The sequence below is a fragment of the Micromonospora sp. NPDC051543 genome (genome assembly GCF_044454415.1).
Taxonomy (GTDB): Bacteria; Actinomycetota; Actinomycetes; order Mycobacteriales; family Micromonosporaceae; genus Micromonospora.
The window spans coordinates 119613-176342 of record NZ_JBITDT010000007.1 but is presented as its reverse complement, the minus strand read 5'-3'; the positions used below and the strand labels follow the sequence as shown (position 1 = coordinate 176342).

Annotated in this window: 51 protein-coding genes and 1 tRNA gene (1 of these 52 cut by a window edge); 27 read left to right on the top strand and 25 right to left on the bottom strand. The window is 72.3% G+C overall.

The window, feature by feature from the left end:
* Positions 1 to 39: the final stretch of a glycosyltransferase 87 family protein gene (locus tag ACIA3K_RS15005; RefSeq protein WP_396801516.1), read on the top strand. It extends 1239 nt beyond the left edge of the window; the window shows 39 of its 1278 coding nt (coding positions 1240–1278); its start codon lies beyond the left edge, outside the window; the stop codon is at positions 37 to 39.
* A gap of 111 nt (positions 40 to 150) precedes the next feature.
* Here ACIA3K_RS15005 and ACIA3K_RS15000 read toward each other — a convergent pair whose 3' ends face one another.
* The 3 genes from ACIA3K_RS15000 to ACIA3K_RS14990 form a co-directional block, all read right to left on the bottom strand.
* Entirely contained in the window at positions 151 to 1023 is an 873-nt protein-coding gene (locus tag ACIA3K_RS15000; protein WP_396801749.1) for a hypothetical protein, read from the bottom strand.
* 151 nt (positions 1024 to 1174) lie between these two features.
* Positions 1175 to 1909 carry a YcnI family protein gene (locus ACIA3K_RS14995; RefSeq protein WP_396801514.1) on the bottom strand — a complete coding sequence of 245 codons (735 nt, stop codon included), beginning with the start codon at positions 1907 to 1909 and terminating at the stop codon, positions 1175 to 1177.
* A gap of 17 nt (positions 1910 to 1926) precedes the next feature.
* Positions 1927 to 3591 (bottom strand): copper resistance CopC/CopD family protein, encoded by a 1665-nt coding sequence (locus ACIA3K_RS14990; RefSeq protein WP_396801512.1) that lies wholly within the window; start codon positions 3589 to 3591, stop codon positions 1927 to 1929.
* A 202-nt stretch (positions 3592 to 3793) separates the two neighbouring features.
* On the opposite strand from ACIA3K_RS14990, the gene ACIA3K_RS14985 reads away from it, so the two are divergent.
* Genes ACIA3K_RS14985 through ACIA3K_RS14970 form a run of 4 tightly spaced genes read left to right on the top strand, consistent with a single transcriptional unit; the run spans position 3794 to position 6726 of the window.
* Positions 3794 to 4384 carry a sigma-70 family RNA polymerase sigma factor gene (locus ACIA3K_RS14985; protein ID WP_396801511.1) on the top strand — a complete coding sequence of 197 codons (591 nt, stop codon included), beginning with the start codon at positions 3794 to 3796 and terminating at the stop codon, positions 4382 to 4384.
* 32 nt (positions 4385 to 4416) lie between these two features.
* Positions 4417 to 4941 (top strand): MauE/DoxX family redox-associated membrane protein, encoded by a 525-nt coding sequence (locus ACIA3K_RS14980; protein ID WP_396801510.1) that lies wholly within the window; start codon positions 4417 to 4419, stop codon positions 4939 to 4941.
* Positions 4934 to 5650 (top strand): DsbA family protein, encoded by a 717-nt coding sequence (locus ACIA3K_RS14975; RefSeq protein WP_396801509.1) that lies wholly within the window; start codon positions 4934 to 4936, stop codon positions 5648 to 5650. The genes ACIA3K_RS14980 and ACIA3K_RS14975 overlap by 8 nt, the downstream gene beginning before the upstream one ends.
* Positions 5647 to 6726 (top strand): hypothetical protein, encoded by a 1080-nt coding sequence (locus tag ACIA3K_RS14970; protein WP_396801507.1) that lies wholly within the window; start codon positions 5647 to 5649, stop codon positions 6724 to 6726. Before ACIA3K_RS14975 ends, ACIA3K_RS14970 begins: the two co-directional genes overlap by 4 nt.
* 94 nt (positions 6727 to 6820) lie before the next feature.
* Here ACIA3K_RS14970 and ACIA3K_RS14965 read toward each other — a convergent pair whose 3' ends face one another.
* Genes ACIA3K_RS14965 through ACIA3K_RS14950 form a run of 4 tightly spaced genes read right to left on the bottom strand, consistent with a single transcriptional unit; the run spans position 6821 to position 9496 of the window.
* Positions 6821 to 7579 carry an energy-coupling factor ABC transporter ATP-binding protein gene (locus ACIA3K_RS14965; RefSeq protein ID WP_396801506.1) on the bottom strand — a complete coding sequence of 253 codons (759 nt, stop codon included), beginning with the start codon at positions 7577 to 7579 and terminating at the stop codon, positions 6821 to 6823.
* The gene (gene cbiQ / locus ACIA3K_RS14960; RefSeq protein ID WP_396801505.1) at positions 7576 to 8346 is read right to left on the bottom strand and encodes a cobalt ECF transporter T component CbiQ; all 771 of its coding nucleotides are present in this window, start codon (positions 8344 to 8346) and stop codon (positions 7576 to 7578) included. Before cbiQ ends, ACIA3K_RS14965 begins: the two co-directional genes overlap by 4 nt.
* Positions 8347 to 8360: 14 nt before the next feature.
* Complete coding sequence (locus ACIA3K_RS14955) at positions 8361 to 8780, bottom strand: PDGLE domain-containing protein (protein ID WP_396801503.1); 420 nt, start codon at positions 8778 to 8780, stop codon at positions 8361 to 8363.
* Positions 8777 to 9496 carry an energy-coupling factor ABC transporter permease gene (locus ACIA3K_RS14950; protein WP_396801502.1) on the bottom strand — a complete coding sequence of 240 codons (720 nt, stop codon included), beginning with the start codon at positions 9494 to 9496 and terminating at the stop codon, positions 8777 to 8779. Before ACIA3K_RS14950 ends, ACIA3K_RS14955 begins: the two co-directional genes overlap by 4 nt.
* A 232-nt stretch (positions 9497 to 9728) precedes the next feature.
* On the opposite strand from ACIA3K_RS14950, the gene bcp reads away from it, so the two are divergent.
* The 4 genes from bcp (at position 9729) to ACIA3K_RS14930 (ending at position 11846) form a co-directional block, all read left to right on the top strand.
* The gene (gene bcp, locus ACIA3K_RS14945; RefSeq protein WP_396801501.1) at positions 9729 to 10205 is read left to right on the top strand and encodes a thioredoxin-dependent thiol peroxidase; all 477 of its coding nucleotides are present in this window, start codon (positions 9729 to 9731) and stop codon (positions 10203 to 10205) included.
* 31 nt (positions 10206 to 10236) lie between these two features.
* Positions 10237 to 11181 carry an HNH endonuclease gene (locus ACIA3K_RS14940; protein WP_396801499.1) on the top strand — a complete coding sequence of 315 codons (945 nt, stop codon included), beginning with the start codon at positions 10237 to 10239 and terminating at the stop codon, positions 11179 to 11181.
* Positions 11146 to 11231 (top strand) — tRNA-Leu (locus tag ACIA3K_RS14935). Before ACIA3K_RS14940 ends, ACIA3K_RS14935 begins: the two co-directional genes overlap by 36 nt.
* Before the next feature lie 87 nt (positions 11232 to 11318).
* Entirely contained in the window at positions 11319 to 11846 is a 528-nt protein-coding gene (locus tag ACIA3K_RS14930; RefSeq protein WP_396801498.1) for a GNAT family N-acetyltransferase, read from the top strand.
* A 30-nt stretch (positions 11847 to 11876) separates the two neighbouring features.
* Here ACIA3K_RS14930 and ACIA3K_RS14925 read toward each other — a convergent pair whose 3' ends face one another.
* Positions 11877 to 12911, bottom strand: a complete 1035-nt coding sequence (locus ACIA3K_RS14925) for an expansin EXLX1 family cellulose-binding protein (protein ID WP_396801497.1) — start codon at positions 12909 to 12911, stop codon at positions 11877 to 11879.
* A 96-nt stretch (positions 12912 to 13007) separates the two neighbouring features.
* Positions 13008 to 13826, bottom strand: a complete 819-nt coding sequence (locus ACIA3K_RS14920) for an MOSC domain-containing protein (protein WP_396801496.1) — start codon at positions 13824 to 13826, stop codon at positions 13008 to 13010.
* Positions 13827 to 14167: 341 nt separating this feature from the next.
* On the opposite strand from ACIA3K_RS14920, the gene ACIA3K_RS14915 reads away from it, so the two are divergent.
* Positions 14168 to 15121 carry an LCP family protein gene (locus ACIA3K_RS14915; protein WP_396801748.1) on the top strand — a complete coding sequence of 318 codons (954 nt, stop codon included), beginning with the start codon at positions 14168 to 14170 and terminating at the stop codon, positions 15119 to 15121.
* 330 nt (positions 15122 to 15451) lie between these two features.
* A complete protein-coding gene (locus tag ACIA3K_RS14910; RefSeq protein ID WP_396801495.1) occupies positions 15452 to 16753 on the top strand; it encodes a sugar transferase in 1302 nt (433 codons plus the stop codon).
* Positions 16754 to 16778: 25 nt separating this feature from the next.
* On the opposite strand, the gene ACIA3K_RS14905 is transcribed toward ACIA3K_RS14910, so the two are convergent.
* Entirely contained in the window at positions 16779 to 18026 is a 1248-nt protein-coding gene (locus ACIA3K_RS14905) for a DUF1501 domain-containing protein (protein WP_396801494.1), read from the bottom strand.
* Position 18027: 1 nt separating this feature from the next.
* Positions 18028 to 19296, bottom strand: coding sequence for a DUF1800 family protein (locus ACIA3K_RS14900; protein WP_396801493.1), 1269 nt, complete (start codon positions 19294 to 19296; stop codon positions 18028 to 18030).
* A gap of 146 nt (positions 19297 to 19442) precedes the next feature.
* Here ACIA3K_RS14900 and ACIA3K_RS14895 point away from each other — a divergent pair, with 146 nt between their 5' ends.
* Genes ACIA3K_RS14895 through ACIA3K_RS14875 form a run of 5 tightly spaced genes read left to right on the top strand, consistent with a single transcriptional unit; the run spans position 19443 to position 26847 of the window.
* Positions 19443 to 20603, top strand: coding sequence for a glycosyltransferase (locus ACIA3K_RS14895; RefSeq protein WP_396801492.1), 1161 nt, complete (start codon positions 19443 to 19445; stop codon positions 20601 to 20603).
* Positions 20590 to 21777: a glycosyltransferase gene (locus ACIA3K_RS14890; protein ID WP_396801491.1), complete on the top strand. Its 1188-nt coding sequence runs from the start codon at positions 20590 to 20592 to the stop codon at positions 21775 to 21777. The genes ACIA3K_RS14895 and ACIA3K_RS14890 overlap by 14 nt, the downstream gene beginning before the upstream one ends.
* A gap of 2 nt (positions 21778 to 21779) precedes the next feature.
* Complete coding sequence (locus ACIA3K_RS14885) at positions 21780 to 22991, top strand: glycosyltransferase (RefSeq protein WP_396801489.1); 1212 nt, start codon at positions 21780 to 21782, stop codon at positions 22989 to 22991.
* Positions 22979 to 24178, top strand: a complete 1200-nt coding sequence (locus ACIA3K_RS14880; RefSeq protein WP_396801487.1) for a glycosyltransferase family 4 protein — start codon at positions 22979 to 22981, stop codon at positions 24176 to 24178. Before ACIA3K_RS14885 ends, ACIA3K_RS14880 begins: the two co-directional genes overlap by 13 nt.
* Positions 24178 to 26847 (top strand): O-antigen ligase family protein, encoded by a 2670-nt coding sequence (locus tag ACIA3K_RS14875; protein ID WP_396801486.1) that lies wholly within the window; start codon positions 24178 to 24180, stop codon positions 26845 to 26847. Before ACIA3K_RS14880 ends, ACIA3K_RS14875 begins: the two co-directional genes overlap by 1 nt.
* 22 nt (positions 26848 to 26869) lie before the next feature.
* Here the strand turns inward: ACIA3K_RS14875 and ACIA3K_RS14870 are convergent, their stop codons facing one another.
* The gene (locus ACIA3K_RS14870) at positions 26870 to 28258 is read right to left on the bottom strand and encodes a hypothetical protein (protein WP_396801484.1); all 1389 of its coding nucleotides are present in this window, start codon (positions 28256 to 28258) and stop codon (positions 26870 to 26872) included.
* A 186-nt stretch (positions 28259 to 28444) separates the two neighbouring features.
* On the opposite strand from ACIA3K_RS14870, the gene ACIA3K_RS14865 reads away from it, so the two are divergent.
* The 6 genes from ACIA3K_RS14865 (at position 28445) to hutH (ending at position 36299) form a co-directional block, all read left to right on the top strand.
* Positions 28445 to 29296 carry a MurR/RpiR family transcriptional regulator gene (locus ACIA3K_RS14865; protein WP_396801482.1) on the top strand — a complete coding sequence of 284 codons (852 nt, stop codon included), beginning with the start codon at positions 28445 to 28447 and terminating at the stop codon, positions 29294 to 29296.
* 14 nt (positions 29297 to 29310) lie between these two features.
* The gene (gene hutU / locus ACIA3K_RS14860) at positions 29311 to 30969 is read left to right on the top strand and encodes a urocanate hydratase (protein ID WP_396801481.1); all 1659 of its coding nucleotides are present in this window, start codon (positions 29311 to 29313) and stop codon (positions 30967 to 30969) included.
* 65 nt (positions 30970 to 31034) lie between these two features.
* The gene (locus tag ACIA3K_RS14855) at positions 31035 to 32225 is read left to right on the top strand and encodes an allantoate amidohydrolase (RefSeq protein WP_396801746.1); all 1191 of its coding nucleotides are present in this window, start codon (positions 31035 to 31037) and stop codon (positions 32223 to 32225) included.
* A complete protein-coding gene (locus tag ACIA3K_RS14850; RefSeq protein WP_396801745.1) occupies positions 32222 to 33583 on the top strand; it encodes a formimidoylglutamate deiminase in 1362 nt (453 codons plus the stop codon). Before ACIA3K_RS14855 ends, ACIA3K_RS14850 begins: the two co-directional genes overlap by 4 nt.
* Positions 33580 to 34764 carry an imidazolonepropionase gene (gene hutI, locus ACIA3K_RS14845; protein WP_396801479.1) on the top strand — a complete coding sequence of 395 codons (1185 nt, stop codon included), beginning with the start codon at positions 33580 to 33582 and terminating at the stop codon, positions 34762 to 34764. The genes ACIA3K_RS14850 and hutI overlap by 4 nt, the downstream gene beginning before the upstream one ends.
* Positions 34761 to 36299, top strand: a complete 1539-nt coding sequence (gene hutH / locus ACIA3K_RS14840) for a histidine ammonia-lyase (RefSeq protein WP_396801478.1) — start codon at positions 34761 to 34763, stop codon at positions 36297 to 36299. The genes hutI and hutH overlap by 4 nt, the downstream gene beginning before the upstream one ends.
* Before the next feature lie 92 nt (positions 36300 to 36391).
* On the opposite strand, the gene rdgB is transcribed toward hutH, so the two are convergent.
* From rdgB to ACIA3K_RS14785, 11 genes are all read right to left on the bottom strand, one after another.
* Positions 36392 to 37009 carry an RdgB/HAM1 family non-canonical purine NTP pyrophosphatase gene (rdgB, locus tag ACIA3K_RS14835; protein ID WP_396801477.1) on the bottom strand — a complete coding sequence of 206 codons (618 nt, stop codon included), beginning with the start codon at positions 37007 to 37009 and terminating at the stop codon, positions 36392 to 36394.
* Positions 37010 to 37061: 52 nt separating this feature from the next.
* Positions 37062 to 37787 carry a ribonuclease PH gene (rph, locus tag ACIA3K_RS14830; RefSeq protein ID WP_396801476.1) on the bottom strand — a complete coding sequence of 242 codons (726 nt, stop codon included), beginning with the start codon at positions 37785 to 37787 and terminating at the stop codon, positions 37062 to 37064.
* A 9-nt stretch (positions 37788 to 37796) separates the two neighbouring features.
* On the bottom strand, positions 37797 to 38966 hold the full coding sequence (locus ACIA3K_RS14825; protein WP_396801475.1) for a glycosyltransferase: 1170 nt from the start codon (positions 38964 to 38966) through the stop codon (positions 37797 to 37799).
* On the bottom strand, positions 38963 to 40108 hold the full coding sequence (locus ACIA3K_RS14820) for a glycosyltransferase family 4 protein (RefSeq protein WP_396801473.1): 1146 nt from the start codon (positions 40106 to 40108) through the stop codon (positions 38963 to 38965). Before ACIA3K_RS14820 ends, ACIA3K_RS14825 begins: the two co-directional genes overlap by 4 nt.
* Before the next feature lie 113 nt (positions 40109 to 40221).
* Positions 40222 to 40965, bottom strand: coding sequence for an MBL fold metallo-hydrolase (locus ACIA3K_RS14815; RefSeq protein WP_396801472.1), 744 nt, complete (start codon positions 40963 to 40965; stop codon positions 40222 to 40224).
* A gap of 226 nt (positions 40966 to 41191) precedes the next feature.
* A complete protein-coding gene (locus ACIA3K_RS14810) occupies positions 41192 to 42157 on the bottom strand; it encodes a PLP-dependent cysteine synthase family protein (protein WP_396801470.1) in 966 nt (321 codons plus the stop codon).
* 11 nt (positions 42158 to 42168) lie between these two features.
* The gene (locus ACIA3K_RS14805) at positions 42169 to 42564 is read right to left on the bottom strand and encodes a MoaD/ThiS family protein (protein WP_396801468.1); all 396 of its coding nucleotides are present in this window, start codon (positions 42562 to 42564) and stop codon (positions 42169 to 42171) included.
* Between the two features lie 66 nt (positions 42565 to 42630).
* Positions 42631 to 43119, bottom strand: coding sequence for a M67 family metallopeptidase (locus tag ACIA3K_RS14800; protein WP_355052048.1), 489 nt, complete (start codon positions 43117 to 43119; stop codon positions 42631 to 42633).
* Between the two features lie 52 nt (positions 43120 to 43171).
* On the bottom strand, positions 43172 to 43672 hold the full coding sequence (locus tag ACIA3K_RS14795; RefSeq protein ID WP_355052047.1) for a DUF2017 domain-containing protein: 501 nt from the start codon (positions 43670 to 43672) through the stop codon (positions 43172 to 43174).
* Complete coding sequence (clpS, locus tag ACIA3K_RS14790) at positions 43669 to 43959, bottom strand: ATP-dependent Clp protease adapter ClpS (RefSeq protein WP_039905549.1); 291 nt, start codon at positions 43957 to 43959, stop codon at positions 43669 to 43671. The genes ACIA3K_RS14795 and clpS overlap by 4 nt, the downstream gene beginning before the upstream one ends.
* Before the next feature lie 148 nt (positions 43960 to 44107).
* Positions 44108 to 45658 (bottom strand): hypothetical protein, encoded by a 1551-nt coding sequence (locus ACIA3K_RS14785; RefSeq protein ID WP_396801467.1) that lies wholly within the window; start codon positions 45656 to 45658, stop codon positions 44108 to 44110.
* Positions 45659 to 45855: 197 nt separating this feature from the next.
* Between ACIA3K_RS14785 and ACIA3K_RS14780 the strand changes: the two genes are divergently transcribed.
* From ACIA3K_RS14780 to ACIA3K_RS14765, 4 genes are read left to right on the top strand one after another with little or no spacing between them, the layout of a single operon-like run.
* Complete coding sequence (locus tag ACIA3K_RS14780) at positions 45856 to 48534, top strand: LuxR C-terminal-related transcriptional regulator (protein WP_396801466.1); 2679 nt, start codon at positions 45856 to 45858, stop codon at positions 48532 to 48534.
* Between the two features lie 16 nt (positions 48535 to 48550).
* Positions 48551 to 49837 (top strand): nicotinate phosphoribosyltransferase, encoded by a 1287-nt coding sequence (locus ACIA3K_RS14775; RefSeq protein ID WP_396801465.1) that lies wholly within the window; start codon positions 48551 to 48553, stop codon positions 49835 to 49837.
* A 31-nt stretch (positions 49838 to 49868) separates the two neighbouring features.
* Entirely contained in the window at positions 49869 to 50450 is a 582-nt protein-coding gene (locus ACIA3K_RS14770) for an isochorismatase family protein (protein WP_396801464.1), read from the top strand.
* A 40-nt stretch (positions 50451 to 50490) separates the two neighbouring features.
* Positions 50491 to 51741 carry an MFS transporter gene (locus ACIA3K_RS14765; protein WP_396801462.1) on the top strand — a complete coding sequence of 417 codons (1251 nt, stop codon included), beginning with the start codon at positions 50491 to 50493 and terminating at the stop codon, positions 51739 to 51741.
* A gap of 479 nt (positions 51742 to 52220) precedes the next feature.
* On the opposite strand, the gene ctaD is transcribed toward ACIA3K_RS14765, so the two are convergent.
* Both ctaD and ACIA3K_RS14755 read right to left on the bottom strand, forming a co-directional pair.
* A complete protein-coding gene (gene ctaD / locus ACIA3K_RS14760) occupies positions 52221 to 53978 on the bottom strand; it encodes a cytochrome c oxidase subunit I (protein ID WP_396801461.1) in 1758 nt (585 codons plus the stop codon).
* Between the two features lie 130 nt (positions 53979 to 54108).
* Positions 54109 to 55215 carry an FAD-dependent monooxygenase gene (locus ACIA3K_RS14755; protein ID WP_396801459.1) on the bottom strand — a complete coding sequence of 369 codons (1107 nt, stop codon included), beginning with the start codon at positions 55213 to 55215 and terminating at the stop codon, positions 54109 to 54111.
* Positions 55216 to 55514: 299 nt separating this feature from the next.
* On the opposite strand from ACIA3K_RS14755, the gene ACIA3K_RS14750 reads away from it, so the two are divergent.
* Positions 55515 to 56639 (top strand): cellulose binding domain-containing protein, encoded by a 1125-nt coding sequence (locus ACIA3K_RS14750; protein WP_396801458.1) that lies wholly within the window; start codon positions 55515 to 55517, stop codon positions 56637 to 56639.
* The last annotated feature ends 91 nt before the right edge of the window (positions 56640 to 56730 follow it).

Genomic DNA, 56730 nt, shown 5'->3' with positions numbered 1-56730 from the left:
GAGGAAAATTCGCGCCAAATGGACACAAGTCCCCAGTAATGTCCATCGCCGCTAATCTGGACCCACCTACCTCAAGCGTCGCTCGGGTAGCACCGCTCCCCCGGTGAGAGTGGCCCTTCGCATCGGCAGCGCGAAGGGCCACTTGCCACGTCAGTCCTCCGGCGTCGGCCGGGCCGGCTCCGCGCCGATCGCCGACCGGGACCACTCGGACACACCGGAGCCGACCGGGGCGAGCTGTCGCACGGCCGGCGCCGGCCTGACGGAATGGGGATCGCGGGCGCCCAGTCCGCTGAGCGACGTGACCCCGAGCCGGCCGGCGAGGACCGGCACCTGGTCCGGTTCGACCACGAAGACCACCTCACGCGGACGCGGTGGGCGCAGCAGGAGCAGCACCGCGCACGCCACCAGCAGCACCCCCACCACCAGCAGTCCCCAGGCGACCGGGCCGACCCAGCCCGCCCGCAGCTCGGCGCGCAGATCCAGCGTCAGGTCGGCACGGCCGTCCGGGCGCATCACCACCAGGCTCATCGGCTCGCCCGTGAGGTCGTCGGCGCTCCACTCCACGGTGCCGATGCCCTCGCGTACCCAGAACGGAAGACCCAGCGGCGGGCGGACCGCATCGGCGGCCGGGGCCACGACTGGGACCGCGGCTTCCGTTCGGACCGGCAGCGGACCCCGGGCCGGCGCCACCCGGCGGACCGAGGCGTACGGCACCGACTCCAGCCAGTGGCGCACCTCGGCGGTCGGCGCGAGCCCCACGAACGCCGGGCCGTCCGGCGTCCGGGCGTCGAGCCGCACACGGGTCTGCGTGCCGCGCGCGAAGGGCACCTCCCGCCGCAGCAGCCGGTCGAGGTCGGTGACCACGACCGCGTGGCCCGGTGTGCGGACGGTTTCGAACCGGGCGGCGTAGGCCCCACCGGGATCGGCGTGCCGGGCGACCAGCCACAGCCCGCCGCCGGCGAGCAGCGCCGGAATCCCGATGACCAACAGCAGCATTCCGGCGATCACCCGCACGAAGCGCATTCGCACTGTCCCCCTCCGTAGCCAGATACCCGGCCGACCTTACCGACGTACGCCCGCTGATCAGGGGATATCCACGGCACGCCCGCTCCCGGCCCCGGGACGCACGCTGGCCCGCCGGATTTTCCGGCGGGCCAGCGGGTGAGCGACGGGATCAGGACTTCGCGACCGGCTCCCGGCGGGTCCGGGCGAACGCCAGACCGCCCAGCACCAGGCCGGCCAGGCCGGCGACGAGACCCGCGACGCCGAGACCGATGGCGGCGCCGTCACCCTCGTCGTCATCATCGTCCTTGTCGGCGACGGCAGCGGCGGACGGCGCGGCGGCCGAGGCCGACGGCGCGGCAGCCGTGAGGGTGAGCACCGGGGCGGGCTTCTCCGGCTCCTCGCCACCCGGCTGCGGCTCGTCGATCCAGCGCGAGACGTTGCCGTCGGAGTACGTCTGGAGGGTCTTGAAGACCATCTTGTCGACCTTCGGCAGCGGCCCCATCGAGACGCCGAACTCCTGGAACTGCCCCGGCTTGACGGCCGCGTCACCCGTGGCCGTCCAGGTGATCTTGGAGACCGCCTCGGTGAGCTGGCTGCCGTGGACCTCGATCGGCGGCTCCACCTTGCGCTTCTCCGTGGCCACCGTCCAGCCGGGCACCGGGATGGTCGACACCGAGCCGACCGGGGCGTTCTCCGGCAGCACCACCTCGAGCTTGGTGGTCGAGGCGGTGTCGCTCTCGTTGGGCACCCGGAACGCCACCCGGGCGTAGCCGCCCTGGGTCGCCTCCTTCGGGTTCACCGTGACGTGGGCGGAGGCCGGCCCGGCGAAGCCGAGCACGGCGGTGGCGACGGCGGTCAGCGCCAGGGCGGCAGCGGCGGATGCGGTACGCCGGAGTCGGGTCATGGGTGTCGTGGACCTCTCTAACGGATGGGCACGGTGGCGGTCACCGTGGCCTGGTCGATGTCGGTCGTGCGAGCGGTGATCTTCAGCTGCCACTCGCCGGCGGCCGGCAGGCTGATGTCGCCGTACGCGTGGTTCTCGGTCAACGGCAGCAGCGGCACGTCGATCGGCTCGATACCGGCCGACGGCAGCGCGGCGGTCGCCCGCCACTCCACCACCGGCAGCGGCAGGTTGTCCTTGCTGTACGCGTACAGGTGCACCGAGTTGTTGCCCCGCTCGGCCGGGCTCAGCTCGACCTGCATCGAGAAGAGCGAGCTGTTCAGGGTGGTGGTGAAGAGGCCGGCCTCGACGCCGGACGACTCGGCCGCCGCCGTCCGCGCGGGCGGGGTCTGCACCAGGGTCGCGGACACGGCCAGCACCACGGCGGTGACGGCCAGCTCCACCAGGACCGCCCGGCGCACCGGCGCCGGGCGCTGCGCGGCCACCCGCCGACGGACCAACTGCCGGGAGTACGCGGCCACGGCGATCACGATCGCGAACAGCCCGATCTTGGCGAGCAGCAGCCGCCCGTAGGTGGTGCTGAACAGCGCGTCGAGGGTCGCCACCTCGATCAACGCCTGCACGGTGCCGGCCAGCAGCAGGGCCGAGACGGCGAGCGCGGCCCAGCGCGACCAGATGGGCAGGATCGCGCTCAACTCCCGCTCGTCGGCCTGGCGCAGCAGGAAGACCGCGAGCATGAGCAGGCCGCCCAACCAGACCGCCATGCTGCCCAGGTGGACCGCGTCGACCACCACGGACACCGCCGGCGCCGGGGAGGCCGCCGGGTGCCCGGCCAGCGGCCAGGTCAGCAGGGCCGCCCCGCCGAGCACCGCCAGGATGATCGCGTCCGTACGGCCGGCCGGACGTTCCAACAGCGGCCGCAGCAGGAACGCCGCCGCGGCCAGCAGGCCGAGCCGGACCAGGTGGGCCGCGCCGAAGGTACTGCCGAAGACGCTGCCGAACCCGGCGCCGGTCACGTCGAAGAGGCCACCACCGGCGGTGTAGGGCACCTGCAACCACAGGTCGGCGAGAGTGGCGAGCGCCGTCAGGCCGAGGCCGGCCCAGGCCAGCCGGGCGGGCCCCCGCCGGGAGAGCCGCTGCGGCCAGAGCGCGGCGAGCACCAGGACCGGCCCGACCAGCAGCACCAGACCGGCGTACCCGAGGAACCGGGCCACCTTCACGGCGGTGCCCACCACCGGGTTGGCGCGGCTGTCGTTGCCGGAGTCAACCGGCGGCGTCGAGGGCGCGCCGACCGAGTAGGTGAACGCGCCGGAGACCGGGTGACTGTCGGCGGAGATCACCCGGAAGCTCACCAGGTAGGTGCCGCGCCCAGCGGCCGGATCCACCGGAATGGTCACCACCGAGCCCGCGAACGACGGCTCACCCCGGTCGGCCCGGGAGCCGTCCGGAGCGATCACCCGGACCTTGTCGGGAACCTTGCGGACCGACTCGCTGAAGGTGAGCACCACCTCGGATGGGCCGTTCGGCACCACCGAGGAGGCGGCCGGGCTGCTGCTGGACAGCACCGCGTGTGCGCTGGCCGGGGTGGCTGGCGCGATCAACAGGGCGACGACGGTGACCAGGAGGCCGGCGGCGGCAGCCAACCGGGCGGCCCAGCGGCGGGGGGCGACAGTCATGCCTGCCATGGTCGCCGACCCCAGTGGATCTCGGCCAACCGAGTCGGGCGAACGGCTCAATTCCGCTCAGCCGCCATCGCCGCGCGGGAGAGGTCGCGTGTCATGAGCAGGTAGTCGGCTGACGACGGGGAAAAGTTCCCGACGTGTCGCAGACCATTCAAGGGTCCAAGGCCCCTGACGTCACGCCCGCCGGCGCGTAACGTGGTTTGTCGTGATCCCCGTCCCGCGTGACACCGGCCCCACCGGCCCCGCTGGTTCGTCCGGTGACGCCGGCCCGGACCCGGCGACCGAGTCGGCCCTGATCGCGCGCGACGGCGACCCCACCGCCCAGGCCGTGTTCGTGCGGTTGACCCAGGCCGAGGTCTGGCGCTTCACCGCCGCCCTGGTCGGCCCGGACAGCGCCGACGACCTCGCCCAGGAGACGTACCTGCGGGCGTTCAAGGCCCTGCCGGCGTTCGAGGGCCGCTCCAGCGCCCGTACCTGGCTGCTCGGCATCGCCCGGCGGGCCTGCGCCGACCACCTGCGCACGGTGATCCGCCGACGTCGCCTCGACGAGCGGCTGGTCGCGAACGCCCACACCGACCGTCCGCACCCCGACCACGCCGGCCAGCTCGGCGCCGACGACCTCGTGCGGCGGCTCAGCCCCGAGCGACGGGCGGCGTTCGTGCTCACCCAACTGCTCGGTCTCTCGTACGCCGAGGCCGCCGCCGTCGAGGGAGTGCCCGTGGGCACCATCCGGTCCCGGGTCGCCCGAGCCCGCGACGAGCTGGTCGCGGCGGTCGACGACGCCCGCACCGGCTGAGCCGGGAACTTCCGGCTGCGACGGGACGACAAATGAGCGTGACTGCACCCCCCACGCGGGTCGGCCGTTGGGCGGCTGTCCGGCCCTGGCTCGGCACGGCGGCCCGCCTCGGCCTCGCCGCCGTCTGGCTGGTCGCCGGGGCGTCGAAGGTCGGTGACCTGGCCGCCTCGGGTCGGGCCGTGAACGCGTACCAGGTGCTGCCGTACGACGCCGCGACCGTGCTCGGCGCGGCGCTGCCCTTCGTCGAGCTGGCCCTGGGCGTGCTCCTGCTGCTCGGTCTGGCCACCCGGCTCACCGCGGCGATCTCGACCGCCCTGCTGCTGGTCTTCATCGCGGGAATCTCCTCGGCCTGGGCGCGTGGCCTGGCCATCGACTGCGGCTGCTTCGGCAGCGGCGGGCAGCTCGCCGAGGGGCAGGCCCCGAGTTACCTCCCGGAGATCCTGCGGGACCTGGGATTCTTGGTACTGGCCGGATTTCTGGTGGTGTGGCCGCGTACGCCCGTCTCGGTGGATGGCTGGCTGTCCGCCGAGCCCGTCGTGGAGGACGAGGATGAGTAGTCGCAAGGGTCAGCGGGACGCGGCCCGGGTCGTCCGCGAGCAACTGGCCCGCGAACGACGCCGCCGCCGCACGATCTGGGTGTCCGCCGCCGCCGTCGCCGTACTGGTCATCGCCGGCCTGATCGGCTGGGGCGTCTGGTCCAGCCAGCGCTCGGACAGCTTCACCACCCCGCCCGGCGCCAACGGGCCCGGCACCGGCATCGTCACCGGCGGCGGGCCGGTCACCGTCGACGTCTACGAGGACTTCCTCTGCCCGGTCTGCAACCAGTTCGAGCAGAGCAGCGGCGCGACGTTGGAGCAGTTGGCGTCCGAGAACAAGGCGAAGGTGGTGTACCACCCGGTCGCCTTCCTCAACCGCTTCTCCAGCACCGAGTACTCCACCCGCTCGTCGGCCGCGTCCGGCTGCGCGGCGGCCGGCGGCAAGTTCCGCGAGTACGCCAAGGCGCTCTTCGCCAAGCAGCCGCCCGAGGGCAGCGCCGGGCTCAGCGACGACGAACTGATCGACATCGGCGTCGGCGTGGGGCTGGACCAGGGCTCGTTCGGCGGCTGCGTCAAGGACGGCACGTACAAGACGTGGACCGAACACGTCACCGAGGAGGCCAGCCGCAGCGACGTCACCGGCACGCCCACCATCCTCGTCAACGGTCAGCCACTCGCCGACCGCACCCCGCAGGGCCTCACGGCAGCCGTGGCGGCGGCCGGCAAGTGATCCGTACCGCCCTGGCGCGCGCCGGCCTGATCGCCGCCGCCGCGTGCGCGGCGACGCTGCTCGGCGCGGCGCCCGCCGCCGCACACGGCGCGGACGCCCCGGACGGCACCGACTACCGCGCCCGCGTCACCGGCGTCACGCCGGCCCGGCCCGGTCTGACGGTACGGGTCATCGAGGCGGGCGCGCGCCTGGAACTGACCAACGACACCGGCCGGGCGGTCGAGGTGATCGGCTACTCCGGCGAGCCGTACCTGCGGATCGGTCCCGACGGAGTCTTCGAGAACACCCACTCCCCCGCCACGTACCTGAACCGCACCCTCGCCGGTGACACCGCGCTTCCGGCCGACGCCGACCCGGCCGCCCCACCGTCCTGGCGGCGGGTCGACGACGGGACCACGGCACGCTGGCACGACCAGCGCGCGCTGTGGCCGGAGTCGATGCCACCGGCGCAGGTCCGCGCCGCGCCGGAGCGCGAGCACCGCGTCCGGGACTGGACGGTACCGCTGCGCGACGGCACCGACCCGCTGACGATCGGCGGCACCCTGGACTGGGTGCCGCCGCCGGACGCGTACACCTGGTGGGCGGTGAGCATCGTCGGCCTGCTCGCGGTGGGCGCGCTCGGCCTGTTCGCCGCCGCCGCGCCCGCCGGCGCGCGGGCGCTGGCCGGGCTCGGCGCGTTGCTCGTCGTCGGCGGCGCGGTCGCGGTCGCCTACCCGGTGGGACGGGAGATCGACGCGGGCGCCCAGGGGGTCGGCGGGGTGCTGTCCGGGCTGCTGTCCGGGCAGATCTGGTCGCTGCTCACCGGCCTCGGCGCGGTCGCCGCCGGCTGGTACGCGCTGCGCCGCCGCCCGGCAGCCGACTTCGCGGTGGCGCTGGCCGGGGCGTGCCTGGCGCTCTTCGCCGGGGTGGCGAACGCGGCGGTGTTCACCCGGTCCGTCGCCCCGGTGCCCTGGTCGCCCGAGGTCGCCCGAGTCATGGTGGCGGCGTTCCTGATCACCGGCGTCGGAGCAACGGCCGCCGGCGTCCTACGCCTGCACGCGGCCTCCCGGGCCGCCGCCCTCACCCCCAGCCCCTGACCTCCCGCGATCTTGCAGTTTGTGTCGCCGAAGTGCAGGCGTTCGCGGCATTTGTCGCCACAGAAAGTGCAAGATCGCGGGGAGCCCCGGGCGGTCAGAGGGGTGGGGTGAAGCCGTGGGGGAGCTCGAGGCGGTGTTTCGCCAGCAGGGGGGCGTCGGCGAGCAGCGTGCGGGTGGGGGCATCCGCTGCGATCCGGCCGCCGTCCAGGATCACCGAGCGCTCGCACAGCTCCGCCGCGTACGGCAGGTCGTGGGTCACCATCAGCAGGGTCACCGGCAGGTCCCGCAAAATCTCGGCCAGCTCCCGGCGGGCCGCCGGGTCCAGGTTCGACGACGGCTCGTCCAGCACCAGGATCTCCGGGTGCATGGCCAGCACGGTCGCCACCGCCACCCGGCGGCGCTGCCCGAACGAGAGGTGCTGAGGGGCTCGGGCGCGGTGCCCGCTCATCCCCACGGCGGCCAGCGCCTCATCGACCCGGGCCGCCAACTCCGCCCCACGCAACCCCAGGTTGGCGGGCCCGAACGCGACATCCTCCGCCACCGTGGGCAGGAAGAGCTGGTCGTCCGGATCCTGAAAGACGATGCCCACCCTGCGGCGCACCTCGGCCAGCGTCGCCCGGTCCGGAGTGACCGACAGGCCGCCCACGCTCACACTGCCCTCGGCCGGGGTGAGGATGCCGTTGAGGTGCAGCACCAGCGTGGTCTTGCCGGCACCGTTGGGCCCGAGCAGCGCCACCCGGTCGCCACGCGGCACCGCCAGGTCCACGCCGTGCAGCGCCACGTGCCCGTCCGGGTACGCGTACCGGAGGCCACGAACGTCCAGCGAGAGGGCGGTCTGCACGACCCCGATCATGTCAGCACGACGGCGGTCGCGGCGATGGAGGCCGCCACCACCGGCACGGTCGCCGCGACCAGCCACTGACCGGCGGTCGCGGCGCCGTCGCCCTGCCACACGGCAGGCATCCGCCCGGTGTAGCCCCGCGACAGCATCGCCAGGTAGACCCGCTCACCGCGTTCGAAGGCGCGCAGGAACAGCGCGCCGATGCCGGCGGCGAAGCCACGCAACTGCCACAGGAAGCGTGGGTCGTCGCCCCGCGAGATGCGCGCCACCCGCATCCGCCGCGCCTCGCCCACCAACACGTCGAGGTAGCGCAGCATGAACGTGGCGATCTGCGTGAGGATCTGCGGGCAGTGCAACCGGTCCAGCCCGACGATCAGGTCCCGGGTGGTGGTGGTCGCGGCCAACAGCAGCGACGCGAGGACGCCGAGGGTGCCCTTGGCCAGGATGTTCCACGCGCCGTGCAGGCCGTCCTCGGACAGCCGCAGACCCAGCACCTCGACCCGCTCGCCCGCGCCGAGGAACGGCAGCGCGACCGCGAACAGCACGAACGGCACCTCGATCAACGCCCGGCTGAGCAGCCAGCGCGGCCCCACCCGGGCCAGCGCCGCCACCAGCGCCACCAGCAGGGCGTACGCCCCAAAGGCCCAGAACGCCGCACGCGGGGTGGCCACCACGGCGATCGTGAAGACCACCATCGCCACGATCTTGACCTCGGGTGGGAGCCGGTGCACCGGCGAGGTCGACTCGCGGTACAGCACGTGCCCGTGACCGGCGCCCATCTCGTACCCCCTGCTCAGTCGCTCGTGCCGGCGCGGCCGTGCCCGGCGGCGACCGCCGCGCCCTCGGCGGACGTGCCCTCGTCGCCCGTGGCCGGCGCGGTGTCCCGGCGGCGCAGCAACCAGAAGCCGCCGAGGCCGATCGCGAAGGTCACCAACACGCCGAGCACCCCGGAGAGACCGGTCGAGAGGAAACTGTTCTCCACGCCCCGCACGCCGTAGTCGGCCAGCGGGCTGTCGCCCAGCTCGTGGTCCTTGGCCTGCTGCGCCGGGCAGCTGCCACCGACGATGTTGTCGTCGGCGTCGACGGTGCAGCCCTTGAGCAGGGAGGAGTCCAGCCCGTCCGGGTGCGACGAGGCGTAGTTGCTCACGACGCCGGCGAGCAGCAGGGCGACCAGCAGGCCACCGGCCAGAAAGGCCCAGGAACGGTTCTTCATCGGACACCTCCGGTGACCGGGACGGCGGGCGTGGTGGTCGGCGTACGCAGGGAACGCAGCGCGTACACCAGGTCGGGGCGGACCTTCGCGACGGTGAGCACGGTGGTCGCGGTGATCAGACCCTCGCCGATGCCGATCAGCACGTGGACGCCGCCCATCGTGCCGGCCAGACCGGCCAGGTTGTTGCCCAGGTCGGTGGTGCCGCCCAACCAGTACTCCAAGACGAAGCCCTGGGACGCGACCACCACGCTGACCAGGGCCGCGACGAACGCGGTCACGGCCAGGCCCGCCCGCGTCCGGGGCAGCACCCGCAGCAGCACCGAGATCAACAGGTACGCGGCGGCAGTGCCGAGCAGCGCCATGTTGGTGATGTTGAGGCCGAGCATCGCCACCCCACCGTCACCGAAGATCAGGGCCTGTACGACGAGGACCACGGCCACGCAGAGCGCGCCGACCCACGGGCCGACCAGCATCGCGGCGAGCGCGCCACCCAACAGGTGACCGCTCACACCCGCCGTGAAGATCGGAAAGTTGAGCATCTGCACGGCGAAGATGAACGCCGCCACCAGGCCGGCCATCGGGGCGAGCCGGTCGTCCAGGTCCCGTCGGCCACGCAGGACGCAGTAGGTGAGCGCGACGAGCGCGAGCGCAGCGAAGATCGCCGCCACGGGACCGTCGATGATCCCGTTCGAGATGTGCATCGCCAGTGTTTCCACGCGACCTCCCACGCGTCAGCGGACCCGTCCGGACCCGGCGGTGGTCAGCCTATTTCCTACGACTTGTTGTTGCCAGAGTCTGGCAACAACGCATGGCCTTGATCACTTCGGTCGACCCCGCTTTCCCTGATGTCGCGATGTCCGCGGCTCGGGGACACCACGCTTTCCAGGAACACGAGCCGGCGCGCGCCGGCGACGCGGGGCGCCCACGCCCGGCGGTAGGGTCGGGGCCATGACCGCGCCCGATCGTCTCTCCCCCGGTGACCCCGCGCCCGAGTGGACCCTGCCCACCGACACCGGTGACCAGCTCTCCCTGGCCGACCTGCGGGGCCGCAAGGTCGTCCTCTACGCCTACCCGGCCGCGATGACCCCCGGCTGCACCAAGCAGGCCTGCGATTTCCGCGACTCGCTCGCCTCGCTCCAGGCGGCCGGCTACGAGGTGGTCGGCATCTCCCCCGACAAGCCGGAGAAGCTGGCCAAGTTCCGCGACCGCGACGCCATCACGTTCCCGCTGGTGTCGGACGCGGACAAGGCGGTGCTCATCGCGTACGGCGCGTACGGCGAGAAGCAGCTGTACGGCAAGACCGTCACCGGCGTGATCCGCTCCACGTTCGTCATCGACGGCGACGGCAAGATCGAACGAGCGCTCTACAACGTCAAGGCCACCGGGCACGTCGCCAAGCTCCGCCGCGACCTCGGGCTCGACTGAGACTGTCCCACCGGGCCACTACCGTGCGTCAATGGTCCGATACAAGTACACACCGGAGCTGCTCGCCGAGGCGGCCGCCGCCGCTCGCAACATCACCGAGGTGATGCGGATGCTCGGCGTACGCGTCAGCGGCGGCTCGCACGCGCACATCAGCCGGCAGCTCAAGAAGTTCGGCATCGACACGTCGCACTTCATCGGCAGCGCCCACAACAAAGGACGCCGGGGCCTGCGACGCACAACGTCGTCACAGCTCCTGGTTCAGTTGCCCGAAGGCTCTCGCCGGACACCTGGCGTGCGTTTGAAGTGGGCCCTCGCCTCGCTCGGCGTACCGGAGGAGTGCGAGGGATGCGGAACGGGGCCTTTCTGGCAAGGTGCCGCACTCACTCTGCACGTCGACCACATCAACGGGGACTTCCTCGACAATCGGCCGCCCAACCTACGACTGCTCTGCCCGAATTGCCACAGCCAGACCGAAACCTTCGCCGGCCGAGGGAAGCGGGTCCGCAGTCTGGCCGCTTCCGCGTTCAAGGCGGACAGCGCCGAGGAACGCCCCGGGATAGCTGGTTCCGACCGCCGGCCGCAGACGCGGCAGGAACTCCTCGAGATGTTCGACCGGATCGCCGCGCAGCAGATCACCGCCTCGGAGGCGGCACGGCAGTTGGGCTACCCCCCGGCATACCTGCACAAGGTCCGGCGACTACTGGAGCAGGAAGGCGTGTTGACGCCGCGTCCGGACCGTAGCTGGCGCTCAAGGGCTCATCGGGACGCGGTGATACAGCAGGCGCTGGCCAATCCGGACGCCGGCCCGAAACGGCTCGCCGAGATCCTGCGTAACGCGCCCAACGGAGCATGCCGGGTGGGTCACGGCACGATCTCAGCCATTCTGAAGGAGGCCGGGCTCAACACCGCTGAAGTTAGACGCTCTAGACTCAGCGAGTTGGCGGGAGTGGCGGAACGGCAGACGCGCAGGTCTTAGGAACCTGTATCCGGAAGGATGTGGGGGTTCGAATCCCCTCTCCCGCACCAATGAAGAACCACCGGGCGCAGAAGCTGGTTGTCGAACGCGTCACGGTGGTGGGTCACGAGCCCGGTCGACCGGTCAGGATGGGCGCCGTGACTCTGCGCTTCGTCCTGGATCCCGAGCTGACCCCGCGGCTGCGCGCCGAGATCGTCGCCCTCTGGGTGGACGTCAGCAACGCCGGCGGCGCGGTGGGTTTCGTCCCACCGGTCACCGCCACCGAGGTCCGTACGATCGCCGACCCGACGTTCGCGGGCGTCGCCGACGGGCCGGACCGGCTCCTGGTCGGATACGACGGTGACCGGCCCGTCGCGGTGCTGGTCTTCTGCGACAACCGGTTCGGGCTCAAGGCGCACTGGTGTGTGCTGAAGCGGGTGATGGTCCACCCGGACACCCAGGGCACGGGCTGCGGGTCGGCGCTGATGCGCGAGGCAGCGCGGCTGGGCCGCGAGATGGGCCACGAGGCGCTGCACGTGACGGTGCGCGACGGGTTGGGGTTGGACGGGTTCTACCGCCGCCTCGGGTACCGGGAGGTCGGCCGACTGCCGGGCGCGCTGCGGGTGGCGCCGGGCGACGACCGCGACGAGATCCTCATGTGGCTGGACCTGACGCCGACCGGCTGAGGGATAGGGAACCGGAGCGCCGCTGACGGCTCAGCCGCACCAGCGGGCGGTCGCCCCGGCGGGCCGCGTGGAGGGTCCGTCGGCGGCCGGGGTGGCCGGCGCGTTCGCCACGGCCACCTTGTCGGCGCGGCGGGCCGGTGTCGGCGTGCCGTTGGGTCGGGCGACCGGCGGACGGGTCGTCGTGGGCGGACGCGTGGTCGCGGCGACGACGCCGCGCTCGTACATCCGCACCACGCTCGTCTGCACCTGTCCCGGCGTCATGCGGATGCCGGAGACGGTGACCCGGTGTCCGTACACGTCGCTGACCCGCAGGCTGTACGGGCCGGGGCCCGCGCCGGAGGCGAGCAGCCAGTAGTTGTAGTCCTGCCGGGCGGTTGCCCGCCACGGGCCGCTGGTGCCCTGGCGCACCTCGACGGCGCGCAGGGGGTTGCCGTGGTTGCCGATCCGGACGGCGAACCAGAACTGCGACGCGCCCTCCTTGATGCGGAAGGTCAGCGGGCCGGGCAGCGGCGGGTTGACGACCGCGCGGTAGGTGACCTGGACGAGCCCCTGGACCGGGTCGGCGATCCGGGCGAACGCCTCCCGGGACAGATCGAGGTGTCCGGGCTCGCACTCCGGGCACTGGTCCATGATCAGTACTCGGACGGTGCCCTTCGGGCCGGTGACGTCGAGGAAACCGCCGCAGGCGGCGCCCGCGGCGTACTCGGTGGGGCCGAGGGCGACGTAGAGCCGGTTGGCCGGCACGGCCGGGTTCGAGCAGTTGCCGCCGGCGCCCTTCGAGTCGTAGAAGGTCGCCTTGCCGCTGTGGGTGGCGGTGCCGGTGGGTGGCGCGGCGGCGAGCGTCCGCCCGGCGGCGCAGGCCGGGGCGGAGCCGGACCGCAGGGCCAGGGTGAGTCCGAGGGCCGCCGCGAGCACGGTGACGCCGGTGGCGACCAGCCAGGGCACCGGCCCGGACGAGGACGCGGGCCGATCGTCCGGAGCGCGGTCCAGGTCGAGGTCGATGTCGACGTCCTTGACGGCGAGGGCGGGATCCTCGACGCCGCCGGGAGCGCTTCCGTCGGTCACGTCGCGATGCTGCCGGAACGGCGTACGGCCGGACAAGGCGGCTAAGCGAAAGCTAAGAGAGCATCGACGGACGGTGACGAGCCCACCGCTGGCCGGTCAGGGTTCGACGACGAGCGGGTCGCCGATCCGTATCGGTCCACTGTCGACGGGCACCACGTTCAGTCCGAACAGCAGCTTCTGACGGATGTTGCGGTGGCGGCCGAGGGTGCGCAGGGGCTCCTTGGCGCGTACCCCGGTCTCCTGGTCGGTGGTGGTGACCACGCAGCGGTCGCACGGCCCGGCGGCGCGCAGCCGCACGTCGCCGACGCGCAGCGACCGGCCCGCCCACCCGTCCTCGGCCCAGGCCGGCGCGCCGTCGACGACCAGGTTGGGCCGGAATCGCGTCATCGGCACCGGCTCCTCCCCCGCGTCGGCGAGCCAGCCGTTGAGGGCGTCGAGGGAACCGGTGCTGGTCAGCAGCAGCGGGTAGGCATCGGCGAAGCTGACCTGGTCGCCGGTGTCGTACTCGCGATCGGCGGCGGGCAGGTGTCGCGTCGGACTGGCCAACCAGACCAGCCGGACGGGACGGCCGAGGAGCGCGCCGAGCCAGGCGTCAGCGGCCGGGCCGGCGGGCAGCGCGGGGACCGAGGTCGTCCGGCTGCGGAAGGTCCGCACCCGCACCGGCTCGCTGGCGGCCGGCTCCGGCACGTCGAGGTCGGGCCTGGTGTCGGCGCGCAGCACCAGGCCGCCCGGGCGCACGCTGGCCCGCAGAGCGACCAGGCGGGTCGTGTCCCGCTGGGTGACGCCGACGCCGTCGGCGTCCACCACCATCCAGCGTCGGTCGCCGGCCAGGCCCCACGGCTGCACGAACGCGCCGTCGTGGTCGAGCCGGTGACAACCCTTGACGGGGTACGTGTGGATCGAGGTCAGCCGCACCAGTCGATGCTGACACAAGGAGCGTCGGCGATGGGATCAGGCACCCTGCCCGGCATCGCCGCGGGCGGATCCCGCTTCACCGTCCTCACTGGAACACCACCTGGCGACGAGAGATCAGTCGCCTGGCAACGACCGTCGTCGGATCTGTGGGTCGAGAGGCGGATTCGTTGGCACGGACGGGGGTACATGGCGTGGACCGCAATCAGTAGCATCGCCGCATGCAGTATCGCCAGGAGCACGTCGAGCCCGACACCCAGTCCGTCGAGGCGCAGCCGCCGACCGAGTCGACTGAGCCAACCGAGGGCGTGCCTCCGCGGCGACGCCGGTGGCGGAAGATCGTTCTGATCACCGTGGTGGTCCTGGTGTTGATCGCGGGTGGCGGCGTCGTCGCCGGTGGGCTCTACTACCGTTCGATCAGCTCTGGGATCGAGCGGGTCGACGCTTTCGGAGAGGTGCCGGAGGCCTCTCGGCCCCAGGTCGTCGCAAAGGGCGCCATGAACATCATGATCCTGGGCAGCGACTCACGCGACCCGGACAACAGCTCCGGCTCCCGAACCGACACCATCATCCTGGCCCACCTTCCGAAGGACCGGCAGAGCGCCCAACTCATCGCGATCCCCCGCGACAGTTGGGTGAGCGTGCCGGAATCGCCGCAGGGGCGCGGCGGCCGCGACGCCAAGATCAATGCGGCGTTCGCGTGGGGCGGGGTTCCCCTGATGGTGCAGACCATCGAGAAGTTCACGGGCGTACGCGTTGACCACGTGGCAATGGTCGACTTCGCGGGCTTCAAGGAGATCGTGGACGCCCTCGGCGGCATCGACGTCACCGTGGACAAGGCCTTCACGTCGAGACATTCACTGAACCCTGACGGGCGGCGCGAGTTCGCCGCGGGGCCACAGACGATGGACGGGGCGACCGCACTGGACTACGCCCGCGAGCGCTACGCCTTCGCCGACGGCGATTTCTCGCGGATCAAGCACCAGCAGCAGGTCATCAAGGCGATCCTGGACAAGGCCGCTTCCGGCGGCACGCTCGCCAGTCCCACCAAGCTCAACTCGTTTGTCCGGGCGACCGCCAACGCCGTCGCGGTCGACAAGTCGATGTCCCTGGTAGATCTCGCGATGGAGCTGCGGCACCTTCGCAGCGGTCAGCTCGGGTTCTTTACCTGTCCCACCAAGGGCACCGGCCAGGTGGGCAGTGAGAGCATCGTGGTTGTCGACAAGACGAGGGCCGCCCGTGTCTTCGACGCGGTTCGTCGTGACGCTGCCGCGGAGATCACCAACGCAGCGAAGTAGGCAGATGGATTAAACTCTTCGTCCAATGCCGACGGATCTGCCCCGGTCGTATTCTGCCTTCGGTTCTTTGGCTCGGCCCAACGGCCGGTCGAAGGATATCGGGGGAAAGGGTCGACCATGTCAGGTCACGCGACGACAAGCCGTTCCAGCTGGCCAGGTTCACACCCGCGGGAGACGGGGCCGCCGCCGGTGACGCCGGCCGGGCCGCCGGTGCCCGGCGCAGCTAGGACCGTACCCGCACCCCGGCCGGCGCCGGGCATGGACACTACGGCTGTCCTGCCGTACGCCGGGTCCCAGACATCGTCCCGGACCCGGCGGCTGCGAGCTTGGATGATCACGTTTCCGATCGACGCCGCGGCGCTTCTCTTTCCACTGCTGCTCTCGCAGGCCTACTGGCGCGGCACCCTCGTCAATGCCGGACTCGCCATGGCGATCTTCGCCACCGGTGGGCTCTACCATGCCCGCCGGCACGTGAGTTTCCTCGACGAGGTGCCGAGCATCGCCGGCCGACTGCTGGCCTCGGCGGCTGTGGTAGCCATCATCGCAGCGGAGCGTCATTCCTCGGTCGAGTACGTCGGCGGCTTCATGCGCGGCGTCGCCATCTCCGCCAGCCTGGTGATCGTCGGTCGAGCGTTCAGCAGGGCCCTCACCATCGTGGTCCGCAAGCGTCGCTGGGTCGAGCACAACGCGATCATCATCGGCAGCGGTCCGGTCGCCCTCGAACTGGCCCGGCTGCTACGCCGCTACCCGCGGTACGGCCTGCGTTTCGTCGGCTGCGTCGACGTCCCCCAGCCGGACGGCAACGCGCTGCCCCTGCTCGGCGGGTTGAGCGACCTGGAGAAGTTGGTCCGGGTGTTGCAGTGCGAGGTCCTGGTCATCGCCGACCCGGACTGCTCGGAGTCCGTGCTGATGGAAACCCTCCTGCTGCCGCACAGCTCGCGCTGCGACCTGTGGGAGGTCCCGCGCCTGTGGGGCTCCCGCTCGCAGGGCGGGTACCCCGACCACATCGGGGCCATTCCCATCGTGCGGGTAGGTGACATTTCCCTGACCGGTCCCCGCTGGGCGGTCAAGCGGGCATCGGACATCCTGTTCGCCTGCGTGGCCCTTATCGTGCTGAGCCCGCTGTTGCTGCTGTGCGCGCTCGCGACACTCCTCGACGGCGGGCCGGGGATCTTCTTCCACCAGGAGCGCATCGGCCGGTACGGAAAGCCGTTCAAGGTGGTCAAGTTCCGTTCGATGCGTCCGGTCGACGAGACGGAGTCGCAGACGAACTGGTCCATCGCGTACGACCAGCGGGTCGGTCCGATCGGACGGTTCATGCGTCGCACCTCTCTCGACGAGCTTCCACAGCTGTGGAACATCCTGCGCGGCGATATGAGCGTGGTCGGGCCACGACCCGAACGGCCGCACTTCGTCGAGAAGTTCTCGGCGGAGTACCCGCGCTATGCGATGCGGCACCGGGTTCCGGTGGGGCTCACCGGGCTCGCGCAGGTCAGTGGTCTGCGCGGGGACACGCCCATTTCCGATCGGGCTCGGTTCGACAATTACTACATCGAGAACTGGTCGCTCTGGTTGGACTGCAAGGTGGTGCTCCGCACCATCGCCGAGGTCTTCCGCGCGGGGGGCCGCTGACGTCCATCCGCGGTCTCACGTCAGGTCAGCCGCTGCCCAGGATCGGCAGCGACCGCGGCTCGTAACCCTCGAAGTACCGGCTCGGGTCTGCCTGCAACACCGAGTCGAGCACGCTGCCGAACACGTCGCGGAAATCGGTCGTGGCCTTCAGGTCACCCTGGTCCAGGTCCGTGAGACTCGGCTGCTCCCCGTAGATGCCACCCGTGACGCGGTGACCGAGGACGAACACCGGGCCGGCCGTGCCGTGGTCCGTACCGTCCGACGCGTTGGCGCGGACCCGGCGGCCGAACTCGCTGTAGACGACGACTGTCACCCGCCGACCGGCCTCGGAGCCCGCCATCCGCTCGACGAACGACGTGAGCGAGTCGTCGAGCTGCCGCAGCAGCAGTTCCTGGGTCGAGATCTCGTCGGCGTGAGTGTCGAAGCCACCGAGGCTCACCGAGTAGACCCGGGTGGGAACGCCCACCTCCACACACCTCGCGACGAGCGCCAACTGGGCGGGGAGGACGCTCTCGCCGCCCGTGCCGGTCGCCGGAACGGCCGGCTCGGTGTTCGCCTTGGGGGCTCCCGTGGCGTCGTCCGCGTCCCGCACGACTCGCTGCAGCTCAAGCAGGTCCGCGTAGGCGGCTGCGCCGCGGGCCTGCATCTCGGGCTCTCCGGGCTCGGGCCTGCCAAGATCGGCGACCAGACCGGCGTCGATCCAGGGTGGCAGATCAAGGCCCTGGTAGCTGATGCAGGAGCCGATCCGCCGTCGCCCCACCAACAGCGGCGGCAGTACCGGCTCGAAGCTGACCGCCGTCCCGACAGGGGCCTCGACGCTGTCCAGCCAGCGGCCGATCCAGCCGGTGGTGGCGGGATTCGTCGGGGCGCCCGTCTGCCAGATGTCCATGGATCGGAAGTGGCTGCGGTCGGGGCGTGGGTAGCCGACACCGGGGATGATTGCCAGACGCTTGTCGTCCCACAGCCTTTTCAGTCCGGTGAGCGCCGGGTTCAGGGCGAGCGCGTCCGTCAGGTGCAGCGTCCGCTCGGCGGGATACGCGAGGTCGGCCCGACTGTCGTGGTACACCGGATCGGCGTAGGGGATCACGGTGTTGAGGCCGTCGTTACCGCCGTACAACGTCACCAGCACGAGCGTCTCAGCGGCCGGCGCCTCGGCGTGGTCGGCGTCGTCCAGCAGCCGAGAGTATGCGAGCGCGCCGCTTCCGGCCGCGAGCGCCGCCGCGCCGGTGACTCCGGAGGCGAGCAGGAACCGACGTCGGGTCAGGGCATTCATCTCACGTCACCGCGTATTCGGGGCTGACCAGACCCAACGTCACCATGATGCGGGCGTTGTCCGCCCGCCGTAGGACGGCGTACGTCCGGTTGGTCCACCGGTCGACACAGAGCATCCCGGCGACGTCCTCCGGGCTGAGGCGGCCGAGGTGCAGTTGACTTGCCAATTTGCCGGCGAGGCTGAGTTTCAGCCGGGCCGCCGCGGAGGTGAGCCAGGCCGGGCCGGCTGGCCACCCGCCGACACTGGGCGGCGCGAAGGGACGTTGCCCCAGGCCACCCAGCCCGTCGACGAGTTGGATCAGCATGTCGCGGGGAAGGCTCGACGGCCGGAGCCCGACCTGGCGCATGGCGCCGACCAACCATTCGACGGGTTGCTTGACCATCGTGCCCGCGGTGGCGCGGAAGGCGTCGTCGGCGAAGAGAGCACGTAGCATCGCGTGCGGTACCGGGAACTCCGCGACCATCCGATTGCGGGTCGCCGGCGGAATCGGCTCGGTGGATGAGGCGTAGCGGAACCACAGCCGGGTCGCAATGAACTCGGCGCAGGCCGGCCGGCGCAGGAGCAGGTCGACGAGGCTGCGGGCGGTGAAGTTGGCGGTGCTGCCGAGGATCGTCTTGCTACCGGCGTCACAAGAATTCTCGTCGAGGACGAGGCGTCCGGCCTTCCGGTCCAACTTCCAGCCCGTCAACGCCCGGCCGGCCTCCTTCACGTCGTCCTCGGTGTACTGCCCGATGCCGAGCAGGAACAACTCGCAGAGTTCGCGGGCGAGGTTCTCGTTCGGGGCGTCCCGGGTGTTGTACTGCCCGTCGAGCCAGTACACGAGTGCCGGATCGACCACCATGCGGCGGGCCAGGTCGGCGAAGTTCGGGGCGAGACGCAGGGTGCGGTGCTGCGCGAGCATGAGTTGCGGGCTCTTGACCTTGCGGATGGAGGTCGCCCAGTGCCCGTGCCAGAAGAAGACAAGCTTCTCCACCGCCTGATGATCGGCCACCACCATCCGGTCCAGCCACCACCGCGTCAACTGCTCGGCCTGTGCCTCACGAGTCTTCTCCGCGGCCGCCCGCTGCCGGTCGCTCGGGTTGGACAGGTAGGCGTAGGGGTCGGGGCCGAGTTGCGGCACCGGGGCCGCCGTGGCCCCGATGTCGGGACCCGAGGGGGACGTCATCCGCAGGACCGTCGCCTCGTATCCGACCTGGATCGCGGCTGCCAGCTCGGCCGACGTGGGCCCGAAGCCCGCGCGGCGCAGGAGCAGCGCGACATCCTCCGTCATGGCTCCACGATAGGCGACGGACTGGCAGCGCAGTCCCCTGTGGTCGGTGCGCGGACGGGCGTCACGGCACCCTGCACGCTGCACGGTGTCCGGTAGCATCACCGGCCGTAGGGGGAACCGGTGTTCACGGTGATGGGTGGTTGGTCATGTCGGAGCAACCGCGCCCGAGCTTCGACGTCGCCGAATCCCTGCCCCGGCAGCCGACCGCGCGCGCGACCCCCGCGACTCTGACCGGCCGCTCCGTGGCGCTCGTGCACGAGTGGTTCGGTGCCACCGGTGGCTCTGAACAGGTGTTCCGGCACATCGCCGACCTCGTGCCGCAGGGCGAGCGGTTCGTGCTGTGGAAGGACCGGGATGCCAGCGAGCCGGGGCTTCGTGAGTCGTGGCTGTCCCGGACGCCGCTGCGGCACAGCAAGGCAGCCGCGCTGCCCCTGATGCCGCTGGTCTGGCGCACTCTCAGCCGGCGGCGGTTCGACGTGGTCATCTCGTCGAGCCACGCGTTCGCGCACACCGTCAAGCTGGGCGACCCTTCGACGACGACCCACCTCAGCTACGTGCACGCCCCGGCGCGCTACATCTGGAGTCCCGATTTCGATGGGCGGGGCTCCAATCCGTTGCTGACGATGCCCCGGCGGGTGCTGCAGGGGATCGACGTGCGCCTCAGCAACCACGTGCACGCGTACGCTGCCAACTCGCGGGAGGTGCAGGCGCGCATCCGGCGGTACTGGAGGCGTGACGCGGTGGTCATCAATCCGCCCGTGGACGTGGAATGGTTCGCCGCCGCCCCCACCGCCGACCGAGCCCAGGCGAGGGATTATCTGCTCGGGGTGGGGCGCTGGATCCCGTACAAGAACTTCGACCTCATCATCGCTATCGCGGAGGCGGCCCGGATGCCGCTCGTCCTCGCCGGGTCGGGTCCGCAGGAGGCCCAACTTCGCCAGCTGGCCGAACGGGCGAACGTTCCGGTCACCTTCGAGGTACGACCCGATCGGGAGCGACTGCGGCGGCTCTACTGGGGCGCACGGGCCCTGCTGTTCCCGGTGCACGAGGACTTCGGCATCATCCCCGTCGAGGCGCAGGCGTGCGGGACGCCGGTCGTGGGGCTGCGGCGGGGCGGTCTGCTGGAGACGGTGACCGACGGCTCGACGGGATTTCTGGTGGACTCGACCGACCCGGCGGACCACGTGGCCGGAATCCGGCGGCTCGGGGAACTCGCCGCCGACCGGGTGGCCGCACACGCCGTCACCTTCTCGGCGGCCCGTTTCGCCGCCGAGATGACCGTCTGGATCGACCATGAGTGCCGCTGAGCGGACCTCCTCGCAGCGGACGACGCGAATCGTCCACGTCAGCCACACGGCGCACCCGGGCGGAGCCGAGTTGGCCCTCGCCCGCCTCCTCGCCGCCGAGCCAGCGTGGACCGCGGCCCTCGTCACACCGTCGGAGGGGGACGCGTTCAACGGACTCGCCGCGCGCGGTGTGGCCGTCGACCAGCGGCTGCCCCAGCTTCCGGTCGGCGGCACCCGCAGCCGCAGCCCGATGCTGGCGGCCCGCTACCTCGCCTCGATCCGAGCCGCGAGCAATGTTCTGCGCGACAGCGCGCTGTTCCGTGCCGCCGATGTGATCCACGCCAACACGGCCGCCGCGGCGATCATCTCCGCGCTGGCGAACCGGGGCCGGTCGGTGCCCCTGGTGGTACATCTGCGGGACCTCGTGTCCACCGAGAGCATGGGACGGCTCGGCCACGCCGCCTTCACCCGGCTGGCGCTCCCCCACGCGGCCGGTGTTGTCGCCAACTCCCGCACGACGCTCGACTCCGCCACCGATCGGCTGCCACCCACGGCCCGCCGGGTCGTCCTGCAGAGCCCCACCGGCCTCCGGGACCGGGTCACCCGCCCGTGGATACGCGACGAGGTCCGCGCCGTCGGGATGGTCGGCCGACTTCAGCACTGGAAGGGTCAGCACGTCTTCCTAAGCGCGTTCGCCGAGGTCTTCAAGGGCACAGACGTCCGCGCGCACCTCGCGGGAGCGGCCCTGTTCGCCGAGGCCGCGTACGAGCAGCAGTTGCGCGCCCTCGCCGTCGAGCTGGGCATCGGGGACCAGGTCGTCTTCCTCGGGCACGTGGACGACGTGCCGGCGTTCGTGGACTCGGTCGACGTGCTCGTGCACGCGTCCATCCGGCCGGAACCCCTCGGCCAGAGCGTGTTGCAGGGCCTGGCTCGCGCCCGAGCGACCGTGGCGACCGAGGGCGGCGGCCCGAGTGAGTGGATCCACAACGGAGTCAACGGCCTGCTCGTCGCGCCCGACCGGCCGGAGGCGCTCGCTGCGGCATTGCGTACGCTCGCCGGTTCCCGCCAGGTTCGTCTCGAACTGGCGACCGGCGCGGCTGCGACGCCCGGTATCCTCTCCGATGCCGAGTGCGCGGCGGCTCATGCCACCTTCTTCGAGGCGTTCGCTGGCGTGGCATCGGCGAGAGGGCGATAGGCATGGCTCCCGGACACCCGCTGCGGATCGCATACGTGCTTCTGCGCGATCCGAGCTACAGCGAGACGTTCATCGGCTCCGAGATCGAGGCGGTCCGGGCTGCCGGTGCGACCGTCGAGGTGTTCGTGGCCCGTCAGGGTGGCCGGGAAGCCGAGGTGCGGCAGGCCGCCGGGAGGCTCCTGCGGCAGCCGCTCCGCTTCCGTGAGGACGTACGCGTCCTGGGTACGTCGTACCTGCCCCGGGCCGTCCTCGCGGCCGGCCACGCGGACCGCCTGGCCGGCCCGGTTGGCGACTTCAGGCCGGATGTGGTGCACACCCACTTCGTCAACCTGCCGACGGCTGTGGCAGCGCTGGTCGGCCGGCGGATCGGCGTACCGACGACGGCCATGGCGCACGCCGCCGACTTCCTCCTCGACCCCAACGGCGCCGCCCTGAATCGGCGACTGCAACTGCTCCGCCACCTCTTCGTGATCTCCCAGGCCACCGCGGCTCAGTTGACCGAGCGCGGCGCGAACCTGTCAACCGTCGATCACAGCGTCGTGCGGGCCGCATTCGACGGCGAGATCGTCGAACCGCGTCCCCCTCGGGGGGCCGCGGAGGTGACCCGCCTGGTCAGCGTGGCGCGTCTGGTGGAGAAGAAGGGCATCGACACGGCGATCGACGCGGTGGCCCGACTGGTGCGGGACGGCCTTGACGTGCGATACGACGTCTACGGCGACGGGCCGCTGCGGACCGCGCTCGGTCAACGGGTGGACGCCGCAGGCCTCACCGGCGTGGTCGTCCTGCACGGCGCCGTGAGCCACCAGGAAGCCACCAGAGCGTTGGTCGACGCCGACGTCGCGGTGCTGCCCTGCCGTCCCGCCGCTGACGGCGACCTGGACGGCATTCCGGTCTTCCTCATGGAGGCCGCAGGTCGGGGGGTGCCCGTCGCGACCACCGCCGTGTCCGGCATCCCGGAGCTGGTCGGTCCGGCCGACGGCTGGCAGGTTCCACCGGACGACCCGGGGGCGCTGGCCGAGGCGCTGGCGCAGCTCATCCGCGACCCACCGGAGCGGTGGCGGCGGGCCGTCAATCTCGGGGCCCGGCTGCGTGCGGAATTCTCCCCCGCGTTGCAGGCCCAGCGGCTGCTGTCCGCGTGGGGACCGCTCGCCGGGCACGCTGCCGACGTCCCACCCGGGACCTCCTTCGGGGAGGCGGTGGCATGGACCACCTGACGGTCGTCGTCACCTTCTTTCCGCTTCCGCAGGATCGGGGCGACCCGATCCGCGTCCTGATGATGTTGCGTGCACTGGCCTCGGTCCGGCCCTACACCCTGTTCGTGGTCCGCCGCCCGGACACGACCGACGAGCAGGTGGCGCAGCTGCGCGCCCTCCTGCCCGACGTCACCGTCCGGGCCTTCGACGCCACGCCCTACCGGATGAACCGACTCGGGCCCCTCGGTCGCTATCAGGAGTCGCTGCTCGACGGCATGCCACCATGGGTCCGCACCCGCTACAGCGAGGGTCTGCACGAGGCGCTGCGCGGCAGCGTCGGCTCCGGCCTGGCAATTGGCGAGGCCGCCGGGGCGTACCTGCGAGGGACCTCGCTTCGGTGGCACTGGGACAAGGCCAACGTGCTGGCGGCCAGCAGCCGGCAGGACGCCGACGAGGCGGTCGGCGTGGCACACCAGCTACGAGCGCGGTACCTGACGCGGATCTCCACTCGTTTCGAGAAACAGGCTTTGGGGAACGCGGCGACGGTCTCGGTGACCAGCGACGAGGAAGCAGCCCGCTTGGGAAGGGCATACGGTCGCCCCGCCGACTTCACCTTGCCCAGCTGCGTTCCGTTGCCCGACCGGCATCAGCGTTGTCCGGTCGAGGGCCACCTGCTCTGGCTCAGCAGCTTCTCGTACCACTCGAACCTGCTCGGTCTGCGGCGATTCCTCGCCGATGGTTGGCCTCGGCTGAGAGCGGCCGGGTTCACCCTCGAACTCGTCGGTTCGGGTCTCACGGATCCGGTGCGTGACAGTCTCGCCGAACACGACGGGTTGGAGATCACGGGTTGGGCACCCGACCTGGGTCCCGTACTGGCTCGGGCCCGGGCGGCGGTGGTGCCGCTGTGGAGCGGCGCCGGGGTCAAGCTCAAGACACTCACGCTCCTGGCACATGCGGTACCCGTCTTCAGCACCACGGTGGGTCGCGAGGGAATACCAGCGACCGGTGCCGTCCGCGTCGCCGACACGCCCGAAGGGCTCGCCGCCGAGCTTCTCGCCGCGAGCCCGGAGCAGTTGGACGGCATGGCCACGGAGGCGGTACGCCTGGTGCGGGAACGGTTCGCCGAGGCGCGCTTCGCGGACCAGTTGATCAGCTCGCTTGGCCGGCACGGCCTGCTCGATCACTCCATCCCCAACGAAGGCTCCTGATGTCCGCACGCAAACTGGTGTCCGCGTCCTTCGCGAACCTGTTGATCCCGATCAGTGGTCTGCTGGTCAGCCCGTTCCTGTCCCGTGAGCTCGGCCCGGAGGGCCGGGGCGTGTACGCGGCGCTGACGCTGCCCATCGTGGTGTGGGGTTGGATCGGGACGTACGGACTGCAGGATTCGCTCAGCTACCACATCAGGCAGGGGCGCCTGTCGAGTCGCGCCGCCGCGAGGGTCAGCCTGCTGGCGATGGCGCCGCTCAGCGTGCTCGCCGTCGGACTGCTGGTGGTGCTCGGCGTCGTGCTGTTCACGGACACCGACGAGTACCGTGAGTTCCTGGTGCTGGCGCTGTTCGCACCCCTGCACGTCCTGTCCAACCTGTTCATTGGCGCACTGACCGGCAACTCAGACATCCGAGGCTTGAACCTGGTCAAAGTTGTGCCGGCGCTGGTCCGCACCGGCCTCGTGGTCGTCGCGTGCCTGGCGTTCGAGCTGAACGCGTACCAGGCCGGGCTCATCTTCGCCGGCTCGGTCCTGGCCGGACTGGTCATCGGACTGGTACGGCTACGGAGCGCACGCGATACGCCGGCGGCGGAGCACGCCGCGCCGCGCGTGCCGACCGCCTCGCTCATCCGGTACGCCCTGGCCTGCCTGCCCGGTGTGCTGGCCGCGGTGTCCAGCGCGCGACTGGGCCAGATCATCGGTCTTCCGCTGATCGGCGCCCGCGAACTGGGCTACTACGCGGTCGCCGTGAGCGTCGCGGAGATCCCCATGGTGATCGCCACCGCGGCCCGGTCCATGCTGCTGGGCCGTCAGGCCAGCGGGGACACCCGCGCGGCCACGCAGGTCGCGCGGCTCGCCGTACTGGTATCCGGGATCGCGTGCGTAGGGCTGGCGCTCGTCGCCAGCGTCGCCGTGCCGCTGTTCTTCGGGGCCGCGTTCGAGCCGGCCGTCACGCCGACCATCATCCTGTGTGCCGCCACCGTTCTCTACACCTGCATGACCATCTACTCGGCGGCGCTCCTCGCGTACAACCGTCCCGGGTGGTCGTCCGCGGCGCTGGTCGCGGGCTCGGTGGCCGGGGTGGCGGCGCTTCTCGCGTTCGCACCGCTCGGCGCTGTCGGGGCGGCGGTGGCGAGTCTCGTCGGGTACGCCGTCACAATGATCATCGCGGCCGTTGGCGTTCGGCGCGTGTCGGAGCTGCGCTCGCTGCGGATGCTCACACTGCCGTACCACGATGACGTCCAACTCATCCGGAACAGGATTGCCATGGTGACAACTCGTCTGCGCCGGTTCATGGCGGCAGCTCCCGACCGGACCGAGGGCGGCTCGGAGAACCCGCGGGCGGAGGTGCCGCTCCTGGCTCGACTCATGAGCGTGGGACGCCGTCACGGGATCGGCACCGTCGGGGTGGCCGCTCTGATCGTCCTGGCGTGGCTGCGAATCGTGTCAGCACAGACGATGCACCTGCTCGTCGCGGGCCGGCCGACGTTCAACTCCCGCGAGGTGGTCGGATCGTCGGTCGGCGACCTGGCGGGCGACGGCCTGACGTTCCTGTTCCTGCTCCTGGCCGCCGGCCTGGCCGCACACGGCATCTGGCGGCGACGACCCACCTCGTACCGCTGGCTGTTGGTCGCTCTCGCCACTTTCGTGGCGCTCGAAATCGGTGGTCTGCTGCACGGGCACAGGCCCAGCGCCGTCGCGGCTGCCTTCCCGCTCGCGGCGATGGCGATCTGGGCGCAGCGGCCCAGGCCGGAGGTGCTGGGTGTCGTCGGCTTCCTGGGCGCGTTGACCGCCGCCGGCTCCATGCTCTTCGCCGTCGTCCGACCCGATCTGGCACTGCTCACCGGCGAGGCTGCCGGGGACAAGAAGGTGTTGTTGGGCGGCCTGCTCACCGGGCCGTACCTGCACTCGAACGTGCTGGGCCTGGCGCTGGCGCTCAGCGTCGCCTTCGTCTTCCTCCTACGTCGTCCGGCGCTGCGCTGGGCCTGCCTCGCCGTGATCCTCGGTGCCCTGGTCTGGACCGGCTCGCGGACCAGCCAGGTCGCCGCAGTGGCGGTCATCGGGGCGTACGTCCTCATCCGCCTGCTTCGGGGACGGAGCTGGCCGGCGTCGCTGGCTTTCGCGGCCGGGGCGTTGCTGGTGGGCGTCGTACCCCTGATCACCAGCGACCCGGCGAGCTTCAGCGAACGCGGCCGGATCTGGACGGTGCTGCTCGATCGTTGGGCCGAGAGCCCGGTCGCCGGGTGGGGCCAGGACGTCTTCCAGGAGCCGGCGGTCACTGCCGCTCTCGGAGGTCAGTTCAACCATGGACACAACGTCATGGTCCAGGTGCTCGTCGTCGGCGGCCTGCTGGCTCTCGTGCCGTTCCTGCTGCTGTGCTTCGTGGCGTGGCGGCGGGCCGCCGCGCTCTGTGGCGCTGGTCAACCGGTGCCGCTGCTCTTCCTGGTGGCCTTCGCACACGTGTCGTGGCTGGAGGCGTCGCATGTCTCGGCCACACTGACCGGATACGTGACCTGGCTACCGCTGCTGGTCATCGCCCTCACCGGGCCAGCGGCGACACCCGTGTCGCGCGATGTCGCCGCGGTGGCCCCGCCAGTGCCGTCGGCTGAGCCGACGGTGGTCGAGCGGCCGGAGTCGGAGACGGTCGAGCCGCCTGCGCTGCTGCCGTAGCCCGGGTACCGGGCCGGCGGCGTCAGAACAGGGTGACGTCGCGCAGATAGTTACCGACGCGACGGAGCCGGTTGGCGCCGTCCACCGGCGCGGTCATCCGGAACACGAGCTGGTGGTCGAGACGGCCGCTTTCGCCGCCTCGCCAGTAGGCGACGATCACGAGGCCGTAGCGCTGCTCACCGTCAATTTTCAGCTGGCTGGACTCGGCGTAGGTGACGTTCGTTCCGCCGCTCATCCACTGCAGGCTCCACGCGTCCTCGGCCTGGCGCATGCTCGCCTGCCGCCGCGCGTCGCAGGGCTCCAGGCAGTCGCGCACGACAAGCTCGCCGCCGATCGCCGTGGGGCCACCCGCCGGTGTACCGCAGTTGTACTTGACGAATCCTTCGGCGCGGCCGGCGAGCGTGCAGCCCCAGTCCATCGGTACCTTGATCGGGAAGGTGAGGCCTTCCAGCCCGGTCAGGGTGCGGACGTTGTCGCGATCGGTGAACTTTGGCCACTGTGCCGGCCAGGCGCCTGCCTGCGGGGGCTCGACCCCGGGCGACTGCGGTGGCGACGTCGGCACCGTCGGCGGCACGGCGACGGCACTCGGGCTGGCGGCCACGTCCTTCGGGTCGTCGTCTCCGTTGGTCCAGATGAGAAGACCTCCTGCGCCAGCGAGCACCACCAGCACCAGCGCGGCGACGCCGATCCACAGGCCGGTACGCCGAGGCGGCGGCGCAGACGGGGTGATGCGGCGTACGGGCGCGGCGAACGGGTCGGCCGGCGGCACCACCGGGCGGGTCTGCGCGATCGGTGGCGCCGGGACCTCGACGGGGTCGCCCGCGGTCGGGTCCGTCGCGGGGGGCGACGTGGGGGCGCCCGAGACCGGTTGCGGGGAAGCGGACACCGGGTTCGCGTGCACGGCCCACGGCGCGTGCGGCATGTCGGACACCGGGCCGGACGCGCCGGAGACCGGCGACGGGCTGGACACCGGCGTGCCGGACACCGGGGTACTGGAGACGGGGGTACTGGAGACCGGCGTACCGGACACGGGCATACCGGAGACCGGCGACGTCGACACCGGGGCGGCGGAGACCGGGGGCGCGGAGACCGGCGGCGCCTGGGCGGGCGTGTATTCCACGCCCAGGGCGCGGAAGAGCTTCTCGGCGCCGGGGCCCGCCTCGGCGGGATACGCGACCCAGGGCGCGGTGGCCGAGAAGTCGGCGTACGCGAACGACATCGCACCGGGGCCCTGGGCCAGGGAGTTGGCCGTACCGGCGAACGCCTCCCGCCAACCCGCGGTCCCGGCGACGGCGGCGTCGAGCACCGCGACCGTCACGAGTCGCCCGTGTTCGTCGATGGCAGCCCACGCCTTGCCGACCGGAGATCCGCCCAGCGCGTGGGTGAACCGGTAGGGGCCTTCCGGCTGCATCCGCAACTCCTCTGTCCAACCGCCGTGCGGATCCTACAATCACCGCTCCAGCGCGGTGCGTCACCGTTGGGACCACCAACCAGGGCAATAACCATCGAATCGGCTGATGTCACGTCCTCGATAGTCCGCGATGTGTCCGACCGGTCGATCATTGCCTCTGAAAGTTTTCATGCATAGAGTCGAAGCGTGAATGACAGCGCTGCCGAGGCGACGGCCGAGCAGGTCCTCGACCTGTTCGACGGGGTACGGCTCACTCCGACCCAGCGCCGGATCGCGCACTGTCTCGTGCAGCACGCGCCGACCGTCGCGTACCTCTCCGCCGCGGAGGTCGCCGAGCTGGCCGGGGTCAGCCAGCCCTCGGTCACCCGCTTCGCCGTCGCGCTCGGCCACGACGGCTATCCGGCGCTGCGCCGCCGCCTGCGGGACCTCACCGCCCGCACCACCGGCGGCCCGGCGGACACCGCCAACGAGCTCCAGCAGGCGGTACGCGCCGAGATGGGCAACCTGGACCGGCTGGCCGGACAGCTCGCCGACACCGGTCGGATCGCCGAGACCGGTCGGCTGCTCGCGTCCAGCCGGCCGCTGCCGGTGCTCGGCCTGCGGGCCGCCGCGCCGCTGGCCGCGTACTTCGCCTACTTCGCCGCGAAGGTCCACCCGGACGTGCGGGTGCTCAACGACGGGGGCAGCCTGCTCACCGACCGGCTGGAGCAGGCCGCCGAGGCCGGGGCGTCCGCCGTGCTCGCCTTCGTGCTGCCCCGCTACCCCCGGGAGACCCTGGACGCCCTGCGCGACGCGCGTGCCGCCGGGCTGACCGTCGTGGCGATCACCGACTCGCCGGTCAGCCCGGCCACCGAACACGCCGACGTGGTGCTGCCGGCCGCCGTCGGCGCCCAACTCGTCTTCGACCTGCACACCGCCCCGATGACCCTGGCGATGGTCCTGTTGCAGGCGATCTGCGACGCCGCGCCGGCCGACACCCAGCGCCGCCTGGAGGCGTTCGAAGCCTCCGCGGCCCGCCGACAGTTGTTCCTCGGATGAGGAGGAGACCGGAGATGACCCAGCCCATCCGTGCCGCACGGGGCAGCCAGCTCACCGCCCGTGGGTGGCAGCAGGAGGCCGCCCTGCGGATGCTGATGAACAACCTCGATCCGGAGGTGGCCGAACGCCCCGACGACCTGGTGGTCTACGGCGGGACCGGAAAGGCGGCGCGGGACTGGCCGTCGTACCACGCGTTGGTGCGTACGCTGACCGACCTGCGCGCGGACGAGACGATGCTCGTGCAGTCCGGACGGCCGGTCGGCGTGATGCGGACGCACGAGTGGGCGCCCCGGGTGCTGCTGGCGAACTCCAACCTGGTCGGTGACTGGGCGACCTGGCCCGAGTTCCGTCGCCTGGAGCAGCTCGGGCTGACCATGTACGGGCAGATGACGGCCGGCTCGTGGATCTACATCGGCACGCAGGGCATCCTCCAGGGCACCTACGAGACGTTCGCCGCCGTGGCCGCCAAGAGGTTCGGCGGCACCCTGGCCGGGACGCTGACTCTCACCGCCGGCTGCGGCGGAATGGGTGGCGCGCAGCCCCTCGCGGTCACCATGAACGACGGCGTCTGCCTGATCGTCGACGTCGACCGCACCCGTCTGGACCGCCGGGTGCACGACCGCTACCTGGACGAGGTGGCCGACTCCCTGGACGACGCGGTCGCGCGGGTCCGCGCGGCGAAGCGGGACCGGCGCGCGTTGAGCGTCGGGGTCGTCGGCAACGCCGCCGAGGTCTTCCCGGAACTGCTGGGCCGGGGCGTCGAGATCGACATCGTGACCGACCAGACCAGCGCGCACGACCCTCTGGCGTACCTGCCGGTGGGCGTCGAGCTGGCCGACTCCCGGGACTACGCCGCCGCGAAGCCGGCCGAGTTCACCGATCGGGCCCGCGCGTCGATGGCGCGGCACGTCGAGGCGATGGTCGGGTTCCTCGACGCCGGGGCCGAGGTCTTCGACTACGGCAACTCGATCCGGGGCGAGGCGCAGCTCGGCGGCTACCAGCGGGCGTTCGACTTCCCGGGCTTCGTACCCGCGTACATCCGTCCGCTGTTCTGCGAAGGTCGGGGCCCGTTCCGGTGGGCGGCGCTCTCCGGCGACCCGGCCGACATCGCCGCCACCGACCGGGCCATCCTCGACCTGTTCCCGGAGAACGAGTCCCTGGCCCGCTGGATCAAGCTGGCCGGCGAGCGGGTCGCGTTCCAGGGCCTGCCGGCCCGGATCTGCTGGCTCGGCCAGGGCGAACGCGACCGGGCGGGCGTGCGGTTCAACGACATGGTCGCCTCCGGTGAGCTCTCCGCACCGGTGGTGATCGGCCGGGACCATCTGGACACCGGCAGCGTCGCGAGCCCGTACCGGGAGACCGAACAGATGGCCGACGGCTCCGACGCGATCGCGGACTGGCCGCTGCTGAACGCGCTGGTCAACACCGCCAGCGGGGCGTCCTGGGTGTCCATCCACCACGGCGGTGGGGTGGGCATCGGCCGGTCGATCCACGCCGGGCAGGTCTGCGTGGCCGACGGCACCGCCCTGGCCGGCCAGAAGATCGAGCGGGTGCTCACCAACGACCCCGCGATGGGCGTCATCCGGCACGTCGACGCCGGCTACGACAGCGCCCGCGAGGTCGCCGAGCGCACCGGCGTCCGGGTGCCCATGACCGAAGGTGAGAACACGTGAGCGCGAGGAGTGCAGCGCAGCGGAGCCCCGCCGTCGCGAACGACGGAGGTGCCGCCAGTGACGACCTGCCCGGCCGGTTCCGGGAGCTGTGGGACGAGATCGCGCCGGTCGGGCGGGACGCCGACAGCGGCGGCTACCTGCGGTACGCGCTGACCGAGCCGGAACGCGAACTGCGGGCCTGGTTCCGGGCGCAGGCCGACCGTCGCGGCCTGCCGGTCACCGACGACGGCAACGGCAACCTGTTCGCCCACTGGGGTGACCCCGAGGGCACGGACGCCGTGCTCACCGGCAGTCACTTCGACTCGGTGCCGCACGGCGGGGCGTACGACGGGCCGCTCGGCATCGTCAGCGCGTTCCTCGCCGTGGACGAGCTGCGCGCCGCCGGTGTCACCCCCGTCCGGCCGCTGGTGGTGGCCGCGTTCGTGGAGGAGGAGGGCGCTCGCTTCGGCGTACCCTGCCTGGGGTCGCGGCTGCTCACCGGCGTGCTGGCGGCCGACCGCGCGGCCGGCCTGCGCGACGCGGCCGGGGTGAGCTTCGCCGACGCGCTCGGCGGGCGGCCGGCGGGCGCCCGCCCGGAGCTGCTGGGCCGGTTCGGCGCGTTCGTGGAGTTGCACGTCGAGCAGGGCCGCGCGCTCGTGGACGCGGACGCGCCGGTGGGGGTGGCGAGCGCGATCTGGCCGCACGGCCGCTGGCGATTCGACGTGGTCGGCGAGGGCAACCACGCGGGTACGACGCGGATGGCCGACCGCCGCGACCCGATGCTCACCTACGCGTTCGGGGTGCTGGCCGCCAACAAGGAGGCCCGGCTGCGTGGCGCGCACGCCACCGTGGGCCGGGTCGCCGTGGAACCCAACGCCACCAACGCGATCCCGTCGAGGGTGACCGGCTGGCTGGACGCGCGCGCCGCCGACCCGGAGACCCTGACCGGGCTGGTCGACGCGGTCCGGGCCAAGCTCGCCGAGCGGGCCCGCCGCGACGGCACGGAGGTGCTGGTGACCGAGGAGTCGGTGACCCCGCTGGTCGCCTTCGACGGCGACCTGGCCGCCCGGCTGGCGACGCTGCTCGACGCGCCGGTGCTGCCCACGGGCGCGGGACACGACGCCGGGGTGCTCGCGGCGTACCTGCCCACGGCGATGCTGTTCGTGCGCAACCCGACCGGGGTGTCGCACTCCCCCGCCGAGTCCGCGAGCGACGACGACTGCGCGGCCGGGGTGCGCGCGCTGGCCCGCGTGCTCGAGGAGCTGACGTGTCGCTGACCGCCACCCGCTGGCTCGCCGAGTACGCCTGGCTGCCGGCGCACGCCGAGCCCACGCCCGACGTGCTGATCGAGGTCGAGGACGGACGGATCAGCGCGGTGACGCCGCTGACCCCCGGGAGCCGGCCGCCGTCCGGGGTCGACGTGTACGCCGACGCCGTGCCGCTGCCCGGCCTGACCCTGCCGGGCCTGGCGAACGCGCACTCGCACGCCTTCCACCGGGCCCTGCGGGGGCGCACGCACGGCGGGCGGGGCGACTTCTTCTCCTGGCGGGACCGCATGTACGCGGTCGCGGACCGGCTCGACCCGGACACCTACCTGGCGCTGGCCCGGGCGGCGTACGCCGAGATGGCGCTCGCGGGGATCACCTGCGTGGGCGAGTTCCACTACCTGCACCACCGGCCCGACGGCGGGGCGTACGACGATCCGAACGCGATGGGCGCGGCGCTGGTCGAGGCCGCCGCGCACGCGGGGGTCCGGCTCACCCTGCTGGACACCTGCTACCTCACCTCCACGGTGGACGGTCAGCCGCTCGCCGGGCCGCAGCGGCGCTTCGGCGACGGCGACGCGGCCGGTTGGGCGCGACGGGCGGCGGCGTTCCAGCCCACGGACTCCCACGTGCGGGTCGGCGCGGCCGTGCACTCGGTCCGGGCGGTCCCCGCCGACCAGCTCCGCGCGGTCGCCGACTGGGCCCGCGAGCGGCAGGCTCCGCTGCACGTGCACCTCTCCGAGCAGCCGGCCGAGAACGACGAGTGCCGGGCCGTGCACGGGCGTACGCCCACCGCGCTGCTCGCGGACCACGGAGTGCTCGGGCCGGACACCACCGCCGTCCACGCCACCCATCCGACCAGCGCGGACCTGACGCTGCTCGCCGACAGCCGGACCGGCGTGTGCCTCTGCCCCACCACCGAGCGGGACCTCGCCGACGGCATCGGTCCGGCCCGCCGAATGGCCGACGCGGGTATCCGGCTGAGCCTGGGCAGCGACAGTCACGCCGTGGTCGACCTGTTCGAGGAGGCCCGTGCCGTGGAGCTGGACGAGCGGCTACGCACCCGGCGGCGCGGCCACTTCACCCCGGTCGACCTGTTCACCGCGGCGACCGCCGCCGGGCACGCCGCGCTGGGATGGACCGACGCCGGTCGGATCGCCGCCGGCGCCCGCGCCGACCTGGTGACGGTACGGCTCGACAGCGCCCGCACCGCCGGCGTACCCCCGGTGGGGGCGTTCTTCGCAGCCGTCGCGGCGGACGTCGACCAGGTCGTGGTGGATGGCCGCGTGGTGGTGGCCGAGGGCCGGCACCTGAGCGTCGACGTGCCGGCCGAGCTGTCGGCGTCGATCGAGGCGGTGACCCCCTCATGAGCAGCCTGCTCGTCGACAACATCGGGGAGCTGGTCACCAACGGCGTCGGCGCGGATCCGCTGGGCATCCGCCGCAGGGCGGCCGTGCTCGTCGAGGAGGATCGGGTGGCCTGGGTCGGGCCCGCCGCGTACGCGCCGGCCGCCGACCACCGGATCGACGTCGGCGGGGCCGCCGTACTGCCCGGCTTCGTGGACAGCCACGCCCACCTGGTCTTCGCCGGGGACCGGGCCGGCGAGTTCGCCGCGCGGATGGCCGGCGAGCCGTACACCGGCGGCGGCATCCGGACCACCGTGGGCGCGACCCGGGCCGCCACCGACGACGAGCTGCGGACCACCGTGCGCCGGCTACGCGGGGAGGCGCTGCGCCAGGGCACCACGACCATGGAGATCAAGAGTGGGTACGGGCTGAACGTCGCCGACGAGGCCCGCTCGCTGCGGATCGCCGCCGAGACCAGCAGTGAGACCACCTTCCTGGGCGCGCACGTGGTCCCCGCCGAGTACGCCGACCGGCCGGACGACTACGTCGGGCTGGTCTGCGGGCCGATGCTGGCCGCCGCCGCGCCGTACGCGAAGTGGATCGACGTGTTCTGCGAGCGGGGCGCCTTCGACGTCGACCACGCCCGCGCCATCCTCGCCTGCGGGCAGGCCGTCGGGCTGGGCGTACGGCTGCACGCCAACCAGCTCGGCCCCGGGCCGGGTGTGCAGCTCGGGGTGGAGCTGGGCGCGGCCAGCGTCGACCACTGCACCCACCTGAGCGACGCCGACGTCGACGCGCTGGCCGGCACGGCCCAGACCGACGGGTTCGGGACCACCACCGTCGCCACCCTGCTCCCCGGTGCCGAGTTCTCCACCCGGTCGCCGTACCCGGACGCCCGCCGGCTGCTCGACGCCGGTGTGACCGTCGCCCTGGCGACGGACTGCAACCCCGGATCGTCGTACACCTCGTCGATGCCCTTCTGCATCGCCCTCGCGGTCCGCGAGATGCGGATGACCCCGGCGGAGGCGGTCTGGGCCGCCACCGCCGGTGGCGCGCGGGCGCTGCGCCGCGACGACATCGGCGTGCTCACGCCCGGTGCGCGGGCCGACCTCGTCGTCCTGGACGCGCCGTCCTACCTGCACCTGGCCTACCGGCCCGGTGTCCCCCTGATCCGCCAGGTAATTCGCAACGGAGTACCGCAGTGACGAACGTGACCATCCAACCAACCGGGATCACCGCCGACGACGTGCTCGCGGTGGCCCGCGGCACCGCCACGGTGGTCCTCGACCCGGCCGCCCGGGACGCGATGGCGACCAGCCGCGCGATCGTGGACGGCATCGAGGCCGCCGGACGACCGGTGTACGGCGTATCGACCGGGTTCGGGGCGCTGGCGAACACGTTCGTCGCCCCCGAGCGGCGGGCCGAGCTGCAACACGCGCTGATCCGCTCGCACGCCGCCGGGGTGGGCGCACCGATGCCCCGCGAGGTGGTACGCGCCATGATGCTGCTGCGCGTACGCTCGCTCGCCCTGGGCCGCTCCGGGGTCCGGCCGCTGGTCGCCGATGCCCTCGTCGACCTGCTCAACCACGACGTCACCCCGTGGGTGCCGGAGCACGGCTCGCTGGGCGCGTCCGGCGACCTGGCGCCGCTGGCGCACTGCGCGCTGGTGCTGCTCGGTGAGGGCTGGGTGCTCGGCCCGGCCGGCGAGCGGCAGGACGCGGCCGACGTGCTGGCCGCCAACGGGCTCAAGCCGATCGAGCTGGCCGCCAAGGAGGGGCTGGCGCTGATCAACGGCACCGACGGCATGCTCGGCATGCTGCTGCTGGCCATCCACGACGCGGCGCACCTCTTCGCGATGGCGGACGTGACCGCGGCGCTGGCCATCGAGGCGATGCTCGGCTCGGAGCGGCCGTTCCTGCCCGAGCTGCACGCCATCCGACCGCACCCCGGTCAGGCGACGTCGGCGGCGAACATCCACCGGCTGTTGCAGGATTCGCGGGTCATGGACTCGCACCGCGACGACCTGGCGCACGCCGTGCAGGACGCGTACTCGATGCGCTGCGCGCCGCAGGTGGCCGGCGCGGCCCGCGACACCCTGGACTTCGTCCGCACGGTCGCCGGCCGGGAGCTGGTGTCCGTGGTGGACAACCCGGTGGTGCTGCCGGACGGTCGGGTCGAGTCGACGGGAAACTTCCACGGCGCTCCGCTCGGTTTCGCCGCCGACTTCCTCGCCATCGCCGCCGCCGAGGTCGGCGCGATCGCCGAGCGGCGGGTGGACCGACTGCTCGACGTGACCCGCTCCCGGGAGCTGCCGGCGTTCCTCTCCCCCGACGCCGGGGTCAACTCCGGGCTGATGATCGCCCAGTACACGGCGGCCGGCATCGTCGCCGAGAACCGGCGGCTGGCCGCGCCCGCGTCGGTGGACTCGCTGCCCACCAGCGGCATGCAGGAGGACCACGTCTCGATGGGCTGGGCGGGGGCCAAGAAGCTGCGTACCGTGCTGGACAACCTGACCAGCCTGCTCGCGGTCGAGCTGCTGGCCGGCGTACGTGGCCTGCAACTGCGCGAACCGCTGGTGCCGTCGCCCGCCGGGCGGGCCGCCGTCGCCGCCCTCGGTGCGACGGCCGGCGACCCCGGCCCGGACGTGTTCCTCGCCCCGGTGATGGAGGCGGCCCGTGCCGTCGTCGCCGGCCCCGAGCTGCGCGCCGCCATCGAGCGGGAGATCGGCCCGCTGGGCTGACCTCCACGGGTCACTGCCGTCCGCCGCGGGTCAGGCGGCGGGCGGCAGGACCTCGCGCCCGTCAGTTGGCGGGCGGCAGGACCTCGCGCCCGTCAGGCGGCGGGCGGCAGGACCTTGGCGACCAGCTTGGCCAGCTCCCGCAGCGCCTTGCCCCGGTGGCTGACCGCGTCCTTCTCGGCCGGGGTCAGCTCGGCGTTGGTCCGCTCCTGGCCGTCGCCCAGGAAGATGGGGTCGTACCCGAACCCGCCGTCGCCACGCGGCGCGCGCAGCACCCGACCGGGCTGCCGGCCGTCGACCAGGTGCTCCTTGCCGCCGGGCAGCACCAGCGCCACCGTGCAGACGAAGGACGCCGCCCGGTGCTCGTCCGGCACGTCGGCGATCTGGTCCAGCACGAGCTGGAGATTGGCCTGGTCGTCGCCGTGCTTACCGGCCCACCGGGCACTGAACACCCCGGGCATGCCGTTCAGCGCGTCCACGGCGATGCCCGAGTCGTCGGCGATGGTCGGCAACCCGGTCCGGCGGCAGCCCTCCCGCGCCTTGATCAGCGCGTTCTCGCCGAAGGTGAGGCCGGTCTCGGGCAGCTCCGGGTACTCCTCGACGTCGTCGAGGCCGAGCAGGGCGATCCGGTGCGCGCCGAGCGCGCCGTCCAGGATCCGCTGAAGCTCCACCAGCTTCTTGCGGTTCCGCGTAGCCAGCAGGACCTTGTTCATGCTGAGACACCTCTGTTCGCGACTGCGGGGCTCGCAAGCTCACTCCTCGCGCTCACGCGAGAGCCTTCCGCTGGGCTTCGGCCAACTCGGCGCACCCGGCCACGGCCAGGTCGAGCAGGCTGTCGAGCTGGTCCCGGGCGAACACGCCCGCCTCACCGGTGCCCTGCACCTCGACGAAGTCGCCCGTGCCGGTGCACACCACGTTCATGTCCACCTCGGCGGCCACGTCCTCGGAGTAGCAGAGGTCCAGGCGTGCCTCGCCGGCGATGATCCCGACGCTGACGGCGGCCACCGAGCGGTGCATGACCTTCTCCGGCTTGCCGGCGAGGGACTTGCGGGCGGCCAGCCAGCCCACCGCGTCGTGCAGCGCCACGTACGCGCCGGTGATCGCGGCGGTCCGGGTGCCACCGTCGGCCTGCAACACGTCGCAGTCGAGCACGATCGAGTTCTCGCCGAGCGCCTTGAGGTCGATGGAGGCGCGCAGGCTGCGACCGATCAGGCGGGAGATCTCATGGGTACGCCCACCGACGCGGCCTTTGACGCTCTCCCGGTCGGAGCGGGTGTTGGTGGCCCGGGGCAGCATCGCGTACTCGGCGGTCACCCAGCCGAGACCGGAGCCCTTGCGCCAGCGAGGCACGCCCTCGGTGACGCTCGCCGTGCAGAGCACCCGGGTGCCGCCGAACTCGACGAGCACCGACCCCTCCGGGTGGGTGCTCCAGCCTCGGGTCAGGGTCACCGGTCGAAGTTGAGAGGGCCCTCGCCCGTCAGGTCGCGCCATCCCTGCACCCTATGTGGTGCGGGGATCCATCTCGCCCCGGGTGCCCTGCGGCACGTCCGCGCCGTGTGCCCGAAGGAATCCGGCGACCGCCGCCGGCCACCCGAACTCCTCGGCCCGCGCCCGGGCGGCCCGCCGCCGCTGCGCCTCCGGACGGGCCACGAGGCGCAGCACGGCCTCGGCCAGCGACGCCCCGGAGCCGTACGCGGCCAGCCCCGCCGAGCCGACCACCTCGGGCAGGGCGCTCGCGGCGTTCACCACCACGGGTGTGCCGCAGGCCAGCGCCTCCAGCCCGGCCAGGCCGAAGGTCTCCACCGGGCCGGGCGCCAGCACCACGTCCGCGCTGGCGAGCAGCGCAGCCACCGTGGCACGGTCGGGCAGGAAGCCGGTGAACGTGACCGGCAGGCCGGCCGCCCGGCGGGCCAGCGACGCGCGCAGGGGGCCGTCCCCGGCCAGCACGAGCACCGCCGGCACACCGGCCCGGCGCAGCTCGGCGAGGGCTTCGACCGCCAGTTCCGGCCGCTTCTCCGGAGACAACCGCGCGCAGTGTACGAGCAGCAGCTCGGTCGGGTCGGCATAGCGTTCTCGCAGCCGCGGGTCGGCCCGCTGCGGTCCGAAGGTGTCCAGGTCCACGCCGAGCGGCACCAGGTGGACGTTGTCGGCCCCGATGCGCGCGAACTCCTCGGCCGCCCAACGGGTCGTGCACACGATCCGGTCGTACGCCCGGGTGGTGGCCCGGTTGAGCCGGTCGGCGGTCGGCCGGCGCAGCACGTCCGGCACTCCCCACTGGCCGAGCAGGCCGGTCAGCGACTCGTGCGAGACCATCACCGACGGCACCCCGTGCGCCTTCGCCCAGGCCCCCGTCCAGCGCAGCGAGGAACGGTCGGAGACCTCCAGCCGGTCCGGCGTCAGCTCGGTGAGCACCCGGGCCAGCCGCTGCCGGCCGGCCAGCAGCCGGTAACCACCCGTGCCCGGCAGCTCCAGGCCCGGCAGGGTGACGACCCGACCCCACGGGTGCCACTCGTGGGTGTTCCGTCGGCCGGGCACCACCAGCACCGGATCGTGTCCCGCCGCGCGGTAACCCTCGCCCAGGTGCCGCAGCGCCGTACGGAGGCCGCCGGAGCGCTCGGTCACGAAGTTCGCGAGCCGGACGATCCGCAGCCCACCGGCCGCCGCCGTCACGACGCGGCCGGCAGGCCGACGGTGGCGGCGCTGGCGCGTACCGCGTGATAGTGCCCGACCAGCTCGTCGCCGACGGCCGCCCAGCTACGCCGGCGCACCGCGGCGCGGGCCGCCACCCCGTACGCCCGCCGCCGGTCGGCGTCCCCGGTCAGCTCGGCCACGGCGGCGGCCAGCGCGTCCCCGTCGCCGGGCGGCACCAGCAGCCCGGTCCGGCCCGGGTCGACCAGGTCGACCGGCCCGCCGCTGGCCGGGGCGACCACCGGCACCCCGGACGCCAACGCCTCCTGCACGGTCTGGCCGAACGTCTCGTGCGGACCGGTGTGCGCGAACACGTCCAGGCTGGCGTAGAGCCGGGCCAGGTCCTCGCCGTGTCGCACACCCAGGAACGTGACCCCCGGCAACGCCCGCTCGAGCTGACGACGGGCCGGGCCGTCACCGACCACCACCACCCGTACGCCCGGCAGCCGGGACGTCGCCGCCAACAGCTCCACCCGCTTCTCCGGGGCCAACCGGCCCACGTAGCCGACCAGCAGCTCCCCGCCCGGGGCGAGCCGACGCCGCAGGTCGGCGCAGCGCTTGGCCGGGTCGAACCGGACGGCGTCGACGCCCCGGCCCCACAACCAGATCCGCTGCACCCCGTTGGCGATCAGGTCGGCGGCTGCCCGGGTCGACGGCGCGAGCGTCCGCTGGGCCAGATTGTGGATCTCCCGGAGTCGCCGCCACGCGGCCGCCTCACCCCAGCTCACCCGGTACGCCCGGGCGTAGGCCGCCACGTCGGTCTGGTAGACCGCCACCATCGGCAGCCCGTACCGGTCGGCGAGCGTGGCCGCCCGCGCGCCGAGAACGAACGGGCTCGCCAGGTGCACCACGTCCGGCGCGGCCGACAGCAGTGCCCCCGCCAGCCGGGTACCCGTCGGCACGCCCAGCCGGAAGCCCTGGTAACGGGGCAACGGCACGCTGGGGATACGCACCACCGGGTACGCCAGACGGTCGACGCCCCGCCGGTCGGCCCCGGCGGGCGCGGGTGCGATGACGACCGGCTCGTGGCCACGGGCCAGCAGGTGCTCGGCCGTACGCACCACGGAGTGCGCGACGCCGTTGACGTCCGGCGGGAACGACTCGGTCACGATGGCGATCCGCATGTCCACACCGTGCGGGTGCCACGGGTGCGCCAGACGACCAGCCGCTGACCGGCCGGCGAACAGTACGGCACAACACCGGGCCGTCGACGAAGCGCCGGGTGGCCGCGATGCGGTCAGATGTCGTAGCTGGCGCCCGCCCGGACCACTTCGAGCGGCCCGTTGTACGCGGCGGCCGCCGACTCCAGCGTGTGCGCCTCGCTGCCCCAGGCCGCGACCAGGTGGGTCAGCAGCAGACGACCCACCGCCGCCTTCGTCGCGATCTCACCCGCCTCCCGGCCGGTCAGGTGCAGATCCGGCGGATTGTCCACGCCGTCCAGGTAGCTGGCCTCGCACAGGAACACGTCGGCGCTCTGGGCCAACCGCAGCAACGCGTCGCACTCGGCGGTGTCCGACGAGTAGCACAACGACCGCCCACCGTGCTCCAGCCGCACGCCATACGTCTCGACGGGATGGTTGACCCGGTCGACGGTGACCGTGAACGGCCCGATCGGGAACGTGCCCGGCTGGAGGGCGTAGAACTGGTAGACGTCGTCCACCGTGCCGTCGTCGCCGTAGGCGGCGCTGAGCCGGTCCGGGGCGCCGGCCGGGGCGTACACCGGCAGCGCCGGGTAGGGGCCCTCGGGGGCGTACCGGCGGACCACCACGTACGTCACCGCGTCGAGGATGTGGTCACAGTGCAGGTGGGTCAGCAGGATCGCGTCCGGAGCGTGCAGCCCCACGTACCGCTGGAGGCTGGACAACGACCCCGAGCCGAAGTCGACCAGGAGACGGAAACCATCCGCCTCGACGAGATAGGCGGAGCACGGTGACTCGGGGCCCGGGAAGCTGCCGGCACACCCAAGGACAGTCAGTCGCATCGGGTTTTCTCACTGTCACTGTCGGTAGTATCTCTGCCGGCGGTCGTACCGGCCATGATCTCTACCGACGCGTACGCCACGCTGCGCAGCCTACGCCGGGGGACCCGAGGACAAGAATCATCCGTTGGAAGTTGTCACGAACGTGACACACGCTCACGGCGGGCCGGGACGCGGAACGGGCCACCGACGCACACGCCGACGGCCCGTTCGCGCAGGGACCCAATCCTCAGGCCCAGAGCTGACCCTCCAGCGCGTCCTCGGCGTCGCTGAGGGTGCCGCCGTACGCGCCGGTGGACAGGTACTTCCAGCCGCCGTCGCACACCACGAACGCGACGTCGGCACGGCGGCCGGCGCGGACCGCCTCGTGGGCCACCGCCAGCGCGGCGTGCAGGATCGCGCCCGTGGAGAACCCGGCGAAGATGCCCTCCACCTCCACGAGCTGACGGGTGCGCAGCACCGCGTCCCGCGTGCCGACCGAGAAACGCCGGGACAGCACCGAGGCGTCGTACAGCTCCGGCACGTACCCCTCGTCGATGTTGCGCAGCCCGTAGACCAGCTCGCCGTAGCGCGGCTCGGCCGCCACGACCTGGATGCCCTCGACCTTTTCGCGCAGGTAGCGCCCGGTGCCCATCAGGGTGCCGGTGGTGCCCAGTCCGGCCACGAAGTGCGTGATGGTGGGCAGGTCGTGCAGCAGCTCCGGGCCGGTCGTCTCGTAGTGCGCCCGCGCGTTGGCCTCGTTGCCGTACTGGTAGAGCATCACCCAGTCCGGGTGCTCGGCCGCGATCTGCTTGGCCGTCGCGACGGCCTGGTTCGAGCCGCCCGCCGCCTCCGAGAAGATGATTTCCGCCCCGTACATGCGCAGGAGTTGAACCCGCTCGGTCGAGACGTTCTCGGGCATCACGCAGACCAGCCGGTACCCGCGCAGCTTCGCCACCATGGCCAACGAGATACCGGTGTTGCCGCTGGTCGGCTCCAGGATGGTGTCACCAGCCCGGAGCCGGCCCGCCTCCTCCGCCGCGCGGACCATGAACATCGCCGCGCGGTCCTTGATGCTGCCCGTCGGGTTCCGGTCCTCCAGCTTGGCCCAGAGCCGCACCGGCGGCGCCCCGTCGGGGACCGTCGGGGAGAGCCGGGGCAGCCCGACGAGCGGCGTACCTCCGCAGGCGTCGAGCAGGCTGTCGTACCGCGCCACGACGGCCGCCCTCAGCGAGCGGCGACGGCGTCGCGAGCCGCTGCCGCGCTGTCCCGGCTGATGCTGTGCGAGCTGATCGCCGCTGCCGCGGCGCTGTGCGAGCTGATCGCCGCTGCCGCGGCGAAGCCGAACGCGCCGCCGGCCACGGCCGGCAGGATGGTGACGCTGTCGCCGTCGGAGAGCTTGGCGTCGAGCGCGCCGAGGAAGCGCACGTCCTCGTCGTTGACGTAGACGTTGACGAAGCGGTGCAGCGCGCCAGCGTCGGTGACCAGCCGGCCGCGCAGGCCGGCGTGCCGGGAGTCCAGGTCGGTGAGCAGGTCCGCCAGCGTGTCGCCGGCGCCCTCGACGACCTTGGCGCCGCCGGTGTAGCTACGCAGGATGGTGGGGATGCGAACTTCGATGGCCATGATGTCGTGCTCCTTGATCGGGTGTGCCAACGGTGACGGGAAGAAACGGGTGCGGACGCTGACGGGTCAGCGGCCGGAACACTCGTAGTCGACCGTCGCCGGGCTCTGCCCGAACATGTAGGACTGCACGGCGTGCGGGTCGACCCCGGCCTCCACGATCTGGACCGGCTCCTCGGTCACCACGCCGTCGACGATCCGGAACGAGCGGATCTCCTCCGAGTCGGGCTCGCGGGTCGAGACGAGCAGGTAGTGCGCGTTCGGCTCGCCGGCGAAGGACACGTCGGTACGCGACGGGTACGCCTCGGTCGCGGTGTGCGAGTGGTAGATGACCACCGGCTCCTCGTCGCGGTCGTCCATCTCCCGCCAGACGCGCAGGTGCTCCATCGAGTCGAACTCGTAGAAGGTCATCGACCGCGCGGCATTGTCCATCGGGATGTGCCGGGTCGGGGTGTCGCTGCCGACGGCACCGGCGACGACGCCGCACGCCTCGTCGGGGTGGTCCCGGCGCGCGTGGGCGACGATCGCGTCGATGATCGACCGGTCGATGCTCAGCACGTGCACCAGCCTAACGCCTCCCAGGCAGGGCCTGAAGTGGTGCGGGTCACGCCTAGTCGATCAAGGCGTTGAGCAGCGATTCCTGGAGATATCCGAGATACGCGTAGACCGACAGCTGGAACACCCGGCTCGACCCCGGATCCTCGGTCACCGCGTCGTCCAACTCCTCGCCCAGGTCCGTGCCGTCCTTGATCTCCAGCCGGACGCCCATCGCCAGCCGTGCGTCGTTGAGCGCCCGCAGCCACGCCTCGGCCGCCTCGGCGTCCAACCGCACCTCGCCGCCGGCATCGTCGGGCAGCGCGGCCAGGATCGCCCCGGCCTGGTCGATCTTCGCGGTCTTCAGGTCGCCCTCGGTGTAGCGGCGGAACTCCGCGGTGCTGGCCGCGTCCTCCGGGTACGCCTCCGGAAAGAGCCGGCCGACGACCGGGTCGGTGTGGTCGAAGCCGTCGGTGAGCAGACCGACCACCTCGGTGGCGACCTTGCGCAGCACCCGCACCTCGTCGACGGCGAACGTGGCGACGTAGCGGCCCGCCTGCCGCCGGAACATGCTCATGAGCGATCCACCGTTGCCCAGAGCCCGTACGCGTGCAGCTGCGACGCGTCGTGCTCCATGCGCTCGCGGGCGCCCGTCGAGACCACGGCGCGGCCCTTGTGGTGCACGTCCAGCATGAGCTGCTCCGCCCTCTCCCGGCTGTAGCCGAACAGCTTCTGGAAGACCCAGGTCACGTACGTCATCAGGTTGACCGGGTCGTCCCACACGATCGTCACCCATTGCCGGTCGGGCGCCGGCACGTCGTCAGTGGCCGGCGTCTCGACCGGTGCAACCTGTGGAGCCGCCATGCCCCCCATCGTGCCACCGGATTCCCGGAACCGAGGAACCGGAACGCCGGACGAACCCGGATCGCCCGTCGTGCGCGCCGCGAAGCCGCCTCGCACCTCGGCGGAGGCGAGACGCGGAGCGAGGTCGAGCCGCACGGCGGGCAGGCTGTCAGGCAAGCAGGATGCCGTGGTCGATCGCATCGGACAGCACCACGCCCAGCGAGAGACGGATCACCTCGAACCGCCGGGAGATCTCGCGGGTGAGCTCCAACTCGACCTCCCGCAGCGCTCGCTGCGACCAGGCCCGCGCTGCGCTGTGGTCGTCGTTTCCCGGGGTACGCCACTGCTGCCAGCATCCGCCGGAGAGCGCCACCGCGATCGGCGGAAGCACCTCGTCACGGGTTGCCGTCGGATAACCGGCGAGCGCGTCGATCGCCTCCACGCCGGTCAGTCCGGCCACCCCCGCCGTACTGGTGACCAGCAGAACCCGGTCCAGGTCGCGTCCCGTGCGGTGGTCGGCCAGGCCGTACTGGACGGCCGTGGCGATCCGACGATGTACGCCCTCCGTGGGCGGCGTGCCGAGCACCTGGGCGGTGGTGTCGGCCACGATGCCCCGCACCGCGCGGTCGCACTGCGCGGTGGCCAGCAGCGACAGTGCCGCCATCTCCCGGTCGAGCAGATCGGGAAGGCCGGCGCAGCCGACCCCGAAGACGATCTCCTGAACGGCCCGCAGATGGATGTTCGCCAGTTCCAGGGCCAGATGCTGGCGGATCCGCTGGGCGCAGGAGCGGGTCTGCCGGTCGAGCCGCTCGGACCAGTCGCCCGGGTCGGCGGCCACCGCCACCCGGTCGTGCTGCCCCGGCAGTACGGGCGGTTCGGCGCTGGCCCGCTGCAACCCCTCGGTCGCCGACCACCCCACCAACGCCCGGCGCAGGTCGGCCGCGCTGTCGACGCCGTCGACCGGGAACCAGCGCGCGGCGGCCAGGGCGGGGACGGCGGCCAGCAGTGCCGCGCGGTGCGCCGCGACGGTCACCGCGATCGGGTCCACCTCCCCCGAACGACCGTCCGCCGGCGGGACGGACGCCCTCGCGTCCTCCGTCGTCGCCGTGCCGTCGGCCAGCGGCGCCCAACCGGCCGTGCCGGGCGTCACCGCGAAGACGACCTCCACCGGGGCCGCGGCCACCTCGGCGAGCAGGTTCAGCTCCTGGGCGGTGAACGCCTGGTCGGCCGCGATCACGAAGAGCAGCGCGCCGGCCCGGCCGACGGCGTCACGCAGCACCCGGACGCCGGCCACGCCGAGCGCGCCGGTGTCCGGCGTGTCGATCAGGGTGAAGTGGCGCAGCAGCGGCTCGGGCACGCTCAGCTCGACCCGTCGGGGCGGGCGGGCCAGTGCCGGGCCGGCCGCGTCCCGGTCCGCGCCGTACGAGTGCGGCTGGCGGTAGCCCGGGACGAACGCCGCCCGCGTCGGCACCTTGGCGTGTCGGACCACCAGCCAACTGCCGGCCGGCACGGTGAGCATCACCGGGTCGAGACCGACGAGGGTCGCGAGCACGGCACGCCGGTCGGCACCGGCGGGACCGACGGCGACGACGCCGAGCGGCTCGTCCGACCGGGGATCGGGAACCTCGATCTCGGTGGGCAGCGGTGCGCAACTCGGCGGGTCGGCTGAGCTGGCCATGTCGCCGGGCGAGTCGAGCGAGGGGAGAGGGCCCTGCTGCATCGGGTGGCCTCCCAGGGCTGACGACCGGCACGCCGGTCGGTTGGAAATTCCGGTGACACCACCCGGATGCCCGAAGACTACGTGTGGCCTGCCGACCAGGCGGAATACCGCGGGTACTCACCGGTAATTGTGCGACTACTCAACTTCGGTGCGTGACGGTGCGGGCGCGGACGGAATTCGATGGATATGCTGCGCGGATGAGTCGATGGAAGTTCGTCGGCCGGACCGATGAACTCAACCGCCTGCTGGCGGCGGTTACCGGCGAGGCCGGCCGGGGGCTCTTCTTCAGCGGCAGCGCCGGCATCGGCAAGAGCCGACTGTTGCGGGAGGGCGTCAACACCCTGCCCACCGACCGGTACGCGATCTGGTCCATCGCCGCGAGCGCCACCACCGCGGCGCTGCCGTTCGGCGGGCTGGTGCAGGTCCTCCCGGCGGAGCAGCCCCAGGGGCTCTCCCCCGCCGGCATCCTGCGCTGGGCGCTGGGAGTGCTGCAACAGCAGGCCGCCGGCCGGCGCATCGTGCTCGCCATCGACGACGCGCACCTGCTCGACCCGCCGTCCGCCGCGCTCGTGCACCTGGTCGCCCGCGCGGACAACGCCACCGTGGTGGGCACCCTGCGCGACGGCGAGCAGATCCCGCTGCCGATCCGCGCGCTGTGGACCGACGACCTGGTCGAGCACGTCGAGCTGACCCCGATGCCACCGTCGGAGACCGCCGGCCTGCTGGCGGCGATCCTGGGCGGACCCGTCGACGCCAACTCCGCCGACCGGCTCGGGCGACTGTCGGCCGGCAACCCGCTGCTGCTGCGCGAGCTGGTGCATGCCGCCAACGGCAGCGAGGAGTTGAAGCGCACCTACGGCCTCTGGAAGTGGACCGGGCGACTGGAGCTGGCACCCAGCCTCACCGATCTGATCGACACCCGCGTCGGGCAGCTCACCGACGGCGTCCGTACGGTCGTCGAGCTGGTCGCCTTCGGCGAGCCGCTCGGGCTGCACCTGCTGAACCAGGCCGCCGAGCAGTCCGATGTGGAGTGCGCCGAGGAGCGCGGGCTGATCACCGTCGTCCAGCACGACCGGCGGACCAACGTACGCCTGGCGCACCCGCTCTACGGCGAGGTGATGCGCCGCCGATGCCCGGTCAGCCGCACCCGACGTCTCCAGGCACACCTCGCCGAGCTGCTGGAGCAGGTCGGCAAACGCCGCCGCGACGACCTGCTGCGGGTGGCGGTGTGGCGGCTCGACTCCGGCACCGCGCAGGACGCCGCCCTGCTCGTGGACGCCGCGATGCAGGCGTTCACCCGGTACGACGTACCGTTGGCGACCCGCCTGGCCCGGGCCGCGCTGCACGCCGACGGCGGCTCGGACGCGGCGGAGCTGCTGGCCACCATCCTGATGTTCGCCGACCGACCGGACGAGGCGCTCAGCGTTCTCGACGCGGTGACCCTGGAGCCCGGCGACGAGCGCCGCCTCTGCCGATGGCTGACCGTCCGCGGCATGGTCAGCTACTGGGGGCTCAGCCGGGAGTCCACGGTGGAGGAGATCGCGAGCCGCGTCGAGCAACTCGGCGACTCCGCCGACCGGGCCCGGGTGCACGCCTTCGAGGCGATCATGCGGCTGCACCGACTGGACACGGCGACCGCCGTACGGCTCAGCCAGACCGTGCTCGACCGGCCCGCGGCCAGCATCGCCGCCCGCGAACTGGCCCGCAGCACCATCGCGTACGTCCAGGCCGCCGAGGGTCAGCTGACGCGCAGCGGCGCGGCCATCGCGCAGGTGCACTCGGCCGCGGCGAGTTGGCGCACCGACATGCCGTACCTGCAGCTGGCCCTGGAGTTGGCGCGCGGCACCCGGCTCATGCTCACCGGCGACCTCGTCGGGATCGACGCGATCGTGGCCGACGAGTTCGCCGACCTCGCGGGGGCCGGTGACTTCCGGCTCGGCACCGGCTACCTGGCGATCCTGGCGGCGTACGCCGCGCGGCTGCGGGGCCAGAGCGACGCGGCCATGCGTACCTCGTTGGGCGCCTGCGCGGTGCTGGCCACCAGCCGGGTCTACGCGGGCCTGGCCCAGGCCGAACGGGCGCAGGCGGCGGCGCTGCGCGGCGACGCGGCGCAGGCCACCGAGGCGATGGCCGAGGCCGACCGCACCCACGCGCCGGGGATGGCGGTGCTCTACCCGTGGTTGGAGCAGGCCCGGGGCGCGGTGCTGGCCGTGTCGGGTGACCTGCCGGGCGCGGTGAAGCACCTCGGCGATCTGGCCGACCGGCTGCGCGCGGACGGCTTCGCCGGGCACGAGGTGCACGTCCTGCACGATCTGGTCCGACTGGACCAGGCCGCTGCGCCGATCGGGCCCACCTGCTCCGACGGCGGGCGGCGGACCGTGGCGCAGCGCCTCGCCGAGTTGTCCGAGCGGGTGGACGGGGTGTTGCCGCCGCTGCTGGCCCGGCACGCCCGGGCTGCGGTGACCGACTCGGCCCCGGACCTGCTGTCGGTCGCCGACGACTACGCCGCGCTGGAGCTGACCGTGTACGCCGCCGAGGCCACCGCCCAGGCCCTGCACCTGCTGCGTCAGCAGCACTCGGCGGCCGCCGGCGAGGCACGCGAACGGCTCGCGGGGTTGCTCGGGCGGTGCAACCTGATCCGGACGCCGGCGCTACGGGCCGGAGCGCCGGTGCTGACCGAACGCGAGTGGCAGGTGGCGCGCCTCGCCGCGCACGGCGCGACCAGCAAGGCCATCGCCGAACGGTTGTACCTCTCCGCCCGCACCGTGGAGAACCACCTCCAGCGGATCTACACCAAGCTCGGCGTGACCGGCCGGGCCGAGTTGTGGGCCGCGCTGCGGTCGATCCCGGGCCACGAGGGCGACGACTCGGCCTGAACCTTAGGCTGGGACGGTGAGCACCCTCCGCCCCGCGCTGCTGACCGACCACTACGAGCTGACCATGGTCAGCGCGGCACTCAAGGACGGCACGGCCGACCGCCGCTGCGTCTTCGAGGTGTTCAGCCGCCGGCTGCCCAGTGGCCGACGCTACGGCGTCGTCGCCGGCACCGCGCGACTGATCGAGCTGATCCGCGACTTCCGGTTCGATCCGGCCGAGGTCGACTTCCTGCGCCGCACCGGGGTGGTCGACGACGCGGCGGCGGCCTGGCTCACCGACTACCGCTTCACGGGCGACATCGACGGGTACGCCGAGGGTGAGCTGTTCTTCCCCGGTTCGCCGATCCTGACCGTCTCCGGCGGCTTCGCCGAGTGTGTGGTGCTGGAGACGGTGGCGCTCTCCGTGCTCAACCACGACTGCGCGGTGGCGGCCGCCGCGGCGCGGATGGTCACCGCCGCCCGGGGCCGCGCCCTGATCGAGATGGGGTCACGCCGGGCACACGAGGAGGCGGCCGTGGCGGCGGCGCGGGCCGCGTACCTGGCCGGTTTCCGGTTCACCTCCAACCTCGCGGCTGGCGAGCGCTACGGCATCCCCACGGCGGGTACGGCGGCGCACGCGTTCACGCTGCTGCACGACGACGAGCGGGCGGCGTTCGCCTCGCAGGTCGCCACGCTGGGCAAGGACACCACGCTGCTGGTCGACACGTACGACATCTCGCAGGGCATCCGCAACGCCATCGCGGTGGCCGGGCCGGAGCTGCGGGCGGTCCGGATCGACTCGGGTGACCTGGCGGTGATCGCGCAGCAGTCCCGGGAACTGCTCGACTCCCTGGGCGCGACCGAGACCAAGATCATCGTCTCGGGCGACCTGGACGAGTACTCGATCGCCGCGCTGGCCGCCGAGCCCGTCGACATGTACGGCGCCGGTACGGCCGTGGTCACCGGCTCCGGAGCGCCCACGGCCGGGCTGGTCTACAAGCTCGTCGAGGTCGACGGCCGGCCGGTGGTGAAGCGGTCCGAGCACAAGGCCACCATCGGGGGGCGCAAGGTGGCGGTCCGCCGGCACAAGCCCACCGGCACCGCCACGGAAGAGATCATCGTCCCGCAGGGCGTGCCCGACCGGCAGGCCAACGACCGGATGCTCCAGCGCTCGTACGTGGTCGACGGCGAGCCCGTGGCCCTGCCGACCCTCGACGAGTCCCGGGAACACCTGCGCGAGTGCCTCATCTCCATCCCGTGGGAGGGGTTGAAGCTCTCCGCGGGTGACCCCGCCGTGCCGGTCACCGTCGTACCCGCCGGCTGAGCCCCGCCGATCCGACCTCGAAGGGACCCCGATGGCCAACGCGCTGATCATCGTGGATGTGCAGAACGACTTCTGTGAGGGCGGCTCGCTGGCCGTCCCGGGCGGCGCCGGGGTGGCCGCCGGGATCTCCCGGCTGCTCGCCACCGAGCCGGACCGGTGGCGGCACGTGGTCGCCACGAAGGATTACCACATCGATCCGGGGGCGCACTTCGGCGACCCGCCGGACTTCGTGGAGTCCTGGCCGCGGCACTGCGTGGTCGGCACCAGCGGCTCGGAGTTCCACCCGGAACTGGAGACCGGACGGGTCGAGGCGATCTTCCACAAGGGCGAGCACGCTGCCGCGTACTCCGGCTTCGAGGGCCACGCCGACGACGGCGAGTGCCTGGCCGACTGGCTGCGCCGGCACGACGTGGACACCGTCGACGTGGTCGGCATCGCCACCGACCACTGCATTCGCGCCACCGCACTCGACGCCGCCCGGGAGGGCTTCGCCACCACGGTCCTGCTGGAGCTGACCGCCGCGGTCGCGCCGGAGACCACCGACGTGGCGCTGCGCGCGATGGACGGCGCTGGCGTCGTCCTGCACGGCGAGCCTGTGATCAGGGCCGCATGAGGCGGTAATTGGTTGGCCAACGGTCCGCGACCCGTCGAGGATGTCGCCGGAGGTACGGACCAACGTGAACATCAAGCCTTACCGGACAGCGCTCGCCCTGCCCGGCCTGCGGTCGCTGCTGCTGGTCGCCGTCCTCGCCCGCATCCCGCTCACGGCCACCGGGGTCACCCTGACCTTCCACGTGGTGCTCGACCTCGACCGGGGTTACGGCGCGGCGGGCCTGGTGGGCGCCGCCATCACCATCGGCGCGGCGATCGGCGGCCCGCTGCTCGGCCGCCTGGTCGACCGGCGCGGCCTGCGGCCGGTGCTGGTGCTCACCGGGATCGCCGAGGCGGTGTTCTGGACCGCCGCGCCCTCGCTGGCGTACCCGCTGCTGCTGCCGGCCGCCTTCGTGGCCGGCTCATTGGCCCTGCCGATCTTCTCGGTGGTCCGCCAGTCGATCGCCGCGCTGGTCCCGGAAGATCAACGGCGGCCGGCGTACGCGCTGGACTCCATGTCCGTCGAGCTGTCCTTCATGATCGGTCCGGCGCTGGCGGTGGCCCTGGTCACCGCGATCTCGGCGCAGACCACCATGTACCTCGTCGGTGGCGGCATCGTCGCCGCCGGGGCCGCGCTCTGGCTGCTGAACCCGCCGATACGTGGCGCCGCCGAGCCGGTCGGCCCCCGACGCCAGATGTCCCGCCGGGAGTGGCTGACGCCCCGGCTGCTCGCCGTACTGGCGCTCAGCACCGCCGCCACCCTGGTCCTCGGGGGTACCGACGTCGCGGTGGTCGCCGTCCTGCGGGCCAGCGGCGAGGCCGGCTGGACCGGCGTCGTGCTGGCCGGCTGGGCGATCGCCTCGCTGGTCGGCGGCTTCGCCTACGGGGCCGTGCACCGCTCGCTGTCGCCGCTGGCGCTCACCGCGGCGCTCGCGCTCTGCACCATTCCGGTCGGGCTGGGCGGCGCACACTGGTGGCTGCTCTCTCTCGCGCTGATCCCGGCCGGCGCGCTCTGCGCGCCGACCATCGCGGCCTCCGCCGACGCCGTCAGCCGACTCGCCCCGGCCGAGGTACGCGGTGAGGCGATGGGCCTGCACGGCTCGGCCGTCACCGTCGGCATCGCGGTCGGCGCGCCACTAGCCGGCGCGGTCATCGACGCCAGTGCGCCACTGTGGGGCTTCGTGGTGACGGGGGCGCTGGGCGCCCTGGTCACCGTGGCCGTGCTCCCGCTGGAGCTGCGCCGCCGCCGCAACGCCGTCGCCCCGCCCCCAACGACACCCACCGACCAGGAACTAGCCGCCACAACCCGCTAGCACCCGGCACTCCGACGCCTCCGCACCCCGACACCCCCGCACCCCGGCACCCCGGCACCCCGGCCCCCGGCACCCCGCGCCCCGGCGCCCCCGCACCCCGGCGCCCCCGCGCCCCGGCGCCCCCGCGCCCCGGCGCCCCCGCGCCCCGGCGCCAAGATCCGCGCAACTTACCCGATGTTGCTGCTTCAAGAGCGCGGGAAGCAGCAACATCCCTGATATTGCGCGGATCTTGCCCCTGAAGTGCGCTCGCGGGCAGGAAGCCCCACCTCTCGCGCGCCGATCTTGCACAAACTGTCGACGTTTTGCCGCCTTCGCCCCCGTTGGTCGCAACAGAAAGTGCAAGATCGGCGCGGCGCGGGGCGGGGCGCCGGGCGAGGCGCGGGGCAGGGCGTGGGGGGGTGGGGTGGGGTGGGTAACGTGACGGGCGCCGCTCCCGGTGGTTCCGGGGGCGGCGCCCGTCGTACGAGCTTGGCCGAGCGTCAGTGCCGGTCGACGTTGCTGGCGGTGTCCTCGGTGTAGGTGGCGCCGCCGTCCGACTCGCTGGTGAGCGGCTTGGCACCACCCTCCGGCGGGCCGGCCACGCTCTGGCCGGCGGCCAGCTCCGGGAACTTCATGTCGAACGCCGGCCGCTCGGAGCGGATGCGCGGCATCCGGTCGAAGTTGCGCAGCGGCGGCGGGCTGCTGGTCGCCCACTCCAGCGAGTTGCCGTGACCCCAGGGGTCGTTCACCTCGACCACGGGACCGGTCTTGTACGACTTCCAGCAGTTGTAGATGAACGGCAGCGTCGAGATACCGGTGATGAACGCGCCGATCGTGGAGATCGTGTTCAGCGTGGTGAAGCCGTCGCCGGGCAGGTAGTCGGCGTACCGACGGGGCATGCCCTCGGCGCCGAGCCAGTGCTGCACCAGGAAGGTGGTGTGGAAGCCGATCATGGTGAGCCAGAAGTGCACCTTGCCCAGGCGCTCGTCGAGCATCCGACCGAACATCTTCGGGAACCAGAAGTAGATGCCGGCGAAGACCGCGAACACGATGGTGCCGAAGAGCACGTAGTGGAAGTGCGCCACCACGAAGTACGAGTCCGACACGTGGAAGTCGAGCGGCGGGCTGGCCAGCAGCACGCCGGTGAGACCACCGAAGAGGAAGGTGACCAGGAAGCCGACCGCCCAGAGCATGGGCGTCTCGAAGCTGATCTGGCCCCGCCACATGGTGCCGATCCAGTTGAAGAACTTCATACCGGTGGGCACCGCGATCAGGTAGCTCAGGAAGCTGAAGAACGGCAGCAGCACCTGCCCGGTGGCGAACATGTGGTGCGCCCACACGCTCATCGACAGCGCGGCGATGGCGACGGTCGCGGCGACCAGGCCCTTGTAGCCGAAGATCGGCTTGCGGGAGAACACCGGAATGATCTCGCTGATGATGCCGAAGAACGGCAGCGCGACGATGTACACCTCGGGGTGCCCGAAGAACCAGAACAGGTGCTGCCAGAGCATCGGCCCGCCGGTTGCGGGGTCGTACACGTGGGCACCGATCATGCGGTCTGCGGCGAGCGCGAACAGCGCGGCGGCCAGCAGCGGGAAGACCAGGATCACCAGGAGGCTGGTGACCAGGATGTTCCAGGTGAAGATCGGCATCCGGAACATGGTCATGCCGGGCGCGCGCAGGGTGAGCACCGTGGTGATCATGTTCACCGCGCCGAGGATCGTGCCCAGACCGGAGATGGCCAGACCCATGATCCACATGTTGGCGCCGACGCCGGGCGAGTGCTCGACGCTGCTCAGCGGCGCGTACGCGAACCAGCCGAAGTCGGCGGCGCCGCCCGGGGTGATGAAGCCGGCGGTCGCGATCGTGCCGCCGAACAGGTACAGCCAGTAGGCGAAGCTGTTCAGGCGGGGGAAGGAGACGTCGGGGGCGCCGATCTGGATCGGCACGATGTAGTTCGCGAAGGCGAACACGATCGGCGTCGCGAAGAACAGCAGCATGATCGTGCCGTGCATCGTGAAGAGCTGGTTGTACTGCTCGGGCGACAGGAACTGCAGCCCGGGTCGGGCCAGCTCAGCCCGCATGATCAGGGCCATCACGCCACCGATCAGGAAGAACACGAATGCGGTGATCATGTACATGATCCCGATCTGCTTCGCGTCCGTGGTTCGCAGCAGCCGCGCGATGGCCGACCCCTTGACCGGCTCCCGGACCGGCCAGGGCCGGGTCACGACCGGCTTGGGTGCGACGGTGGTCACGAGTGGCCTCCGGTTCTCGGTTGTCCCGCTCGGCTCACGCTGGTTATCGGCGGGCCGTCATCCGCAAGGAGGATAGTCCCCGGCAGGTCGCAGCGCCGCGTGGGGTGGCGTGACACGATCTACAACGGGCCTACAGCGGGCCGACCAGTAGCCGGTAGTGCTCCCCGAAGATCCGGCCGCCGCGTCCGCGCAGCAGCGGGTCGCGCAGCGCCGGCGGGACGTCCCTGGTCCGGTTGCGGTCCCGGGTCCGGTCGGCCACCCATCGGGTACGGGGGCGACGACGACTCTCGTACGCCATCAGCGCCGCCTCGACGCTGCCGGCCGCGCGCAGTGATTCGGCCAGCACCACGGCGTCCTCGAGGGCCATCGCCGCGCCCTGCGACAGGGTGGGCGCGGTGGCGTGGGCGGCGTCACCGACCAGCAGCACCCTCCCCCGGTGCCAGCGGCCCAGCTCGACCTCGTCGGTGATCCCGACGTCCACCCGGTCGAGTGTGTCGAGCACCTCGGGCACCGGGCCCCGGTAGTCGGCGAAGAGTTCCCGCAGTCGGGCCAGCGGGTCGGCGGGCGGCTCGGTGCCTGCCTCGTCGGCGTAGAAGTGCAGCCGGCCCTCCCCGATCGGCACGAGCAGCAGGCCGCAGCGCTGCCCGAGCAGCGCGGTCCAGTCGGTGACGGCCGGACCGTCGCGCAGGACGGCCCGGTAGACGACGTGCCCGGCCGGGCGGGGCGGCCCACCGAGCGCGGCCAGGGTCCGGACCGACGAACGCGGTCCGTCGGCGCCGATGACCAGGTCGTACTCGGTGCGGGTGCCGTCCGTGAAGGTGACGCCGACGGCGCCCGGCAGCAGCTCGAGGGTGCGGACCTCGGCGCCGTGGCGGACGGCGCCGCCGGCACCGCTGAGCAGGACCCGGTGCAGGTCGCTCCGGGGCAGCGCCCGGCACTCCCCGACGCCGGCCCAGAGCGCGTCCAGGTCGACCTGACAGAGCGGAGCCCCGGAGGCGTCGAAGAAGCGCTGCCGGTGGATCACCTGCCCGAGAGGACGGACGGGATCGTGCAGGTCCAGTCGGTGCAGCGCGCGGGCGGCGTTGCCGGGCAGGTAGAGGCCGACATCGGTCGACTCTCCCGCCGGCAGCCTGTCGGTCACATCCGGCCGGAAGCCCGCCAGGCGCAGGGCCCGGGCCACGGCCAGGCCGGCGATGCCCGCGCCGACAATGAGGATGCGCAGGGGGGAGCTACGCATGGTGGTGTACGCCTCCGGAGGGGAACGGCACGCGTTGGAGGCAACACGCTACTCGGAGCGATCGACGCACACCAGAGCCGATCGGCCCGGCGCGAACCGCTCGCCGCCGGCCGCAGCCGCTGAGCGGGAGGTGGGCTGGCAGTCGACCGGAGGGGGCATGGTAATCCTCACAATTCGCCAGTTTGACGCACGCGGTTGCGCCATAGTTTCAGACATGTAAATGTGTCGTTGAGCGTGGGAGCGCTCCCGCACCACCCCACCACAGCCGGCGCCCAGCTTGCGCCGAGTCAAGGAGCGTCATGAAGCGTCACCTTCGAGCCCTGGCCGCCGCCGGGCTGTTGCTCACCAGTTCCCTTGTGGCCGTGGCCCTCGGCGGCAGCGCCTCCGCCGACACCCTCATCTGCGAGCAGTACGGCTCCACCGTCATCCAGGGCCGCTACGTGGTGCAGAACAACCGGTGGGGCACGACCGCCCAGCAGTGCATCAACGCCACCAGCAACGGCTTCGAGATCACCACGCTGAACGGCAGCAGCCCCACCAACGGCGCGCCCACGGCGTACCCCTCGATCTTCTTCGGCTGTCACTACACCAACTGCTCCCCCGGCACGAACCTGCCGATCCAGGTGTCGCAGATCAGCAGCGCCACCAGCAGCATCAGCTACCGGTACGTGAGCGGCGCGACCTACAACGCCTCGTACGACATCTGGCTGGACCCGTCGCCCAAGCGGGACGGCGTCAACCAGATGGAGATCATGATCTGGCTCAACCGCCAAGGCCCGATCCAGCCCATCGGCTCGGTGGTCGGCACGACGAACCTGGCCGGCCGGACCTGGGAGGTGTGGCGCGGCAGCAACGGCTCCAACAACGTCATCTCGTACGTCGCGTCGTCGGCCGTCTCCAGCCTGAACTTCAGCGTCATGGACTTCATCAACGACACCCGCAACCGGGGCGCGATCACGAACTCCTGGTACCTGACGAGCATCCAGGCCGGCTTCGAGCCGTGGCAGGGCGGCGTCGGGCTCGCGGTGACCTCGTTCTCGGCCAACGTCAACGGTGGCGGCAACCCCACCAACCCGCCGCCGACCACCCCGCCGCCGGGCGGCACCTCGGGCTGTGCGGTCAAGTACACGGCCAACTCGTGGAACAACGGCTTCACCGCCGACGTGCAGATCACCAACACGGGCTCCAGCGCGATCAACGGCTGGACGCTTAACTACAACCTGCCCGGCGGGCAGACGGTCACCAGCGCCTGGAACGCGACGGTCAGCCAGAGCGGCTCCGCGGTGACCGCCCGGAACGTCAGCCACAACGGGTCGATCGCCCCCGGCGGTACGGCCAGCTTCGGCTACCAGGGGACGCTGAGCGGGTCGTACTCGTCTCCGAGCAGCTTCTCGCTGAACGGGAGGAGCTGTACGCGTAACTGAGTCGACGGCACAACGGCGGGGGGGGGGCGCGCCGGGGCGCCCCCCCCGCCGGGGGGGGGGGCAAATAATTCTGAAAAAATAAGGAAAAATT

Excerpts from the sequence above, each read along its gene's own strand:
- ACIA3K_RS14870 (WP_396801484.1), bottom strand. The coding sequence starts at position 28,258 with ATGCAGCCGGAAGGCCCCTACCGGTTCACCCACGCGCTGGGCGGATCT.
- ACIA3K_RS14875 (WP_396801486.1), top strand. The coding sequence starts at position 24,178 with ATGTCCGCACGCAAACTGGTGTCCGCGTCCTTCGCGAACCTGTTGATC.
- ACIA3K_RS14890 (WP_396801491.1), top strand. The coding sequence starts at position 20,590 with ATGAGTGCCGCTGAGCGGACCTCCTCGCAGCGGACGACGCGAATCGTC.
- ACIA3K_RS14820 (WP_396801473.1), bottom strand. The coding sequence starts at position 40,108 with ATGCGGATCGCCATCGTGACCGAGTCGTTCCCGCCGGACGTCAACGGC.
- clpS (WP_039905549.1), bottom strand. The coding sequence starts at position 43,959 with ATGGCGGCTCCACAGGTTGCACCGGTCGAGACGCCGGCCACTGACGAC.
- hutU (WP_396801481.1), top strand. The coding sequence starts at position 29,311 with ATGACCCAGCCCATCCGTGCCGCACGGGGCAGCCAGCTCACCGCCCGT.
- ACIA3K_RS14955 (WP_396801503.1), bottom strand. The coding sequence starts at position 8,780 with ATGAAGAACCGTTCCTGGGCCTTTCTGGCCGGTGGCCTGCTGGTCGCC.
- ACIA3K_RS14785 (WP_396801467.1), bottom strand. The coding sequence starts at position 45,658 with ATGCAGCAGGGCCCTCTCCCCTCGCTCGACTCGCCCGGCGACATGGCC.
- ACIA3K_RS14980 (WP_396801510.1), top strand. The coding sequence starts at position 4,417 with ATGAGCGTGACTGCACCCCCCACGCGGGTCGGCCGTTGGGCGGCTGTC.
- ACIA3K_RS14975 (WP_396801509.1), top strand. The coding sequence starts at position 4,934 with ATGAGTAGTCGCAAGGGTCAGCGGGACGCGGCCCGGGTCGTCCGCGAG.
- ACIA3K_RS14815 (WP_396801472.1), bottom strand. The coding sequence starts at position 40,965 with ATGCGACTGACTGTCCTTGGGTGTGCCGGCAGCTTCCCGGGCCCCGAG.
- ACIA3K_RS14765 (WP_396801462.1), top strand. The coding sequence starts at position 50,491 with ATGTCGCCGGAGGTACGGACCAACGTGAACATCAAGCCTTACCGGACA.
- ACIA3K_RS14880 (WP_396801487.1), top strand. The coding sequence starts at position 22,979 with ATGGACCACCTGACGGTCGTCGTCACCTTCTTTCCGCTTCCGCAGGAT.
- ACIA3K_RS14770 (WP_396801464.1), top strand. The coding sequence starts at position 49,869 with ATGGCCAACGCGCTGATCATCGTGGATGTGCAGAACGACTTCTGTGAG.
- ACIA3K_RS14940 (WP_396801499.1), top strand. The coding sequence starts at position 10,237 with ATGGTCCGATACAAGTACACACCGGAGCTGCTCGCCGAGGCGGCCGCC.
- ACIA3K_RS14885 (WP_396801489.1), top strand. The coding sequence starts at position 21,780 with ATGGCTCCCGGACACCCGCTGCGGATCGCATACGTGCTTCTGCGCGAT.
- ACIA3K_RS14910 (WP_396801495.1), top strand. The coding sequence starts at position 15,452 with ATGATCACGTTTCCGATCGACGCCGCGGCGCTTCTCTTTCCACTGCTG.
- hutI (WP_396801479.1), top strand. The coding sequence starts at position 33,580 with ATGAGCAGCCTGCTCGTCGACAACATCGGGGAGCTGGTCACCAACGGC.
- ACIA3K_RS14995 (WP_396801514.1), bottom strand. The coding sequence starts at position 1,909 with ATGACCCGACTCCGGCGTACCGCATCCGCCGCTGCCGCCCTGGCGCTG.
- ACIA3K_RS14990 (WP_396801512.1), bottom strand. The coding sequence starts at position 3,591 with ATGGCAGGCATGACTGTCGCCCCCCGCCGCTGGGCCGCCCGGTTGGCT.
- ACIA3K_RS14795 (WP_355052047.1), bottom strand. The coding sequence starts at position 43,672 with ATGAGCATGTTCCGGCGGCAGGCGGGCCGCTACGTCGCCACGTTCGCC.
- ACIA3K_RS14900 (WP_396801493.1), bottom strand. The coding sequence starts at position 19,296 with ATGACGGAGGATGTCGCGCTGCTCCTGCGCCGCGCGGGCTTCGGGCCC.
- rdgB (WP_396801477.1), bottom strand. The coding sequence starts at position 37,009 with ATGAACAAGGTCCTGCTGGCTACGCGGAACCGCAAGAAGCTGGTGGAG.
- ACIA3K_RS14965 (WP_396801506.1), bottom strand. The coding sequence starts at position 7,579 with ATGATCGGGGTCGTGCAGACCGCCCTCTCGCTGGACGTTCGTGGCCTC.
- ACIA3K_RS14905 (WP_396801494.1), bottom strand. The coding sequence starts at position 18,026 with ATGAATGCCCTGACCCGACGTCGGTTCCTGCTCGCCTCCGGAGTCACC.
- ACIA3K_RS14755 (WP_396801459.1), bottom strand. The coding sequence starts at position 55,215 with ATGCGTAGCTCCCCCCTGCGCATCCTCATTGTCGGCGCGGGCATCGCC.
- ACIA3K_RS14805 (WP_396801468.1), bottom strand. The coding sequence starts at position 42,564 with ATGGCCATCGAAGTTCGCATCCCCACCATCCTGCGTAGCTACACCGGC.
- ACIA3K_RS14750 (WP_396801458.1), top strand. The coding sequence starts at position 55,515 with ATGAAGCGTCACCTTCGAGCCCTGGCCGCCGCCGGGCTGTTGCTCACC.
- ACIA3K_RS14895 (WP_396801492.1), top strand. The coding sequence starts at position 19,443 with ATGTCGGAGCAACCGCGCCCGAGCTTCGACGTCGCCGAATCCCTGCCC.
- rph (WP_396801476.1), bottom strand. The coding sequence starts at position 37,787 with ATGGCGCGACCTGACGGGCGAGGGCCCTCTCAACTTCGACCGGTGACC.
- ACIA3K_RS14780 (WP_396801466.1), top strand. The coding sequence starts at position 45,856 with ATGAGTCGATGGAAGTTCGTCGGCCGGACCGATGAACTCAACCGCCTG.
- ACIA3K_RS15000 (WP_396801749.1), bottom strand. The coding sequence starts at position 1,023 with ATGCGCTTCGTGCGGGTGATCGCCGGAATGCTGCTGTTGGTCATCGGG.
- bcp (WP_396801501.1), top strand. The coding sequence starts at position 9,729 with ATGACCGCGCCCGATCGTCTCTCCCCCGGTGACCCCGCGCCCGAGTGG.
- cbiQ (WP_396801505.1), bottom strand. The coding sequence starts at position 8,346 with ATGGGCGCCGGTCACGGGCACGTGCTGTACCGCGAGTCGACCTCGCCG.